Annotated in this window: 31 protein-coding genes, 1 pseudogene and 1 other annotated feature; of the genes and pseudogenes, 17 read left to right on the forward strand and 15 right to left on the reverse strand. The window is 61.6% G+C overall.

All coding sequences use genetic code 11. From position 1 onward, the window contains the following. Positions 1–66: 66 nt before the first annotated feature. A pseudogene (locus PG899_RS20090) lies at positions 67–363 on the forward strand (dolichyl-phosphate-mannose--protein mannosyltransferase); the annotation flags it as partial. 187 nt (positions 364–550) lie between these two features. On the opposite strand, the gene PG899_RS20095 reads toward PG899_RS20090, so the two are convergent. The 4 genes from PG899_RS20095 to PG899_RS20110 all read right to left on the reverse strand — a co-directional run bounded on the left by PG899_RS20095 (position 551) and on the right by PG899_RS20110 (position 4,778). Then, on the reverse strand, positions 551–880 hold the full coding sequence (locus tag PG899_RS20095; protein WP_011706069.1) for a YbaB/EbfC family nucleoid-associated protein: 330 nt from the start codon (positions 878–880) through the stop codon (positions 551–553). Positions 881–995: 115 nt separating this feature from the next. Then, the gene (dnaX, locus tag PG899_RS20100) at positions 996–3,542 is read right to left on the reverse strand and encodes a DNA polymerase III subunit gamma/tau (protein ID WP_077095451.1); all 2,547 of its coding nucleotides are present in this window, start codon (positions 3,540–3,542) and stop codon (positions 996–998) included. A gap of 181 nt (positions 3,543–3,723) precedes the next feature. Beyond that, positions 3,724–4,269: an adenine phosphoribosyltransferase gene (gene apt, locus PG899_RS20105; protein WP_016350746.1), complete on the reverse strand. Its 546-nt coding sequence runs from the start codon at positions 4,267–4,269 to the stop codon at positions 3,724–3,726. A 131-nt stretch (positions 4,270–4,400) separates the two neighbouring features. After that, positions 4,401–4,778 carry a YbaN family protein gene (locus PG899_RS20110; protein ID WP_077095452.1) on the reverse strand — a complete coding sequence of 126 codons (378 nt, stop codon included), beginning with the start codon at positions 4,776–4,778 and terminating at the stop codon, positions 4,401–4,403. Positions 4,779–4,996: 218 nt separating this feature from the next. Between PG899_RS20110 and dusC the strand changes: the two genes are divergently transcribed. From dusC to PG899_RS20125, 3 genes are all read left to right on the forward strand, one after another. After that, complete coding sequence (gene dusC, locus PG899_RS20115) at positions 4,997–5,941, forward strand: tRNA dihydrouridine(16) synthase DusC (protein ID WP_077095453.1); 945 nt, start codon at positions 4,997–4,999, stop codon at positions 5,939–5,941. Between the two features lie 97 nt (positions 5,942–6,038). Then, entirely contained in the window at positions 6,039–6,407 is a 369-nt protein-coding gene (locus tag PG899_RS20120) for a TraR/DksA family transcriptional regulator (protein WP_011706064.1), read from the forward strand. Positions 6,408–6,501: 94 nt separating this feature from the next. Next, on the forward strand, positions 6,502–7,260 hold the full coding sequence (locus PG899_RS20125; protein WP_077095454.1) for a substrate-binding periplasmic protein: 759 nt from the start codon (positions 6,502–6,504) through the stop codon (positions 7,258–7,260). Positions 7,261–7,307: 47 nt separating this feature from the next. Here the strand turns inward: PG899_RS20125 and rnd are convergent, their stop codons facing one another. The 7 genes from rnd to PG899_RS20160 form a co-directional block, all read right to left on the reverse strand. Next, positions 7,308–8,420 carry a ribonuclease D gene (gene rnd, locus PG899_RS20130; RefSeq protein WP_174892443.1) on the reverse strand — a complete coding sequence of 371 codons (1,113 nt, stop codon included), beginning with the start codon at positions 8,418–8,420 and terminating at the stop codon, positions 7,308–7,310. Positions 8,421–8,516: 96 nt separating this feature from the next. Next, positions 8,517–10,193: a long-chain-fatty-acid--CoA ligase FadD gene (fadD, locus tag PG899_RS20135; protein ID WP_011706061.1), complete on the reverse strand. Its 1,677-nt coding sequence runs from the start codon at positions 10,191–10,193 to the stop codon at positions 8,517–8,519. A gap of 198 nt (positions 10,194–10,391) precedes the next feature. Continuing rightward, positions 10,392–11,258, reverse strand: a complete 867-nt coding sequence (locus tag PG899_RS20140) for an alpha/beta fold hydrolase (protein WP_179101321.1) — start codon at positions 11,256–11,258, stop codon at positions 10,392–10,394. Between the two features lie 8 nt (positions 11,259–11,266). Next, a complete protein-coding gene (locus tag PG899_RS20145) occupies positions 11,267–11,782 on the reverse strand; it encodes a Slp family lipoprotein (protein WP_270697599.1) in 516 nt (171 codons plus the stop codon). A gap of 95 nt (positions 11,783–11,877) precedes the next feature. Then, complete coding sequence (gene tsaB / locus PG899_RS20150) at positions 11,878–12,579, reverse strand: tRNA (adenosine(37)-N6)-threonylcarbamoyltransferase complex dimerization subunit type 1 TsaB (protein WP_179101322.1); 702 nt, start codon at positions 12,577–12,579, stop codon at positions 11,878–11,880. A 109-nt stretch (positions 12,580–12,688) separates the two neighbouring features. Further along, positions 12,689–14,611, reverse strand: a complete 1,923-nt coding sequence (locus tag PG899_RS20155; protein ID WP_045789731.1) for an ATP-dependent DNA helicase — start codon at positions 14,609–14,611, stop codon at positions 12,689–12,691. 67 nt (positions 14,612–14,678) lie between these two features. Continuing rightward, on the reverse strand, positions 14,679–14,921 hold the full coding sequence (locus PG899_RS20160) for a hypothetical protein (protein ID WP_077095456.1): 243 nt from the start codon (positions 14,919–14,921) through the stop codon (positions 14,679–14,681). Between the two features lie 186 nt (positions 14,922–15,107). Continuing rightward, positions 15,108–15,236 (forward strand) — a sequence feature (His leader region). Positions 15,237–15,260: 24 nt separating this feature from the next. Here PG899_RS20160 and hisG point away from each other — a divergent pair. The 11 genes from hisG (at position 15,261) to hisIE (ending at position 30,090) form a co-directional block, all read left to right on the forward strand. Continuing rightward, positions 15,261–16,157, forward strand: coding sequence for an ATP phosphoribosyltransferase (gene hisG, locus PG899_RS20165; protein WP_017408376.1), 897 nt, complete (start codon positions 15,261–15,263; stop codon positions 16,155–16,157). Between the two features lie 12 nt (positions 16,158–16,169). Further along, positions 16,170–17,495, forward strand: a complete 1,326-nt coding sequence (gene hisD, locus PG899_RS20170; RefSeq protein ID WP_077095457.1) for a histidinol dehydrogenase — start codon at positions 16,170–16,172, stop codon at positions 17,493–17,495. Beyond that, positions 17,492–18,562, forward strand: coding sequence for a histidinol-phosphate transaminase (hisC, locus tag PG899_RS20175; RefSeq protein ID WP_190283595.1), 1,071 nt, complete (start codon positions 17,492–17,494; stop codon positions 18,560–18,562). The genes hisD and hisC overlap by 4 nt, the downstream gene beginning before the upstream one ends. 15 nt (positions 18,563–18,577) lie before the next feature. After that, entirely contained in the window at positions 18,578–19,729 is a 1,152-nt protein-coding gene (hisB, locus tag PG899_RS20180; protein WP_077095459.1) for a bifunctional histidinol-phosphatase/imidazoleglycerol-phosphate dehydratase HisB, read from the forward strand. Then, entirely contained in the window at positions 19,729–20,370 is a 642-nt protein-coding gene (gene hisH / locus PG899_RS20185) for an imidazole glycerol phosphate synthase subunit HisH (RefSeq protein WP_077095460.1), read from the forward strand. Before hisB ends, hisH begins: the two co-directional genes overlap by 1 nt. A gap of 5 nt (positions 20,371–20,375) precedes the next feature. Beyond that, positions 20,376–21,119, forward strand: coding sequence for a 1-(5-phosphoribosyl)-5-[(5-phosphoribosylamino)methylideneamino]imidazole-4-carboxamide isomerase (gene hisA, locus PG899_RS20190; protein ID WP_044800028.1), 744 nt, complete (start codon positions 20,376–20,378; stop codon positions 21,117–21,119). Between the two features lie 165 nt (positions 21,120–21,284). Continuing rightward, on the forward strand, positions 21,285–22,394 hold the full coding sequence (locus PG899_RS20195; protein WP_016350784.1) for a response regulator: 1,110 nt from the start codon (positions 21,285–21,287) through the stop codon (positions 22,392–22,394). Then, on the forward strand, positions 22,387–24,540 hold the full coding sequence (locus PG899_RS20200; protein ID WP_077095461.1) for a PAS domain-containing protein: 2,154 nt from the start codon (positions 22,387–22,389) through the stop codon (positions 24,538–24,540). Before PG899_RS20195 ends, PG899_RS20200 begins: the two co-directional genes overlap by 8 nt. Next, positions 24,537–28,508 carry a PAS domain S-box protein gene (locus tag PG899_RS20205; RefSeq protein WP_077095462.1) on the forward strand — a complete coding sequence of 1,324 codons (3,972 nt, stop codon included), beginning with the start codon at positions 24,537–24,539 and terminating at the stop codon, positions 28,506–28,508. The genes PG899_RS20200 and PG899_RS20205 overlap by 4 nt, the downstream gene beginning before the upstream one ends. A 180-nt stretch (positions 28,509–28,688) precedes the next feature. Then, a complete protein-coding gene (gene hisF, locus PG899_RS20210) occupies positions 28,689–29,462 on the forward strand; it encodes an imidazole glycerol phosphate synthase subunit HisF (RefSeq protein ID WP_010633929.1) in 774 nt (257 codons plus the stop codon). Continuing rightward, positions 29,455–30,090: a bifunctional phosphoribosyl-AMP cyclohydrolase/phosphoribosyl-ATP diphosphatase HisIE gene (gene hisIE, locus PG899_RS20215; protein WP_077095463.1), complete on the forward strand. Its 636-nt coding sequence runs from the start codon at positions 29,455–29,457 to the stop codon at positions 30,088–30,090. The genes hisF and hisIE overlap by 8 nt, the downstream gene beginning before the upstream one ends. A gap of 39 nt (positions 30,091–30,129) precedes the next feature. On the opposite strand, the gene PG899_RS20220 is transcribed toward hisIE, so the two are convergent. Both PG899_RS20220 and PG899_RS20225 read right to left on the reverse strand, forming a co-directional pair. Then, entirely contained in the window at positions 30,130–31,620 is a 1,491-nt protein-coding gene (locus PG899_RS20220; protein WP_077095464.1) for a KAP family P-loop NTPase fold protein, read from the reverse strand. A gap of 139 nt (positions 31,621–31,759) precedes the next feature. After that, a complete protein-coding gene (locus PG899_RS20225) occupies positions 31,760–33,382 on the reverse strand; it encodes an acyl-CoA synthetase (protein WP_077095465.1) in 1,623 nt (540 codons plus the stop codon). A gap of 635 nt (positions 33,383–34,017) precedes the next feature. Between PG899_RS20225 and PG899_RS20230 the strand changes: the two genes are divergently transcribed. Then, the gene (locus PG899_RS20230; protein WP_077095466.1) at positions 34,018–35,544 is read left to right on the forward strand and encodes a YfcC family protein; all 1,527 of its coding nucleotides are present in this window, start codon (positions 34,018–34,020) and stop codon (positions 35,542–35,544) included. 60 nt (positions 35,545–35,604) lie between these two features. Here PG899_RS20230 and PG899_RS20235 read toward each other — a convergent pair whose 3' ends face one another. Then, a complete protein-coding gene (locus PG899_RS20235; RefSeq protein ID WP_017764436.1) occupies positions 35,605–35,793 on the reverse strand; it encodes a hypothetical protein in 189 nt (62 codons plus the stop codon). A gap of 504 nt (positions 35,794–36,297) precedes the next feature. Here PG899_RS20235 and PG899_RS20240 point away from each other — a divergent pair. Beyond that, positions 36,298–36,843, forward strand: coding sequence for a glycine zipper 2TM domain-containing protein (locus PG899_RS20240; protein WP_016350791.1), 546 nt, complete (start codon positions 36,298–36,300; stop codon positions 36,841–36,843). A gap of 136 nt (positions 36,844–36,979) precedes the next feature. Here PG899_RS20240 and PG899_RS20245 read toward each other — a convergent pair whose 3' ends face one another. Beyond that, positions 36,980–40,198: an ExeM/NucH family extracellular endonuclease gene (locus PG899_RS20245; protein ID WP_077095467.1), complete on the reverse strand. Its 3,219-nt coding sequence runs from the start codon at positions 40,196–40,198 to the stop codon at positions 36,980–36,982. Positions 40,199–40,683: the final 485 nt, after the last annotated feature.

Here is a 40,683-nt window from a genome sequence, read left to right on the forward strand (position 1 = left end):
TCATGATGAACCCTTTTTCATGGCTCCAGATGACAAACATGATCTCATATCAGGGACTTGCTCGCACCTTCCCTAGAACAACGCGCCAATATTGCCGGCTGGCAATTTGGTGAAACCGAACGCGGATTATTTTCGGTATATGGCAACTGGCAAATAACCAATGTCGACAAGGCCCGCCTCAATGCTATTTTGACCTGCAAGGACCCCGTCTATACCAGCCTGCTCATCAACCAGGATGACCCGCATTTCCAGCTGGCCCAGTTGCTGGCAGAGCTGCCTTACCAGCTGCTGGCGACAGGCCACCCCAGGGTGGACAAGGATGCCCGAGCCATCTATTGGGTGAAGGGACGCTGCCTGCCTTGATGATCCCCCCCTGCATGGCTGGGGTAGCACTTCACAGTTGCGCGCCAGCAGACGACCAAACAAGACCGGCTATCGCCTTGCAAACCGGATAAAAAAACACAGCGGATACATTTCTGTATCCGCTGTGTAGTCTGGTCACGCCGTCATCTGCAAGAAACGCGGTACGGCGCGCTCTGCCAAGCCGAGCTTAGAACGGCATCTTGAAGCCGGGGGGCAGTTGCATGCCGCCGGTCAGTTCGCCCATCTTGCTCTTGTTCTGCTCTTCCACGCGACGCACGGCATCGTTGACAGCTGCGGCCACCAGATCTTCCAGCATCTCTTTGTCATCTTCCATCAGGCTCGGGTCGATCTCGATGCGGCGCACGCTGTGGCTGCCGGCCATGGTGACCTTGACCATGCCAGCGCCGGCTTCACCGACCACTTCCATCTGGGCAAGCTGCTCTTGCATCTTCTGCATGCGCTCTTGCATCTGTTGGGCCTGTTTCATCAGGTTCCCCATTCCACCTTTACCAAACATATGTCGTCTCTCGTCTTGAAATCCGGCATCCAGCGCCGGGCCGTGGGTTTACCCGTCCTAAGTGGGGACAGCCAAACCATTTTTCAACCGGGCACCAGGCCCGGCATGGTGTTTGTCAGCGACTCAGCGGCTCTATGCTGTCGTGGTGAAGCACGGCGCCGAATCGCTGCTGCAAAAATTGCACGTTGGGATCCTGCTCCAGATCTCGGGTGACCTGCTCACGCACCCCGAGATAGAGGCGATGTTCTATCTCCAGCGGCGTCTCCTGCTCGGGCACACTGCCCAGCGTGACCGCCACCTGCACCGGTTGCCCCAGCTCGGGGCCGATGATCTCGGCCAGATCGGCGCACGCCCTGTCGCTGATCAGATGGCGCTGCTCCGGTTTGAGGGTCAACAGTACCTTGTCCCCCTGCTGGCTCATGACCGAGTTGATGGCCAGCTGACGCAGCCGACCACCGACACCGGTGCGGGCAATCAGCTCGGCCCAGGGATCGCCACAGCTGTTCAGCAGGGAGGACGGGATCAATCTGGCCACCACTTCTCCCGCTTGCGGCTGGCTGTCACCCTCCAGCTCGTCCCAGTCGATGGTTTCCATCACCGAGACCGCAGGTGCCGGCTCGCTGGCAACGACCTCGCGAGAGGCCGTCACGGGAGCCGCAACAGGCGCAGCGCTAACCTGCCGAGGTGCACTGCCGTCCAGATCCCAGGGCGGCAGATCGTCTGACTGAGGACGTGTCACGGCCGCGGGGACAGGTACCGGTGAAGCCGCTTGGGCAGCCCGCTCCGGCAGAGGGGCGCTGGCAAACGCATCGCTGAAACCTTGGCTCAAATACTCTTCGTAGTCGCTGCCGCTCTCTTCATAGGCATCGAGCGGCGGCAAGTCGTCATACCCCGTCTGCGGGGCTGGCCGGGCAGACGTCTGCCCTTGCCCATCAACTCGCGCCGGTTGCGGCTCGAACGCCGGGGATGACGTGGCGGAAACTGACTGTATTGCAGTTGCCGGTCTGGCGGCTGCCACCGGTTTGGCGGGCGCTGCGCGCACAGCGCTGGTCGCCGCAGACGGTTCGCTGCGCAGGCGACTGCGCAACAGATTGCGCTTGCCAAGCAGGCTTTGCATGCTGGAGACCGTCGAGGGAACGGCTTCTGCGTCGGCCACCACCTCGGCCTGCGCAATTGGCTCGGGCTCGGCCATGACAGGCATTGAGGGGGGAGCCACAGACGGCTCTGCCGGCAGGTCGCCGGACGCGGCCGGCAACGTAACCGCCTCGTAGCCCATCTGCTCGGCCTCGCGCAGCAACTCATCCTGCTCGGCAAACAGCGGATCCAGCTCGGCGCCGTTATCCTGTCTATCCGGCGCTGGCTCGACAGCTGTAGGCTCGGCCATCACCACAGGGGCCATGGTCGCTGCAGGCGCGGTGGCGGCAACCGCAGACGAAGCCAGTGGCGCTGCGCTGGCAGCCGGGGCCGGCTCAGCCCCCTGGGGCTTTCCCGGCGCCGCTGCGCCACTTCTCGCCTCTGTCGCAAACCCTCCCATGGCGGGGGGCAGCGCCGTCAGGCTGGCAGGGTGCAGTACTTCGCGCCGGGGCGAGAAGGCCAGCATCCGCAGGCAGGTCATCTCCAGTGCGGTGCGGCCATCGGGGGCCCAGGGCAGATCCTTGCGACCGCCCAGCACGATCTGATAGCAGAGCTGCACCTCTTCCGGGCTCATGGCCTGGGCCAGCTGCAGCAGGGCATCGGCGTCCGCCCCCTGCTCCTGCACGGTGGCGGGCAGCAGCTGCGCCATGGCGATGCGATGGAGCAACCCTTCCAGCTCGGCGTGCAGCTGATCAAAATCGGGGCCCAGGGTGGCGATTTCGGTGATCTTGGCCATGGTGGCCGGCGCATCCTGGCGCAGCACCGCCTCCAGCAGCTGGTGCAGATGGCGATGATCGAGCGTGCCCAGCATGGCCAGCACGCTGTCGAGGCGCACGCTGCCATTGCCGTGGGCCAGCGCCTGATCGGTCAGGCTCAGGGCATCGCGCATGCTGCCGTCAGCCGCCTTGGCCAGCGCCAGCAGGGCGCGTGGTTCAAAGGGTTGCCCCTCCTGATCCAGCACCCATTCGAGCTGCTTGGCGATCTGGGTCTGATCCAGACTCTTCAGATGAAACTGCAGGCAGCGCGAGAGGATGGTGATCGGCAGCTTCTGCGGATCCGTGGTTGCCAGCAGGAACTTCACATAGGGGGGCGGCTCTTCCAGGGTTTTCAGCAGGGCGTTGAAGCTGTGGCGCGACAACATGTGCACTTCATCGATGAGATAGACCTTGAAGCGGCCACGGGCCGGCCGGTACTGCACGTTGTCGAGCAGTTCGCGGGTATCTTCCACCTTGGTACGCGACGCAGCATCGATCTCCAGCAGGTCGACGAAGTTGCCCTGATCGATCTCGCGGCAGGTGTCACACACCCCGCACGGGTGGCTGCTGATCCCCTGCTCGCAGTTGAGGCTCTTGGCCAGGATGCGGGCGATAGTAGTCTTGCCGACCCCGCGGGTGCCGCTCAGCAGATAGGCGTGATGCAGCCGTCCCTGATCCAGGGCGTTGGTCAAGGCGGTCAGCACATGGTGCTGGCCTACCACTTGTTCAAACGTATGGGGGCGCCATTTACGCGCCAGAACCTGATAGCTCATAGATCTCGATGCAGGGATGACAAGGCATTGAGGCTGGATGCTAACACAAATGCGGGGCGGGCTGTATCGGCTATCGGCCAGGGCGAGAGGGATCGCTTGAATTTCAAACCGATGCCCGTACGGGCACCGGTCTGGACGCAGGCAGGCTGACGAGACCTGCCTGCTTGGTGAAACTGGGGGCTTATTCGCCCGGCAGTTCGACCAGAGAAACCACCTTGACGCCGGCGGCAGTCAGGCGAGCATCACCACCGAGGGACGGCAGGGAGATAATGAAAGCGGCATCAACCACTTCACCGCCTGCGCGGCGAATGAGCTTGACGGTGGCATCGACGGTGCCGCCGGTGGCCAGCAGATCGTCCACGACCAGCACCTTGTCACCGGGCACGATGGCGTCGGTGTGCAGTTGCAGGGTGTCGGTGCCGTATTCGAGGGCGTAGGACTCTTCGATGACGGCGCGGGGCAGTTTGCCCGGCTTGCGAACCGGCACGAAGCCCAGACCCATGGCGTAGGCAACCGGCGCACCGAAGATGAAGCCGCGCGCTTCGGTACCGACAATCTTGGTGATCCCTTGATCACGATAGTGATTGGCCAGCAGATCGATGGTGGCCTTGAAGGCATCGGCATTCTCGATCAGGCTGGTGATGTCGCGAAACAGGATGCCCGGCTTCGGATAGTCGGGAATGGTCTTGATGCTCGCTTCGATAAATTTCAGGGTTTCCGGATTCATGGTTTGACCGTTTGTTTTTCGACGCAGATGGTCGTTTCTCTCAGCTTCCCGCCAGCGGGAAATAAAAAGGCCCGTCACGCAAAAATGACAGGCCGACTCCATAGCATTATTGCCGCAATAGCTTAGGGACTTCACTTCTCCATTGCAACTGGCTCCAGCACCGGCAGACGCATTAACCAGGTGAGCAGGATCACCATTATGGCAATGAGCAGCAGCCTGACCCACAGCAGGGGGACCACCGCCAGCGACACCGAGAAGGAGAACAGAATGAAGAGGATGGCACGCCGCCGCGCATGGCGGCGAATGCCGCGATACTGCTGCCAGTCGGCAATGGGCGGCCCAAACCAGGGATGGGCCAGCAGCCAGCGGTGAAAACGAGGGGACGAGCGGGCAAACAGGGCCGCCGCCAGCAACATGAAGGGCGTGGTCGGCAGCAGGGGCAGCACGATGCCGATGATGCCGGTCACGAATGCCAGCCAGCCCAACCCCATCAAACACCAACGTTTCATCACAACCCCTCTTGCATACCCTTGCGTCATCCTAACAGGATCCACCCCCATGTTGACAACGATTCCCATTACCACGGCAACTGATGTCCTGGATTGCGCTGCTTGCGCGCCAGTCATGGCCTTAACCTGCCCCCTTCCCGTGGCGTGACGGCTGACAACCTGCCCCGTTACTACTACAATCTGCGCTCTTTTTCTCTGTTTGCCCTTCGGAACCGGTTATGCGCGTTATTTTGGCCCCCATGCAGGGGGTGCTGGATCACTTGATGCGGGAGGTGCTCACCTCCGTCAACGATTACGACCTCTGCGTCAGCGAATTCATTCGGGTGGTCGATCAGCTGCTGCCGGCCAAGGTGTTTCATCGCCTCTGTCCCGAGCTCAAGCAGGACGGCAAGACCCGGGCCGGCACCCCGGTGCGGGTACAACTGCTGGGCCAGCACCCCGAATGGCTGGCCGAAAACGCGCTGCGGGCCATCGAGCTCGGTTCCCCCGGCGTCGATCTCAACTTCGGCTGCCCCGCCCCCACGGTCAACAAGAGCAAGGGGGGCGCCGTGCTGCTCAAAGAGCCCGACACCATCTATCGCATCGTCAAGGCGGTGCGCGAAGCGGTGCCTGCCCATCTGCCGGTGAGCGCCAAGATCCGCCTCGGCTACGATGACAAGGAGCTCTATCTGGAGAACGCCCAGGCCGTTCATCAAGGCGGCGCCAACGAGCTGGCGGTGCATGCCCGCACCAAGCGCGAAGGCTACAAGGCGCCGGCCCACTGGGAGTATGTGGACGCCATTCGCCGTGCCCTGCCCATTTCCGTCACCGCCAACGGCGAGATCTGGGATCATGCGGATGCCCTCGCCTGCGCCCAAGTCTCCGGCTGCGATACCCTGATGGTGGGTCGCGGCGCCATCTCCCTGCCCAATCTGGCCAACGTGATGAAGACCGGCTGCGCCCACATGAGCTGGGCCGAGGTACTGCAGCTGATGGTGAGCTACACCGAGCAGGACTTGGCGAGCGAGAAGGCAGACTACTACCCGAGCCGGATCAAGCAGTGGTTCAGCTATCTCAAGCGGGAGTATCCCGAGGCGGATCGGCTGTTTGGGGAAATCCGGGTACTCAAGGAGACCCATCCCATCCGGGATGCCTTGCTGCAGGCGTCGAAAACTGTGATCTAACCGTCCTTTACTTGACGCATATCATCTTGATAATCCTGTCGCTTCCCTATACTGCCCCAGATTCGTAATTCGTCTGTTGGGGGCTAGTGTGTGTGAAATGACGCAAGCTCAGTTGGCCGTGTGGCGTGATCGCCTGCTGACTGACTGGGCGCAAGTAAGAGAAGAGCTGATCGGTCAGCTCAAAGCCTGTCGGCGTGACGAGTGGGCAGAAAAGGTGGATCACTGCGAGCGGGATCAACTGGTGGATCTGACCAGCCGTCTCGACTTGCCCAAGGTGGAGCAGAGCGTGGCTCGCCTCAAGCGCATCGATGCCGCCCTCTGTCAGATGGATCTGGGCCTCTATGGCCTCTGTTCCGACTGCGAGGAGCCGCTGGCCATCGAACAGCTGGAACAGGACCCGACCCTGCAACGCTGCCCGCGCTGCGAAGCCCGCTATCGCAAGGGATTCCACGCCCACGAACTCTGAGGGATGCACGTCCGTGCATCCTCTTCTGCGGGCTGGTCAGCCCGACATTTCTATTCAATAATCAACAACAACCACGCTGAACAGGGACATCTCCGTGTACAGAGTCTTGTTGTTATGGTGTTTGTGCTGCTCCGCCTGGGCGCAAGAGTCGCTGCTGGTAGGCTGGTCAAGCTGGCACCCGTTCAGCTTTCGCGACGAACAGCAGCAACTGCAGGGGCTGGATATCGACCTGCTGGAAGCCATCTTCAACCGGGCTGGGTTTCACGCCAACTACAGCGAGATGCCCTGGGCCCGCGTGCTGCGCGAGCTGGAGTTCGGTACCATCCAACTGACCATGTCCGCCAACCAGACCGCCGAGCGCGACCTGTATGCCCGCTTTACCCTGCCCTATCGCAATGAAGAGACCGTGCTGCTCATCCGCCGTCAGGACAAGGGTCGCTGGCAGGAGATAACACAGCTCTCCGACTTGCTCTCCCGGCCGGACTTCACCATCGGCCTGCTGCGTGATTTTGATTACGGCACCGATTTTCGCACCTTCATGCAGTCACCCCAGATGCAGCAGCGACTGCTGGTCAGGCTGAAAACGGAGCCGCTGATCAAACTACTGCTGGCCGGCCGGATCCAGGGGGTTGTCATGGACCCCATGGGATTGCAGCAGCTCAATCTGGCCGGGATCCCCCTCGATCAACTGACCCCCCTGCTCGACATCCAGCAGACCCCAGTCCACCTGATGTTGAGTCGTCGCACCACCACGCCACAGCAACTGCAACGGCTTGATGAGGCGATCCGGGCGCTGCTGCAGAGCCCGGTGTACGGGCAGATCCTGGCTCGCTACCGCTATCCGCTGCAGTAACGCCGACAAAAAAAGGGGCCCCGAGGGCCCCTTTTTCTGTTTTGTGATCACTGTGCCAGCAAGTGGCCAACCAGTTCATGGCGCCAGCCCTGCAGCAGCATCGGCTTGTCGGCCCGGGCGCGCTCTTCGTCGCTCATGCGCCAGCTCCAGGTGAAGTACTGGTGAATGATCTTCTTGCTGGCCACCAGCTCGGGCGGAATGTTGCTGGCCTTGGCCTTCTCTTCCACCATCCCCTTGATCCGCTTGAGCTCGGCCTTGTACTGGGGGTAGTCCACCAGCCGGCGAATGGGCTCGGGCCAGCTGTCGGGATCGCTCTGCTGAGCTGCGGCCACGATGTCGAGCATCCGCTTGCCGTGGATCTTGATCTCGATGGGGGCCAGCCCCAGCTCGTTCAGATCGCGCAGCGACGTGGGTCTGCGCTCCGCCACCTTGAACAGGTGCAGCTCTTTGACCACGAAGTTGAGGGCCAGATCACGGCGCACTGCCTCCTGCTGACGCCAGGCGGCCAGCTCACGCAGGATCGCCAGCTCACGACGCCCCAGTTGCCAGGCATTGACGATGTCGAGATAGGCCTGGCGAGGATCGCTGGTCTGGGTCTTGCGGGCGGAGTGGTTCTGGCACTCCTGCTCGAACCAGGCGAACTTGCCGCTCTCATGCAGCTTGGCCATCACCTTCTCGTAGAGTGGTAGCAGATAAAACACGTCGGCCGCCGCGTACTCGAGCTGGCGAGGTGTGAGCGGGCGCGCCAGCCAGTCGGTGCGGGCCTGATCCTTTTCCAGCTCCACCGCGAGAAACTCGTTGACCAGGGCGCCAAAACCGACCGATACCCCGTAACCCAGAAAGGCGGCGGCCAGCTGGGTGTCGTGCATCTGGTTGGGCAGATGGCCCGCCTGATGCTGGATAAGCTCCAGATCTTCACCGGAGGCGTGCAAGATGGCGATCTGCCCTGCCCGGCCGAGCCGTTGCCAGAGGGAGGAGAGATCCAGCGTCAGCGGATCCAGCAGTGCCAGATGCTCACCGTCATAGATCTGGAACAGGCCCAGCTGGGGATAGTAGGTGCGGGTGCGAACGAATTCAGTATCGATGGCCAGGGGAACGTCGGCCAGGGAGGCGAGATACTGCTCCAGTTCGGCTTGCTGTGAAATGAGTTGATAGTGCATCTGTGCCTGCGCGTTGATCAGGGCCAAAAGAAAAAACCGTGGGCTGACCCACGGTTTTGCATAACGACGGCATGCTGCTTGGCAGCGCCACGCCGGTTACTGCTTGGCAATCTCCTCGTCGCGCAGCACGCGGCGCAGGATCTTGCCCACATTGGTCTTGGGAAGTTCGTCACGAAATTCTACCAGTTTCGGTACCTTATAGGCAGTCAGATGTTTGCGGCAGTGAGCAATAATCTCGTCTTCCTGCAGCTTTGCATCTTTCTTGACCACGAAGATCTTCACCAGCTCGCCGGAGACCTTGTGCGGCACGCCGACGGCGGCCACTTCCAGCACTTTCGGGTGCAGCGCCACCACGTCTTCAATTTCGTTCGGATACACGTTGAAGCCGGAGACCAGGATCATGTCCTTCTTGCGATCGACGATCTTGAAGAAGCCCTGCTCGTCGCACACCGCGATGTCGCCGGTACAGAGCCAGCCATCCTGCATCACCTCGGCGGTGGCTTCCGGCCGCTGCCAGTAACCGCTCATCACCTGCGGGCCGCGTACCTGCATCTCGCCGGGTTTGCCAAGCTCGTGGATCACCTGACCTGCATCATCCACCAGACGAATGTCGGTAGAGCAGACTGGCAGACCGATGGAGCCGTTGTAGTCGAGCAGATCATAGGGGCAGACGCTCACCAGTGGCGAACACTCGGTCAGGCCGTAGCCTTCCAGCAGCGGCGTATCGGTCAGCCCTTTCCACTGTTCGGCTACCGCCCGCTGCACCGCCATGCCACCACCTATGGTCAGCTTCAGGCGGGAGAAGTCCATCGACTGGAACTCCCCATTGTTGACCAGCGCATTGAACAGGGTGTTGACCCCGGTGATGCAGGTAAAGGGGTACTTTCTGATCTCTTTGACAAAGCCCGGGATGTCGCGCGGGTTGCTGATGAGCAGGTTGTAACCGCCGATGCGCATGAACAGCAGGCAGTTCACGGTCAATGCAAACACGTGATAGAGCGGCAGTGCGGTGACCACGAACTCCTTACCCCGCTCCAGCATGGGGCCGTATACCCCGAGGCACTGCTCGACGTTGGCGATGAGATTGCGGTGAGTCAGCATGGCCCCCTTGGAGAGGCCGGTGGTACCGCCGGTGTACTGCAGGAAGGCCAGATCGTCGTTATTGATCTCGGGCTTGATGTACTGCAGATAGCGGCCCTTGGCCAGCGCCTGGCGCATGGTGCTGGCGTGGGGCAGATTGTATTTGGGCACCAGCTTCTTGACGTATTTCACCACGAAGTTGACCAGGGTGCCCTTGGCCAGACCCAGGTTGTCCCCCATGCGGGTCAGGATCACGTGCTTGACCGGGGTATCGTAGACCACTTTTTCCAGGGTATGGGCAAAGTTGGAGACGATGACGATGGCCTTGGCACCGGAGTCCTTGAGCTGATGTTCCAGCTCGCGCGGGGTGTAGAGCGGGTTGACGTTGACCACTATCATGCCGGCACGCAGGATGCCGAACACCGCGATGGGGTACTGCAGCAGGTTGGGCATCATCACAGCGACCCTGTCACCCTGGCTGAGCTTGAGCTCGTTTTGCAGGTAGGCGGCAAAGGCGCGGGACTGCTCTTCGAGGCGACGGTAGGTAATGGTCTGCCCCATGTTGACGAAGGCAGGCTGGTCGGCGAATTCGTTCACCGACTCTTCAAACATTTCGACCAGGGAGCTGTATTGGTCTGGATTGATCTCGGCGGGCACCCCTTCTGGATAACGCTTCAGCCAGACTTTTTCCACGAACTTCTCCTGCATAACTAGCACCTGTGCGCTCACTGTGTTGCCTCCGTCCCTGTTCACATCCATTTCAAGCAGTTGTTTTAAGCTCATACTCTAATGCCGCCCATATTTACATAGGGCAACATCAATTAACAGCAAATTAACAACGGAAAAATGTGAGGGAGAAGACAAACCTGGAATTATTGAAAGCCGTCGATTCTACCGAATTTGACAAAATTTTTCGATACAAACCGCGGTCTCTGCCGAATTTTCCATATGAAAATGGTGGTTTCCCGCCAAAACGACCCGCTCTATCTGGGTAAACGCGGCATGACGCTGTTGCCACTGCGCCTGCAGGCTGGCAAAACCCTCTGCACCGGCGATAAACAGTACCGGGCAACGGATGGCCCGGATCAGCGCCTGGGCCTGCCCTTCGCTCATGCGCATGGGGGAGAGATCCCGCAAACAAGGATCGCTGCGCCAATGCCAGCGCCCTGCCCGTACTTCCAGCTGCCGCTCGCAGATGAGGCGTGCCGAACCTGGGTCAATGTCGGCCACCTTGCAACGCGCCGCCACCGCTTCATCGATGGACGCAAAGCCCAGGGAGGCTCGCTCGCGGGTGCGACTGCGATTCAGGATGGCGCGGCGCAGTTGCTCCGGCACCGCCTCGTCGGGTTGGCTGAGAGGCCCGAGCCCCTCCAGCAGGATGAGTCGCTCCACCTGCTCGGGGAAGACCCCGGCATAGGCGGAGGCGATCAAGGCCCCGAGGGAGTGGCCAAGCAGCGTGAAGGCCGTCCAGCCCGCCGCCTGAGCGATCTGGTAGAGATCGTCCAGCCAGTCGACAAAGACATAGGGCGTGCTCTTGTGATCCGAGCGACCGTGCCCCGGCAGATCGATGCAGACCAGCTGAAAGTGGGTCAGATAGGGGGCAAGGGGCACAAAGCTCGCACTGTTGTCGAGCCAGCCATGTAGCGCAACCAGCAAGGGTTTGCTGGTCTGCTCATCCGGCATTGGCTGACTCTCAAGCAAGGCCACCCGGCGGCCATCGGCCAGGGTCAGGAAACGCTCCTGCAGCACGGTCTTCACTCCTGGTCCTAGCGGCGCAGCGGCCGTCTCGGCCAGTAGGGATCATAGAAGGGGTCGTAGAAGTAGGGATCCACATAGCTAACCTCTACCTCCTTGACCGGCGGCCACAGCTTGCTGCCCGTCACCTTGAGCACCGAGAAGCGGTATTTGTGCTCGCCTATCTGGCTGTCGAGCGGCTTGTCGATGGTGCCAAGCACCGTCAGGCTGCGCCCCTTGGCATAGAGGGTCGGGTCGACAAAGCCCTGCATGATGGCCAGAAAACGGCCCGGGCTCTGCTCGGTCTGCTCTGGCACCCCGTTGGACTTGAGCGGCAGATAGACCACCTCGATGACGCTCTGATCCGCCTTGTTGTGTACTGCCGAGATGACCCCGCTCCAGCGGGCCGGTTTGCCCTCCAGGCCGGCAAGGGCCGGCTGGTAGGCCACCAGCTGGTTGGCGGGCTCATAGGCCAGCTCTTTCGGGACCGAGCTGCAGGCACCGAGCAAGAGCCCTGCGGCCCCCATCACCATTGCACGCTTCAACATGTCACGCTCCTCTGGCCGGATGAAACCGGCCTGTCAACCACCCGCAATGGGGCATGTTCCCAGCGGCGTGAGCGACATGCCTGCCACTCCCGCCCTTATTCGCGACCCGGCAGCTTCTTCCAGGTCACCTTGTCACGCAAATAGACCGGGGTCGCCTGCTCCACCGCCACCGCTTCGCCCGCCAGCCAGGCGCTGCGCGCCAGTGGCAGCATGTCTTCTGCCGCCGGGAAACGCACCTGACTCGCTACCAGCTCGTCGGCAAGACCACTCAAAATCTCGCCATAGGTCTCAAAACCGGTGCCGACGCAGGTCACCCGACCCGCCAGCTTGCCACGGACGTCAACCAGTGCCGCGGGATCGCTCACCACCTCGTCGCCCACCAGCTGCATGCGGCCGTCGATCAGCTCATAACGGCCGAAATAGACCTCGTTCATCCGCGCATCGATGGCGGTCAACACCTGTTCGGCGCCATCCAGTCGGTGGGCGCCTTGCGCCATGGCGGCCAGGGTGGAGATGCCGATCAGCGGCACGCCGGCCCCAAATGCCAGGCCCTGCGCCACACCGATGCCGATCCGCACCCCGGTAAAGGAGCCGGGACCACGGCCAAAGGCAATGGCATCGAGCTCATCCAAGGTTATCCCGGCGTCGTCCAACACAGCCTGAACCATGGGCAGGATCTTGCGGGTGTGATCCCGCGGCGCCTCCTCCCAGCGGGAGAACACCTGCGCCCCCACCAGCAAGGCGGCGGAGCAGGCTTCGGTGGCGGTATCAACGGCCAGGATCTTCAACTCGTTCATGCTTTCCAATCTCTATAAAATCAGTCAATTACATAATCTGCAAGCAGACAGTGCCAGCAGTTTTTCAAAATGTTGCAAGGCTTGGCCGGCCGCGGCCGCGCAAACGCGATCACCGACCGGCGAGCGCCTGCTGCTCAAAGAAATTCCCCAGCATCGCCAGCTCCCGGGTCCGTGGAATGGCGGGCAGACTCTTGATAAAGGTGGCACCGTAGGGCTTGTTGACCATGCGGGGATCACAGATGACCAGTACTCCGTGATCACTGCGATCACGGATGAGCCGCCCCACCCCCTGTTTCAAGGCGATCACCGCCTTGGGCAACTGGATATCGGCGAAAGGATCGCCGCCCCTGAGCTTGCAGTCGTCCACTCGCGCTTTAAGCTGCGGATCATCGGGGCTGGCAAACGGCAGCTTGTCGATGATAACACAGGAGAGCGCCGCCCCCCGCACGTCGATCCCCTCCCAGAAGCTGCTGGTCGCCACCAGCACGGCGCGGCCATTCTCGACGAACTCCTTGAGCAATCGCTGCTTGTTGTCCTCCCCCTGCAGCAGGACGGTACGGCCGATCTCCCGGCGCAGCACCTCGGCCACCTGCCGCATTACCTGATGGCTGGTACAGAGAAAAAAACAGCCCCCCGGCGTCTTGTTGATGAGCGGGATCATCAAATTGGCCAGCTGCTCGCCACGGCCAAAGGCATTGGGCTCGGGCAGAAAGCGCGGCACGCACAGCCGCGCCTGCTCGCTATAGTCGAACGGGCTGTCGAGAATAAGCTCGGCACTGCCAGCCAGTCCCAGCTCGGCTTTGAAGTGATCAAAGCGCATGTCCACCGTCAGGGTGGCCGAGGTAAACACCCAGGCGACCTCTGGGCGCAGCACCTCGGCGCCAAAGCGCTCGGCCACCGACAGCGGGGTCAGGTTGAGGGTGAAATGGAGCCGCGAGCAGTCGTACCAGTAGGAGAAACCGGTCTGGTTGATGGCCAATACCTCTCCCAACCGGGTGCGCAGCTCACTGATCCGCTCGAAACAGTGATCCAGCTGCTCGCCGCGCCCGAGCGCCAGTTTCAGCACCTCGTAGCAGAGTCCGAGGGCATCGTTGAGGCGGGCCAGCGCCTGGCCCCAGAGCGGCTGGCGCAGCATGTCGCGGGTGTTGCCGCGCCCACCGTCCACCCCGAAGGCGAGCCGCAGATCCTGGCTGGCAATGGCAAGCCGGTCGGCCGCCTTGCCGAGCTGGGCCATGTCGTGGGCCTCGGCCCGATAGGCGAGCTGGATATCCTGCGCCAGATCCAGGATGGTGCGGCTGCCCACCGATTTGCCGAAGTAGTTGGTGGCGATCTCGGGCAGCTGGTGCGCTTCGTCAAACACGTAAACCTGTGCTTCGGGCACCAGCTCGCCAAATCCGGTGTCTTTGACCGCCATGTCGGCGAAGAAGAGGTGGTGGTTGATCACCACAACCTGGGCATCCATGGCACGGCGGCGGGCCACCACCAGATGGCAGTCGTCGTAATAGGGGCAGTCGCGACCGAGGCAATTTTCATTGGTGCTGGTGACGTGCGCGAGGATTTCGGCGTTCTCCTGCAGCCCCGGAATATCCCCCACGTCGCCGTTGTCGGTGGCGGTGGACCAGGACTTCACCTTGACCAGATCATTGAGCACTTCCGGTTTTTGCAGGTGGGATTCGCTGAGCAGCCGGTTCATCCGCTCGATGCACAGATAGTTGCTGCGCCCCTTGAGCAGGGCCACCGGCGGGGTATAGGAGAGCGCCCCCGTGATGGTGGGGAGATCGCGGTAGAAAAGCTGCTCCTGCAGGTTCTTGGAGCCGGTGCTGATCACCACCCGTTTGCCGGATTCCAGCGCCGGCACCAGGTAGGCGTAGGTCTTGCCGGTACCGGTGCCCGCCTCCACCAGCAAGCGACCATGCTCCTTGATGGCACGCGCCACCGCCTCGGCCATCTCCAGTTGCGGGGCACGGGCTTTGAAGCCGTCGATATGGCTGGCCAGAGGGCCGTCTGGCTTGAACAGGGTCTGGATGGTCAAAAGGGCGTCCCGCAGCAAAAGGGGGCATTATGCCAAAAGTGTGGCAAAAGCGGGACTGATTCTGCGCCTAGACGAAGAGATCGATCTGGTGATCGGGATCCGGCTTGTGATCGTCCTCTTCAGATGCTGGCTGATCACGCTTGGCCGATGGATAAGGCTGCTGGCGCTGCTGGGAGTCACCGTTGTCGGTGCTGGTCTTGCGCAGCTGATGCTTCTGGCTGATCTGGGTCACTTCCCGCTTGATGTCGTCACTGCTCGGGGCAGCCGGTGCCCGGGGCAGAATGGGGAATAACAGGTCCTGACTGGGCATGATGTCGCCTCCTCTGGCTCACCTTGTCTAGTTATCGACCAGAGAACCGTTTTCTCAACTTTAATCGACCAAATCACATTTTCCGGTTGCTTTTTCCGTCAAGGCAGGTAGTTTAAATCGGGCGTCAACTACGACATCTTATTTGTAAAGGATTGATTACATGCAGTTCACCAGCCTGAAGACTCATCACCACCATCATCATCCCGAATAGTCTTTCAGGAGGTTGACTGCTGGAAGACACTTAACTGGTGACTTCCAAAAGGACCGCAAGATTCATAAGCCCTCGGAAGCACTGACTTCCGAGGGCTTTTTCGTTTTTGACTAGAAGGAAATCGAGCAATGGAAACACAACGTCTGCGCATCGCCATGCAAAAATCCGGTCGCCTGAGCCAGGACTCCCAGGCCCTGTTCAAGAGCTGCGGCCTCAAGATCAACCTGCGCGAACAGCGCCTCATCGCCCATGTCGAGAACATGCCCATCGACATCCTGCGGGTACGCGATGACGACATCCCGGGGCTGGTGATGGAAGGGGTGGTCGACCTTGGCATCATCGGCGAGAACGTGCTGGAAGAGGTGCAGCTCATCCGCGCCTCCCAGGGCCAGCCCTTTGCGGTCAAGACCCTCAAGCAGCTCGACTTCGGCGGCTGCCGCCTCTCCCTGGCGGTACCGGACGACGTCACCTACACCGGGCCACAGAGCCTCGCCGGCAAGCGCATCGCCACCTCTTACCCGGGGCTGCTCAAGCGCTTCTTCGACGAAAAAGGGCTCGGCTTCAAGAGCGTGATGCTGGGCGGTTCGGTGGAAGTGGCCCCCCGCGCAGGCCTGGCCGATGCCATCTGCGATCTGGTCTCCACCGGCGCCACCCTGGAGGCCAACGGCCTCAAAGAGGTGGAAGTGATCTACCGCTCCAAGGCGGTACTGGTGCAGGCCCCCAACCCCTTGTCCGATGCCAAGCAGAAGATCATCGACACCCTGCTGCCCCGTATTCAGGGAATGCAGCAGGCGCGCGAGAGCAAGTACATCATGCTGCACGCGCCCAAGGACAAGCTCGATGCCATCACCGATCTGCTGCCGGGCGCCGAGCGTCCCACCATCATGCAGCTGGCGGGCGAGACCAACCAGGTGGCGCTGCACGTCGTCTCCAGCGAGACCCTGTTCTGGGAAACCATGGAACAGCTCAAGGCCCTCGGCGCCAGCTCCATTCTGGTGCTGCCCATCGAAAAAATGATGGAATAAGGAAGGGACATCATGCAGACCCTGATCTGGAAGACCCTCTCCCCCGCCCAGCAGGCCGACGTGCTGACCCGGCCGGCCCTGAGTGACGAAGCCGACATCGGCGCTGTGGTGCGGGAGATCATCGCTGCGGTACGCAGCCGGGGCGATGAGGCCCTGCGCGAGCTGAGCCAGCGCTTCGAGCGCGCCCCGCGCCAGCAACTGCAGGTGAGCGACGCCGAAATCGAGGCCGCCTGCGCCCGCTTGGGTGACGACATCAAGGGCGCCATCGAGGTGGCCATCGCCAACATTCGTACCTTCCACGCCGCGCAAGTGCAACCCGTGGTGCGGGTCGAGACCCAGCCCGGGGTGGTGTGCGAGCTGCGCACCCAGCCCATCAGCCGGGTCGGTCTCTATGTGCCGGGGGGCAGCGCGCCGCTCCCCTCCACCGTGATGATGCTGGCCATTCCAGCAGCTATCGCCGGTTGCCGTGAAGTGGTGCTCTGCACCCCGTCCCCGGCCAGCGACGAGATCCTGTTCGCCGCCCGCGCCTGCGGGGTCGAGAAGGTGTTCGCCATTGGCGGCGCCCAGGCCATCGCCGCCATGGCCTACGGCACCGAAACCATTCCCAAGGTGGACAAGATCTTCGGCCCGGGCAACGCCTATGTGACCGAAGCCAAGGGGCAGGTATCGCGCGACTGGCGCGGTGCCGCCATCGACATGCCCGCCGGCCCCTCCGAGGTGCTGGTCATTGCCGACGAGAGCGCCAACCCCGCCTTCGTGGCGGCGGATCTGCTCTCCCAGGCCGAACACGGCCCCGACAGTCAGGTGGTGCTGGTGACCACCTCGCCGCTGCTGGCCGACGCCATCAACGGCGAGATCAAGCGCCAGCTGGCCAAGTTGACTCGGCGCGATATCGCCGCGCAGGCGCTGGGCAGCAGTCTGGTGATCCTCTGCGACGATCTGGCAGAAGCCTGCGCCATCTCCAACGCCTACGCCCCGGAGCACCTGATCGTACAGACCCGCGCTCCCCGTGATCTACTGGATCAGCTTGAAAATGCCGGCTCCATCTTCCTTGGGGCATGGACACCGGAATCAGTCGGCGATTACGCCAGCGGTACCAACCACACCCTGCCCACCTATGGCTATGCCCGTACCTGCTCGAGCCTGGGCCTCGCCGATTATCAGCGCCGCTACACGGTGCAGGAGCTGAGCGAGCGCGGCATTCAGGGCCTTGGGCCCATCGTCGAACGCATCGCCCAGGCCGAAGGGCTTGATGGTCACAAGAACGCCGTCACCCTCAGGTTGAACGCCCTGGCCGCCGCGTCCCAACAAACAGCACAGCAGAAGGATTTGTCATGAGCATTGCCAACCTGGCGCGCCGCGTGGTGCGGGCCCTCACCCCTTATCAATCCGCTCGCCGCATCGGCGGCAAAGGCCACGTCTGGCTCAACGCCAACGAGGCGCCGCTGGCCTATCCCTTCACCATCGAGGGCAGCCGTCTCAACCGCTACCCCGAGTGCCAGCCGGCCGAGGTGGTGAACGGCTATGCCGCCTACGCCGGGGTCAACCCCGATCAGGTGCTGGTGAGCCGCGGCGCCGACGAGGCCATTGAGCTCTTGATCCGCACCTTCTGCGAAGCGGGTGAAGATCAGATCCTGATCTGCCCGCCCACCTACGGCATGTACGCCATCAGCGCCGAGACCTGCGGTGTCGGTATCGTCGAGCAGCCGCTGACCGCCAGCCGCCAGCCTGACTGGCCCGCCATTGCCGATCGCCTTTCCGACGTGAAGCTGGTGTTCCTCTGCTCCCCCAACAATCCCACCGGAGATCTGGTGGGCCGCGACGGCCTCATCGCCCTGCTGGAGAAAGCGCGGGATCGCGCCATCGTGGTGGTAGACGAGGCCTATATCGAGTTCTGCCCCGAGGCGTCCGTGGTGGACCTGCTGGCTCGCTTCCCCAATCTGGTGGTGACCCGCACCCTCTCCAAGGCCTTTGCCCTGGCGGGGATCCGCTGCGGCTTTACCTTAGGCCATCCCGAGGTGATCGCCATGCTGGCCAAGGTGATCGCCCCCTATCCCATCCCCGAGCCCATCGCCCAGATCGCGGCGCAGGCCCTCTCCCCCATGGGACTGGAGCTGATGCAGGAGCGAGTGGTGGAGCTCAACAAGCAGAAAGCCGCCTTCAAGGCCGCACTGGCAACCCTGCCCTGCGTGAAGGAAGTGTTCGAGGACAAGGGCAACTTCGTGCTGGTGCGCTTTGTGGATGGTGCCGCCGTCTTTGCCGCCATGAAGGCCGCCGGCATCATACTGCGGGATTTCTCGACCAAGCCTGGCCTGGACAACAGCATTCGGGTCACCATCGGCTATCAGGGCGAGATGGATGCCGTACTGGCCGTATTGCGTGACCAGCCCTCTCCCTCTTTTTAAGACAAGGATGTAGCGATGAAGACCCCGTTTTTGTTTATCGACCGCGACGGCACCCTGATTGAAGAGCCGGTCACCGACAAGCAGGTGGACAGCCTCGCCAAGCTGCGCTTCGAGCCCATGGTGATCCCGGTGCTGCGCGAATTGCAGGCCGCCGGCTACGTGCTGGTGATGGTGACCAACCAGGACGGGCTGGGCACCGCCAGCCTGCCGCTGGAGAACTTCCAGCCCCCCCACGACCTAATGATGCACCTGTTCGAATCGCAAGGGGTGAGCTGGGAGCAGGTGCTGATCTGCCCGCACTTCCCCACCGATGGCTGCAGCTGCCGCAAACCTCACCTCGGGCTGGTGAAGGAGTATCTCGCCTCCGGTCGCATCGACTTTGCCAACTCCTTCGTGATTGGTGACAGACAGACCGATCTGCAGCTGGCCGACAACATGGGCATTCGCGGTATTCGCTACCACCCGCAAGATCACGACTGGCTCGCCATCCGTGATCAGCTGCTGTCCAAGGGACGTGTGGCCGAAGTAGAGCGTTACACCAAGGAGACCCGCATTCAGGTTGCGGTGGATTTGGACAAGAGCGGCGGCAACCAGATCGCCACCGGCATCGGCTTCTTTGATCACATGCTGGATCAGATAGCGACCCACGCAGGTTTTCGGCTCAAGCTCAAAGTGAGCGGCGATCTGCACATCGACGATCACCACACAGTGGAAGACGTCGGGCTGGCGCTGGGTCAGGCGCTGCGCCAGGCCCTTGGCAACAAGCGCGGCATCGGCCGCTTCGGCTTCGTGCTGGCGATGGACGAGGTGCAGGCGGTGATCGACGGTCGCCCCCGCCTGGTTGACGGCGCCAATGACAGCACCCAGGCCCCCTCGCTGACCGAGCTGGACGTGGCCACCGCGCTCGACTTGAGCGGCCGCCCCTACTTCGTGTTCGACTGCCCAAGCGGTTTTGGCCGCGACAGCGTGGGCGAGATGGCCACCGAGATGGTGCCCCACTTCTTCCGCTCCCTTTCGGACGCCATGGCCATTACCTTGCAGATGAAGGTGGGCAGCGGCAACACCCACCACCAGGTGGAGGCGCTGTTCAAGGGCTTTGGCCGCGCCCTGCGTCAGGCCATTCAGGTGGAAGGGAGCGAGCTTCCCTCCAGCAAGGGAGTGCTGTGATGGATATAAGCAAGCAGAAGCTGGTCATTATCGACACCGGCTGCGCCAATCTGGCCTCGGTCAGAATGGCATTCGAGCGTCTCGGCGTGCAGCCGCTGGTCTCCAGCCAGGCGGCCGATATCGAGCAGGCGGACAAGCTGATCCTGCCCGGCGTCGGCACTGCGGTGGCCGCCATGAATAATCTCAACGAACGGGGGCTGGTGCCGCTCATTCGCGCCGCCAAGCAGCCGCTGCTGGGTTTTTGCCTCGGCATGCAGATGCTGGCGGAGGCGTCCGAAGAGAGCATGGCGGCCGATGGCAAGACCCATGCCTTGATCGATTGCCTTGGCATAGTACCGGGCAGGATCAAGCTGATGGAGGTGGGCAACCTGCGCCTGCCCCACATGGGCTGGAACCAGATTGAGCACGACGAGACCCATCCTCTGCTCAAGGGGATCCCGAGCGGCAGCTACTTCTACTTCGTGCACTCCTATGCGCTGGAGGTGACCGAGGCGACGCTGGCGACCTGTGACTACGGCAAGCCTTTCACCGCCATCGTGGGCGGGGTTGCAGAGCACAGCAATTTCTTTGGCGCCCAATTCCACCCGGAGCGCTCCGGCGCGGCCGGTGCCCGCCTACTGCAAAACTTTTTGGAGCTGTAACAAGGATGATTATCCCAGCCATTGATCTGATTAACGGCCAAGTCGTGAGGCTCTATCAGGGCGACTACGGCCAGAAGACCGCCTACAGCGACAGCCCGCAGGCCCGCTTCGACGAATATGTTTCCCAGGGGGCGGTGCAACTGCACCTGGTGGACCTTGACGGTGCCAAGGATGCCAAGGCGCGCCAGCTCCCCCTCATCGCCCAGCTGCTGTCGGCCACCGAAGCACCGGTGCAGGTGGGGGGCGGTGTGCGCAGCGAGCAGGATGTGGCTGACCTCTTGGCCGCCGGCGCCAGCCGGGTGGTGATCGGCTCCACCGCCGTCAAATCGCCGGAACTGGTGGCCAGCTGGATGGAAAAATACGGCCCCGAGCGCATCGTGCTGGCACTGGACGTCAACATTGATGCCCAGGGCAATCGCCATATCGCGGTGGCCGGCTGGCAGGAGAACAGCGGGGTGACCATCGAGGCGCTGATCGAGCGCTTTCTGCCCGCCGGTCTCAAGCACGTGCTCTGTACCGACATCAGCCGTGATGGCACCCTCTCAGGCACCAACGTCGAGCTCTACCGGGATCTCTGCGCCCGTTATCCGAGCGTCGGCTTTCAGGCCTCCGGCGGCATTGGCGGCATCGAAGACATCGAGGCGCTCAAGGGTTCAGGGGTCAAGGGGATCATCCTCGGCCGCGCCCTGCTGGAGGGCAAGTTCTCGGTAGGGGATGCCATCGCCTGCTGGGGGAATGGCAGCCTGTAAACAAGCCGCAGCGTCGCCATCAGGACGTCGATTGAGAGAGAGGCTCCCTGCCGGGCCATCCGGCCGGAAGCCTCTTCATCAAGGGGTAAATCGAGGTAAGTCCTTATTACTTGGTAACAATTGACTCTATACTCGAATTCACTGAGACAACGTCACGGAGGACCTATGTTTACATCTCACTCCGCCACCATCCTGATTGTCGATGACTCACCCGAAAATCTGATGGTGCTGACCGACCTGCTCTCTCCCACCTATCGGGTGCTCGCCGCCCAGAGCGGGGAGAAGTGTCTGCGGATCGCCACTGGCAAGACAATCCCGGATCTCATCCTGCTGGATGTGATGATGCCTGGCATGGACGGCTATGAGGTGCTCAAACAGCTGCGTATTACCCCTGCAACCAGTCGTATTCCGGTGGTGCTGCTCACCGCCCTCGCCGACCCCCAGAGCGAGGAGTACGGTCTGTCGCTGGGAGCCGCCGACTACATTACCAAGCCCATCAAACCGGCCATCGTCCAGGCGCGGGTGCGCACCCAGCTGGAGGCCAAACAGGCCCGCGACGGCCTGCAGAATCAGAACGCGGCGCTGGAGGCCGAGGTGGCACGCCGGATGACCGAGAACGACCTCATTCAGCAAGTCTCCATCCGGGCACTCGCCCATCTGGCGGAGATCCGCGACCCCGAGACCGGCAATCACATCTTGCGCACCCAGGGCTACGTCAGGCAACTGGCCTGTGCGCTGGCCAGTCACCCCCGTTTTACCGACACCCTGACCCCCCGCTACATCGATCTGCTGAGCCGCTCGGCGCCGCTGCACGACATCGGCAAGGTGGGCATTCCGGATCAGATCCTGCTCAAACCGGACAAGCTGACCCCGGCGGAGTGGCAGATCATGCGCACCCACGCCAAGCTCGGCAGCGACGCCATCGAAGAGGCCGAGCGGGACATCGAGCAGCCGCTGGTGTTTCTCACCCTGGCCAAGGAGATCGCCCACTGGCATCACGAAAAGTGGGATGGCAGCGGCTATCCCGACGGCCTGCAAGGGGACGCCATCCCGCTCTCGGCCCGCCTGATGGCACTGGCGGACGTGTTCGATGCGCTCATCAATGTGCGAGTCTACAAGGCGGCCATGCCCTATGAAGAGGCGCGCGCCCTGATCCTCTCCGGCAGCGGCCAGCATTTCGACCCGGATGTGGTGACGGCATTTGACAACCACTTCGAGCAGTTCGTCGCCATCGCCGAGCGCTACCAGGATGACAATGAGGCCAGACATGGCTGAGCAGCCCTCGTTGACCCGGGCCCATGTGCTCAACGTCGTGCTCACCTATGCCGCAGTGGCGAGCCTGTGGATCCTGCTCTCCGACAAGGCGGTGGAGTGGTTGTTCAGCACCCCGGCCCAGTTCGCGCTGGCCAGCACCATCAAGGGGTGGCTGTTCATCCTCATCACCGCCACCATGCTCTATACCATGCTGCGCCGGCGCATCGACCAGCCGACGGTGACCACTTCCCCTTCCCGGCGCCAGCTGTTGCCGTTCGTGCTGCTCAACGGCCTGATCCTGGCCCTGACCGCCATGGCCATCGCCCAGAACATCAACCTGACCCAGGACAAAGAGGCCGCCCGGCTCGAAACCATTGCCGATCTCAAGAGCAAACGCATCACCGAATGGCTCAGCGCCCGGGAATTTGACGCCCACATTCTGTTTGAAAATCCGCAATATGCCGCCCTCTATCGCGAAGCCCAAGCCACCCGTGCCGGTCATGCCAACCTGATGACCAAACTGGACGAATTTATCTCCATTCGCCGCTTCAGTGCCGCCAGCGTGCTCTCGCCAGAAGGCAACCTGCTGTGGCACACCCCGGATGCCAGCGGCCTGAGCGCCCAGTTGCGCGCAGCGTTGAAGGACGCAAAAAGCGGCAGCATCACCCGGGTCGGCCCCTATCTGGACGAACAGGGTCAAGCCCGCCTCGACTTTATCGCCCCACTCCCCATGGCGGGCGACAAGTCACCTTTCATCGTGCTGCAGATAAGCCGCAGTGACTGGCTCAACAACATTCTCAAGTCATGGCCGGTGCCGGACAGCAGCGGTGAGGCCCTGCTGTTTCGCCGCAGCGGCGATCAGATCCAGTTTCTCAACGATGTGCGCTATCGCCCCGGTTCGGCTCTCACCCTGCATTTGCCCGTCAGCAGCAAGGAGTTGCTGGCAGTCCAGTTCCTGCAGCAGAGTCGCAATGAAGAGGGCAAGGCGCTCTTCTTTGGCAAGGATTACCGCAACACGCCGGTATTTGGCACCGTACAGCCGGTCATGGGCACCGACTGGTATCTGCTGGCCAAGATAGACAAGGCCGAACTCACCCGGGCGGAGCTCAAAGAGAGCGTCTGGATTGGGCTCATTGGCCTGCTGGTGCTGCTTATCGCCAACACCGGCATCGTGCTGCTGCGCCAGCACACCCGACTGCAGATGGCCGAGCAGGTTCGCCAGTCCCAAGCCGGCCGCCTGCAGGCGCTGCAACTGCTCTCCGCCATCGCCGACAGCTCGGAAGATGCCATCTTCGCCAAGGACAGAGAGGGCAAATATATCCTGTTCAACCGCGCCGCCAGCCAGTTCGTCGGCAAATCGGCCAGCGAGATGCTGGGTCAGGACGACATGGCCATCTTTCCCCCCGATCAGGCCCGCATGCTGATGGCACTGGGTGAACAGGTGATCGCCAACAACCGGGTACAGACTCAGGAGGAGTACCTGACCCTACCAGGCGGCGAGCGTGTGTTTCTCGCCACCAAGGGGCCGCTGCAGGACAGCGATGGCCAGGTGATAGGCATCTTCGGCATCTCTCGCGACATCACGGATTTCAAGCGGGCCGAAGCGGGCCTGCGCGAGCGGGAGGGGCTGTTTCGCGCCCTGGTGGAACAGTCACTGGCCGGCATCTACATCATCCAGCAGGGTCAGCTCTGTTACATCAACCCAGGTTTTGCCCGCCTGTTCGGCTACGCCTCGACCGCTACCCTGCTCAAAATTGGCACCCTGCACGCCCTCGCCAGTCCGAAAGACAGCGCCAGGGTGGCTGAGCAGCTGCAACGCTGCGAACAGGAAGACAGCGAGATCCACACCCGCTTCACCGCCCTGCACCACGACCACCAGAACATCGAGATGGAGCTCTATGGGCGCCGTGTCGACTATCGCGGCCAACCTGCCGTGCTTGGTCTGCTGCTGGATGTCACCGAGCGCGAACAGGTCGAGCAGGCCCTGACCCGTCAAGCCAGCGAGCTTCGCCAGCAAAACAATGAACTGGAGCGGTTCAACAAGGTGATGGTGGACCGGGAGCTGGCCATGCTGGCCCTCAAGCACAAGATCAACGAGCTGTCACTTCAGCTCGGGCAACAACCCCCCTATCCGCAGGCCCCCACCCCGCCGGAGGAGTCCCTATGACGCGCTGGTCTTCACTGTGGCATCCTCGCCAGCCCAGACAGCGCTGGGGGGTCTGCCTGCTGGCGGTGTTGCTGCCCGTGCTGATGCTGCAGATCCGGGTCCAGCTGCCCATCGCCTTTGGCGAGCGGCCGCTGCTGGTGCTGTTCATGCTGCCCATCACCGTCTGCGCCCTGCTCGGTGGCCTGCTGCCCGGCCTGCTCTGTACCCTGGTGAGCGGTCTGCTCACTACCTACTTTCTACTCGCCCCGCTTCACGAGCTGCGCATCGGCGCCGGGCAGGATCTGGTGCAGTGGGGCATTCTGATCGCCAATGGCGTTCTCATCAGCCTGCTCAGCGCAGCCATGCACCGCTCCCGCGCCCGGGAAACCCAGCGCTGGCAGGAGCTCAGCAGCATCCAGTCCCGCCTGCAACAAAGCGAGACCCGCTTCCAGGCCACCTTCGAGCAGGCTGCGGTCGGCATCGCCCTGGTCTCCCCGGATGGCAAGTGGCTGCGGGTCAACCGGCGGCTGTGCGACATGCTGGGCTACCAGGCCGACGAGCTGATGGGCATGACCTTCCAGCAGATCACCCACCCGGATGATCTCTTCATCGACCAGACCTACGTCGCCCAGATGCTGGCGGGCGAACGGCAGCACTACACCCTGGAGAAGCGTTACCTGCGCAAGGGCGGCGAGGTCCTCTGGATCACCCTGACGGTGGCGCTGGTCAAGGACCTCAAGGGAAAACCGGATTATTTCATCTCGGTCATCGAGGATCACCAGCAGCGCAAGGAGACCGAAGAGGCGCTGCGCCGCAACGAAGGGATCCTGCGCGAATCCCAGCACCTGGCCAAGATCGGCAACTGGCGCTGGAACATCGCCGACGACAGCCACTTCTGGTCGCCGGAGATCTACCGCATCTATGGCCGCGATCCCTCCCTGCCCCCCGCCATCTACCCCGAGGTGAGGAAGTACTTCACCCAGGATGGCTGGCGCGCCATCGCCCAGTCGGTCGAGCGCTGTCTGCAGGATGGCCTGCCCTACGAGTGCGATGCCGAGGTGATCCACGAACAGGGCGAACCCATCTGGATCATCGCCCGTGGCGCCGCCCTGCGTGCCAACGACGGCACCATCGTCGAGCTGTATGGCACGGTGCAAGACATCACCGAACGCAAGCTGGCCGAGCAGCAACTGTTGCACAACCAGCAGGTGGCCCTCGATACCCAGCGCCGCGCCAGGCTGGCGGCGCTCAACCTGATGGACGACGCCATCAGCGCCCGCATCCGCGCCGAAACCACCAGCAGCGCCCTGCGCGAGAGCGAGCAACGACTGCTGATGGCCCAGGAGGGAGCCCACGTCGGGATCTGGGAGTGGAACATGCAGGGTGGCCGGCTCTTCTTCTCCCCTGAATGCGCCCGCCTCTATGGCCGCAGCGCCGAGCAGCTCAGCGAGTTCAAGCAGTGGCACAGCTGCCTGCACCCGGACGACAAGCCCCGTCTCGACAAGTTGCTGGCGGAGCTGCCGGCAAGCGGTAAACCCATCGAGATCGAATTTCGGATCCTCTTGCCAAACGGCGATGTACGCTGGCTCAGCAGCAAGGGCAGCATCTACCGGGATGCCCAGCAGCGCCCGCTGCGCCTGCTCGGCATCCACCTCGACATCACCGAGCGCAAGCAGGCCGAGCAGCAGTTGCGCCAGCTTTCACTGGCGCTGGAGCAGAGTCCGGATGGCGTCTTCATCACCGATACCCAGGCCCGCATCGAATATGTCAACGTCGCCTTCCTGGCTGCCAGCGGCTACCAGCAGAGCGAGGTGATAGGGCAGACTCCCTCTCTGCTGCGCTCCGGCCTCACCCCCAAGGCCACCTACATCGCCCTGTGGGATGCCATCAAGCGCGGCCAGCGCTGGCACGGCGAGTTCATCAACCGGCGCAAGGACGGCTCTCATTATCAGGTGCTCGCCACCGTCTCTCCCATTCGCCAGGAGAATGGAGCCGTGACCCACTACGTGACGGTGCAGGCCGACATCACCGAGAAGAAGCAGCTCGGCGAGGAGCTGGACCAGTACCGCTACCACCTGGAGGAGATGGTCAACGAACGCACCCTGCAGCTGGCTCAGGCCCATCAACGGGCGGAGAGTGCCAACCGCGCCAAGAGTGCCTTCCTGGCCAACATGAGCCACGAGATCCGCACCCCGATGAACGCCATTTTGGGGCTCACCTACCTGCTCAAGCGCGACACGCCGGATCACACCCAGCAGGATCGACTGGAGAAGATCGACAACGCCGCCCAGCACCTGCTCACCATCATCAACGACATCCTGGATCTCTCCAAGATCGACGCGGGCAAGATGGCACTGGAGCAGAGCGACTTCTCCCTTACCGCCATGCTGGACAACGTCAGCGCCTTGATGAGCGAGCAGGCTCGTGCCAAGAGGCTCACCATCATAGTCGACATCGGCGATACCCCGGCCTGGGTGCACGGCGACATCACCCGCCTGCGTCAGGCGCTGCTCAACTACGCGGCCAACGCCATCAAATTCACCGAACAGGGCTCGGTCACCCTGCGGGTCAGGGTGGACCACCCGCTTGCCGGCGGCTATCTGCTGCGCTTCGAGGTGGAGGATACCGGCATCGGCATCAGCCCGGAGCAGAGCGAGAAGCTGTTTCAGGCTTTCGAGCAGGCGGATGTCTCCACCACCCGCAAATATGGCGGCACCGGCCTTGGGCTTGCCATCACCAGCCGGCTTGCCACCCTGATGGGCGGGGAAGTCGGGGTCACCAGCACCCTTGGCAAGGGCAGCTGCTTCTGGTTTACCGCCCGCCTCGCGGTGGGTCAGGGCGAACCGCAGCAACCGGCGCCGCTCGAACAGACGGTGCAGCAGGCCCTCTTCTTTGCCAACCACGCCAGGGTACTGCTGGTGGAGGACAACGCCATCAACCGCGAGGTGGTGCTGGAGCTGCTCAACAACAGCGGCCTCGTCATCGAGACGGCGGTCAATGGCCAGGAGGCGCTGGAGCGCGTCAGCCAGCACCCGTTCGATCTCATCCTGATGGACATACAGATGCCGCTGATGGATGGCTACAGCGCGACCCGGGCCATCAGGGCCCTGCCGGGCTGGGAGCAGGTTCCCATTCTGGCGCTGACCGCCAGTGCCTTCGAAGAAGACAGAAAGGCCTGCGAATCCGCCGGCATGAATGACTTCATCGCCAAACCGGTGACCCCCGCCAAGCTGTTCGAGGCGCTGCAGCAGTGGCTGCCCCACAGCACGGCCGCCGCCCCCAAATACCAGCGGCGGACAACCGACCTGCTGACTGGCCCCCTCACCCGCCTGCAAAACCTGCCCGGGATGGATCTGCAACAGGGGCTGGCGGCGCTGCAGGGCAACCAGAGCAAATACGTCGCCCTGCTGCGCCACTTCGCCAGCGAGCACAGTCAGGACATGCAGCAGCTGGAGAGCCATCTACATGCTGGCGACAGGCCGGCCGCCAGCCGGCTGATCCACACCCTGCGCGGGGTGGCCAGCACCCTCGGGCTGGTGGAACTGGCCGCCCAGAGCCAACAACTGGAGCAGGATCTGGCCAACAACAGCCAGCCCCTGGCCGAGCGGATGGCACCGATCGCTCGCCTCCTCAGCGAACTGCCCAGTCTGCTGGGGGAAGAAGATCCCAGCCCCGCCGCGAGCGCCGCGCCGCTTGGCAGCCACGGGCAGCAACAGCTGCTGCGCCAGATTGAAGAGTTGCTGGTGCAGAGCGACACCGCCGTGATCCCGCTGTTTGAGCAGTACGCGGCCCCCCTGCTGCTCGCCTTGGGGACGCCAGGCGAGATCCTGGCTCGCCAGCTGAAAGTGTTTGATTTTGATGGTGCCCTGCTCACCCTTCGTGAGCTGCTGGCAGCAGATGGCTCTCAGCCAGGTTTGAGCGGCCAGGCGCCTGCTGGCACCAGCCGGCATCAGGGCGCGAGCAAGCTTGATAAAGGGTTGAATCACTGAATAAAGTCGTGCATATAGTGGTACTCCCCCGAGTGAAGACACCGCCCGTTTCGGGTCTCTTTTTCCCGCTCAGGAACCCGCTGTTAAAGCATGCAAGCCACCTTTTTCACTCGCCGCCGGGCCCCTGGGCCCGTTGGCAACAACGTTAGTTTTAACAGTGCTTTACATGGAGCAACGAGCATGTTGTCAAAGCGTATTATCCCCTGCCTCGACGTCAAAGATGGCGTGGTGGTCAAGGGAGTGCAGTTTCGTAATCACGAGGTGATGGGCGGCATCGTCGAGCTGGCCCGCCGCTACGCCAGCGAAGGGGCCGACGAGCTGGTGTTCTACGACATCACCGCCTCGAGCGATGAGCGGGTGGTGGACAAGAGCTGGGTAAGCCGGGTGGCCGAAGTCATCGACATCCCCTTCTGCGTTGCCGGCGGCATCAAGAGCGTGGAGGATGCCCGCCAGATCCTGGAGTTCGGGGCCGACAAGGTCTCCATCAACTCGCCGGCGTTGGCCGATCCCACCCTCATCACCCGACTGGCCGAACGCTTCGGCGTGCAGTGTGTGGTGGTGGGCATCGACTCCTATTTTGATGCGCAGAGCGGTCACTATCAGGTCAAACAGTTTACCGGCGACGAGAGCCGCACCCGCACCACCGCCTGGCATACCCTGGATTGGGTGCAGGAGGCGCAAAAGCGTGGAGCCGGTGAAATCGTGCTGAACGTGATGAACCAGGATGGCATGCGCCAGGGCTATGATCTCGAGCAGCTCAAGCTGGTGCGGGCCGTCTGCAAGGTGCCGCTCATCGCCTCCGGCGGCGCCGGTGCCATGGAGCACTTTCGCGATGCCTTCACCCTCGCCGACGTGGACGGAGCGCTGGCCGCCTCCGTGTTCCACAAAGGCCTTATCCCCATTCCCGAACTGAAACGCTGGCTGAAAACCGAAGGAGTCGCCATCCGTGAATAATCAAGCAGTAAACAACGAGCAGTCGCTCGCCGAACGCCTGGACTGGGCAAAATGTGACGGCATGATCCCCGCCATCGTCCAGCATGCCGCCAGCGGCGAAGTGCTGATGCAAGGTTTTATGACCCGGGAAGCTTTGGATAAAACCCTGGCGACCAGTCAGGTCACCTTCTTCAGCCGCAGCAAGCAGCGCCTCTGGACCAAGGGGGAGAGCTCGGGCCATGTGCTCCAGCTGGTCGCCATCACCACCGACTGCGATCAGGACTCCCTGCTGATCGCCGCCAACCCCGTCGGCCCCACCTGCCATCTGGGCAACCCCTCCTGCTTCGACGGCCACCCCGTGCCGCCCCTTGGCTTCCTGGCCGAGCTCGAGCAGATCTTGGCAGCCCGCAAAGGCGCGGATCCGGCCACCAGCTACACCGCCAGCCTCTATGCCAAAGGCACCAAGCGCATCGCCCAGAAGGTGGGTGAAGAGGGTGTCGAAGTGGCGCTGGCCGCCATGGCCAAGGATCGGGAGGAACTTATCAACGAATCCGCCGATCTGCTCTATCACCTGACCGTGCTGCTGCAAAATGAGGGGCTGGGATTGCAGGATGTCGTTCAGCGGCTTTATGAACGGCATAATAAATAAATTTTCTTATTGCTTAACGGGCTATTCAGCCCGTTAAGCTCAGTCAAATGACATCGCTAACTCAACCCAGTTTCTATATACCGACATATCTAATCTGGATTTTTCATATAGCTCTGCATTTAAAATGTAATACTTCAGAGCCTCGCAGTGCTCATCTCTATTAAATCGAGAATGCTGATCAATTAAAATTTTATTTTGTTCTAATAGATGAACAGATGCATTATTGTGTTCACCAAGATAACTCCAAAGATAGTCTCTGATTAAATTTTCAATTTGAATACTGTATTCACCAGAAACAAATTCGACTCCCTGCACTGCTCTCATGGAGAGATATATTGAGCCTTGCAGTTCATTTAATGCCTTTGGTTTTATTTCCTGCATCTTTACATTTGCCAGTTTCTGTCTGCTTCTTGCCATTGTGATTATCATTTCATAATCGGATGGTTTTATCTCATGTAATGCAAGCATATAAGCCAAGAAGACTACATTAATATCGTCTTTCTCTAAATTTAAAAGTACCAATGTCATACGGTCAATTAACTTCTCTGTACTTCGCAAAGATAAGTGGCATGCATCAGATATGGATGACAATACTGTGATAATAGCTTCTATATTTAACCCTTTAGGCCAAACATTATCAAAAGAATGATCTACAAGTACACTATTAGATAAATTACTTTCTATAAAATGTCGTTTTGAACCAGCTAACAAGCTAAAGCGCCTACTAAAAAAACGACTTAAATATGTATGTGCATCAAAATCAGCGCCGTAAATCACCTTCACTGCATGTTGCAATTGCTCGGTATCCGTTGCCAATACAAAAACAACTTTGGGAATGTCGAATATATGCTTGATTGTTTCCAGCATTTCTACCGCATAGGAGGGGCGGCAGCGATCCAGTTCATCAATCAAAATAAAAGCGGGATAATCAAGATCTCCATTACCTAATCCAACAGCCCCTTCCACCCATTGCCGTATCTCTTGTTTAAGATACTGGATAGATTCATAACGCTCTTTCTGATTACTGCATAAGGCATCTACCAGCTGATTGGCATCAGCCCCTTCCAGAGAAAAATCATCTTCTTCCAATCCAGCCTTCTTAATGGCCGCTTTCAATGCCAGTTTGCCGCCGACCTTAAATAATCCCAACAAACGCTGACGCATTCTCTCGGGAATAGGGTTCTCTTTACCTGCAACATGCTTTAGCTGGTCAATAATCGAAGAGATCACCGTCAATAAGGGATCATCAGAAAAGTCCTGCTGCCAAGCATCGATATAGACGGTGGGATAGTGCTGTTTCAGCTCCATATACCAGCGCTTGATAAACCAGGTTTTGCCTGCCCCCCATTCGGCATTGAGGTTCAACACATAGTTGCGCTGTTTGCCCTCTGTCGCCAGATAATTGGTCAGAAATTCGGCATAGCGAGCGCGATCCAGTCGATCTCCTGCGAGAGTATCCCGCACTCCTTCAATGGTTCCCGGACCACTCCATGCAATGGAGTTTTCCCAATTAAACTCTGCACGCGTCATAATATTTTCCTGCCTCGATATTGAGCAGGATATTACCAGAGTGAGCTCCGAAAGAGTTTGATGGACATAGAAGTTTGGTGCCATTTTGCTCCAGGCAAAATGGCACCAACTCAAAACTTGGGATGAGAGTGGCTAGCTCCTACCCCAGCTGCTGGCGCAGCATAAATTTCTGCACCTTGCCGGTGGAGGTCTTCGGCAGCGGGGTGAAGATGATGCGTTTGGGGGCCTTGAAATGGGCCATCTGCTCACGGCAAAACGCAATCAGCTCGGCCTGGCTGAGTTCGCGCCCCTCCTTGAGCTTGACGAAGGCGCAGGGCACCTCCCCCCACTTCTCGTCCGGCATGGCGATCACCGCCACCTCGTCCACATCGGGATGGCGATAGAGCACGTCCTCCACCTCCAGACTGGAGATGTTCTCCCCGCCGGAGATGATGATGTCCTTGGATCTGTCCTTGATCTCCACGTAACCGTCCGGGTGCCATACCGCCAGATCGCCACTGCGAAACCACCCCTCCGCCATCGCCTCGGCGCTGGCAGAAGGATTCTTGAGATAGCCCTTCATCACCACATTGCCGCGCAGCACGATTTCGCCCATGGTCTTGCCATCCCGGGGGACCGGCTCGCCGCTGACCGGATTGATGACCCGCATCTCTCCCTGCAGGGGTGAGGCTACCCCCTGACGTGCTTTCAGACGCGACAGCGTGGTGGCATCCTGCCCCTGCCAGCTTCTTTGCGGTTCGCACAGCACGCAGGGGCCATAGGTTTCGGTGAGGCCGTAGACGTGGGTCACGGCAATCCCCATCGCCTCCATGCCGGCGATCACGGTGGCGGGTGGCGCCGCCCCTGCCGTCATCGCCTTGATGGGGTGGTCGAGCCCGCGTTTGAGGACCGGATCGGCGTTGTTGAGCATGTTGAGCACGATGGGGGCGGCGCAGAAGTGGGTCACCTTGTGCTCGTGCAGCGCCTCATAGATGGCTGCCGCCTGCACATGGCGCAGGCAGACGCTCACCCCGGCGGTAGCTGCCAGCGTCCAGGGGAAGCACCAACCGTTGCAGTGAAACATCGGCAGGGTCCAGAGATAGACGCTGTGCTTGGGCAGCTCCCAGGAGAGCACGTTGTTGACCGCATTGAGGTGGGCGCCGCGGTGGTGATAGACCACCCCCTTGGGGTTGCCGGTGGTGCCGGAGGTGTAGTTCAGGGAGATCGCCTGCCACTCATCTTGCGGCAGCCAGCCGGGCTCATCCCCATTCCCCTCTGCAAGAAACGCCTCATAGTCGAGGTCGCCGACCAGCTCCCCCTCTCGGTAGAGGGGATCGTCGATGGCGATGAGCAGCGGCGCGAGTTCAATCAATGTCAGCGCCTTGCGCACCACGGCGCCGAATTCCCTGTCTACCAGCACCACCTTGCTCTGGGCATGCTGGAAGATAAAGGCCATCGACTCGGCATCGAGCCGGGTGTTGATGGTGTTGAGCACGGCGCCGCTCATGGGCACCCCGAAGTGGGCCTCGAACATGGCCGGGGTATTGGGGGCGACGATGGAGACGGTATCCCCCTCGCCGATGCCATGCAGGCGAAGGGCCGAGGCCAGCTGGCGACAGCGCTGCTCGGTCTGGGCCCAGCTCTGGCGCAGGGGGCCGTGGATCAGCGCCGGATAGTCGGGGTAGACCCGGGCGGCCCGCCCCAGAAAGCTGATGGGGGTCAGCGCCTGGTAATTGGCGGGATTTTTTTCCAGATCGCGCTGATAGATGTTCTGCTCTGTCATCGGGTTCCTTCCTCGCAGGTAGCAAAAGCGGTGCGCTCCCGGGAGCGCCGGCAACCACCCTCTGGCGTCCTGCCAGAGGGTGCTCGTATCGGGGATCACAGCCTAGCGCGAGGTGATGGTCGCAGGTATTAGCAAAACGTCTTAGAGGCGCCGTGCTGGCGCCGCTAGTCTGACCAAGCTGCATGCTGATGCCTGTTTTTTCAGCGACAAATGTCGATGGCCAATATCCTCGGCATAAAACCCGGCAAATAATGAATATGCTGATGCTTGCATGCAAGCTGGCCATATCTGGTTGCAGGATTACCGATATCGATATATTTACAAACATCGCCAGCTGGATATTTATGGCATAAGCAAGCGCATCGGTTTATTGCCAATAAATTAATGACAAACCTCCCATTAAATATATTTTGTGACGGCTTCCATAAAGCAGGCCCGCAGCGCTGTTCATGCTTCCCCTCGGCGGGTTATGGTTTCTTGGTGAAACAATCTACCGGATGTTCAATATCAGGCCAGATTTCTCGCCATACGATGCGCCACAACCAGTGAGTTTGCGCACTCTCGCTGCATGACGAAGGAACCCTATCGACCCGATATTCCGCCGAGCCCGAACCTGCTTTATCGAGGAGCATTTTATGTGTGCCGAGCCGAATACCCAGACCCGCAGACAATTTCCCACCGCGTTTACCATTTTGTTTTTGATCATGTTGTTGGCCATCGCCCTCACCTGGATAATTCCGGCGGGCGCCTATGCCAAGCTCTCTTATAATCCCGCCAGCCATATGCTGACCATCAACACGCCGCAAGGGGAAACCCGGCGCGTGCCCGCCACTCAGGATGAGCTGACCAGGCTCGACATCAATATCGGGGTGGAGCAGTTCGTCAACGGCACCATCCGCAAGCCCATCGCCATCCCCGGCACCTATGAGCGGCTGGCCCAGGCGCCGAAGGGGCTCTCCGACGTGGCAGTGAGCATGGTCAAGGGCACCATAGAGGGAGCCGACATCATCGTCTTCATCCTGGTGCTGGGGGGGCTGATCGGCGTCATCAACAAGACGGGGGCCTTCAACGCCGGGCTGGTGGCGCTGTCGCGCAAGACCCGGGGCAACGAGTTCCTGTTTGTGGCGCTGGTCTGCTTTGTGATGGCGCTGGGGGGCACCACCTGCGGACTGGAGGAGGAGGCCGTCGCCTTCTATCCCATCCTGGTGCCCATCTTTCTGGCGCTCGGCTATGACGCCATCGTCTGCGTGGGGGCCATCTTCCTTGCCGCCTCCATGGGCACCACCTTCTCCACCATCAACCCCTTCTCGGTGGTGATCGCCTCCAACGCCGCCGGCATCCCCTTTACCGAGGGGCTGAGCGTTCGCGCCGTCGGCTGTCTGGTGGGCACCCTGGTGGTGATCGGTTATCTCTACTGGTACTGCAAGAAGATCAAAGCCAACCCCGCCTTCTCCTACACCTATGAGGACAGAGAGAGCTTCCGGGCCCGCTTCCTGAAAGAGGGCTCCCTCGATGAAGGGGTCCCCTTCACCCTGCGCCGCAAGATCATCCTGACCCTGTTCATCCTCGCCTTCCCCCTGATGGTGTGGGGCGTCTCCATGGCTGGCTGGTGGTTCCCGCAGATGGCGGCCTCCTTCCTTGCCGTCGCCATCGTCATCATCTTCATCTCCGGCCTCAAGGAGAAAGAAGCGGTCGAGGCCTTCACCCAGGGCGCGTCCGAGCTGGTGGCCGTCTCGCTCATCATCGGGCTGGCGCGGGGGGTCAACCTGGTGCTGGATCAGGGGATGATCTCGGACACCATCCTAGCCTATGCCTCCAGTCTGGTGGCCGGCATGCACGGCGCCGTGTTTGCGGTGGCCCAGATGCTGGTGTTCACCCTGCTGGGGCTGGTGGTGCCCTCCTCCTCGGGGCTGGCGGTGCTCTCCATGCCCATCATGGCGCCGCTGGCGGATACCGTGATGATCCCGCGCTACATAGTGGTGTCGGCCTACAACTGGGGACAGTACGCCATGCTGTTCCTGGCCCCCACCGGGCTGGTGCTGGTCACCCTGCAGATGCTCGGTATCCAGTTCAACCAGTGGGTCAGGTTCGTGCTGCCCATGGTGGGCTTTGTGCTGGGATTTGGCGCCCTGATGCTGGTGGCGCAGGTGATGATGATCTAGGGCACATGGCCCCCGCCCCGGCGGGGGTCATGCCTTATCCAGGGTGCAGATCTGGAGAGCCTAGTGACGCACCCTGTGTTGCTGGCGAAAACAGAAGAGCTTTAGGCTGATGTCGGCAAGGTCGGCGGGCAGCTCCTGCGCCGTCTCACAGAGGGGTTGATAGAGGGAGTCCAGCAGCCGCTGGGCTTGTTCCCGGGTGATGATGCCGGCCTGCACGGCCGGTTGTATCCATCTTGGCAGCATCGACATATGAACCCCCTTGCTGACCGGATGACCGCAGCCGATCTGGCCTGACTGCGGGTGGCGCCTGCCGGCTCACATTGGAGCGGGCCGCCAGAGACGCGCGATTTATTCTCTCTGCCAACAGAGCAAGCATAATGCTTGCCGTGATCTGTTATCGGCCGCCAGCCATCCCGGCAACAGTGATTTATCAAGCGGTTGGCGCGCCCTGACTGACGCTGGTGGATGACAAGTTCCTCTGGTTTGCCACTGCGCCAGCCAGCGGTGGCAGGAGCTTGGCGCAAAATGGGAAAACAGGTCCAGCTGAATCGCAAAATGCCATTCGCAGATCGCTTTTGTAGCCTTCCCCCCGCCCCTTGTCGCCAAAGCCCGACACCTTTTTGACGAGGCTCTTTTCGATGCAGTCAGGGGCTGTCGTGCCCGCACCGGCTTTGCCTTGTGCCTCCTTGCCCTTGTGCCAAGATGACCGCAAGCAAGAGACGCATCCCGTGATGCATTTGAGGAGAAGAAAAAATGAACAAATCCATGTTGGCAGGAGTCGGGATCGGTGTGGCCTCTGCGCTGGCCTTGTCAGCCGCCGCCAGCGGATCCCTGTTTTCATCACAGCCTCAGTTCGCCGAAGTGCTGGCCAGCAAAGCGGTGACCGAGACCATCAAGACCCCCCGTCAGGAATGTCGCAACGTCACCGTGACCCACCGCAAGCCGGTGCAGGACGAGCACAAGATCCTGGGTACCGTGGTCGGCGCGGCGCTAGGCGGGGTGCTCGGCAACCAGTTCGGCGGCGGCAACGGCAAGAAGGTGGCGACCGCCGCAGGTGCCGTGGCCGGTGGCTATGCCGGCAACCAGGTGCAGGGCAACATGCAGGCCGGTGATACCTACACCACCACCGAGCAGCGCTGCAAGACGGTGCAGGAGAGCAGCACCCGTACCCTGGGCTATGACGTCACCTACCGCCTCGCCGGTCAGGAAGGGGTGATCCGCATGAACAAGGCCCCCGGCGCCACCATCCCGGTCAAGGATGGCAAGCTGGTGATCGACGGCCCTCAGAGCGGCAGCTGATCCCGTCAGCTGGTCCAGCTCAGAGGCCCATCCTGGTGATGGGCCTCGCTGTTTTCGGTACTCCCGGCTGACAACAGCAAGGTGACCAACAACAGAAAGGGGCCCGCAGGCCCCTTTTTATATTGAGAAGTCATCCTCAGTGGCGACCGAAAGGCCACCAGGACTTGTCGTTGTCCAGAATGTCGACCCGGGTCTCCTGCAGGTTGCCCGGCTGGCCACCTTGCAACGCAGCCAGGCTCACCTTGAACTGCTCGGTGGGCTCGACAAACCAGTCATCGATGATCAGCACCTTGACCGACTTGCTGCCCCCCTCGCCCGCGGCCCAGCTCACCGACTGACCGAACCAGGGCAGGAAATCTAGCCCCCAGCGCGCCGTGACTCCGTCAAGGGCCACCCGGGCCCGGGCCGGCTTGCTCAGATCACCGCTGCGCACCAGCGGGATCTCGGCAAACCACTGCCCCTCGTTCACCGTCAGGCTGGCGCGCGCCAGCGAGATGGTGGACGGCGCCAGCTTGTCCTTGATGGTCACCAGGGTCTGGTGCTGCTCGCCCAGGGTCGCGCCACTCGGGTCAAACAGCTCCAGGGTAAAGGTCTCGTCCCCCTCGTTCAGGGTGTCGCTCTTCACCGGGATGCTGATGGTCTGGCTGTCGCTCTGTCCGGCGGCCCAGTGCAGGGTGCCGGTAAGCGGCGCCACGTCGTTGGCATCGGCGCTGCCGTAGGCAATGCGGTAGCTGACGCTGGCCTCCCCATAGGTGCCGTCACGGCGCGCCACGCTCAAGGCCAGGGTGTTGCCCTCCTCCACGTTCGCAGCGGCGCTCTCGAGGCTCAATACCCCGGCAGGCGGCAGCGGATACTGGATGGCCACCAGCACGGGATCATGATCCGAGGCGCTGAAGGGCCCTTCGGATTTCGCCAGCTGGCCGCTGTACTTGCTGCCGTACTCGAAGAAGTTGCTCTCGGCGGAGTTGATGTGCCAATCCTCGATGCCGATCACCTTGGCCGCGAGACTCGGGTTTGCCAGGGCGTGATCCAGGTTGCCGAGCTCACCTTCATAGCTGTAGGAGTAGGTGTCGGTGCCGTGGAAGCGGGTGTTGAGGTTGATAAGGCCATACCCCTTGCCAAGGGCGCTGCCGCTCTCCTCATAGGGCTGACCCGCCAGGGTGGTGAAGGAGGCGCTCATGATCTGACGGGGTTGAGCGGCCGGATCATAGTTGGTCAGCACCCGGATGGGATCCTCCATGCCGTAGGCGTTCATGTCGCCGATGAGCAGCAGATCCCCGGCCAAATCCTTGAGGTGCTCCCCCAGCACCTTGGCGGCGGAGACCCGCAGCGCATTGCAGTGGCCCTGGCCATCCAGCGGATCGGCGGTGGCGTAGTCGGGGTAATCCTCGAAGCAGGCGGAACCCTTGGACTTGAGATGGTTGACCACCAGAGTCAGCGGCGCATCCCCCTTGGGCGAGCTGAAGCGCTGCACCAGTGACTCGCGCATCCCCTGATTGATGGTCACCGGCTTGCCGCTGGCATCCACCGCCTCAGCCTGCTGCACCGGCAGCGCGATGAGGCTGGCAGCCCCCTCCGGGGTCACCTTGGCGGGTCGGTAGATGAGCCCCACCGTGATGGCGTCGGTGCCAATCGGCTTGCCATCCGGCGAGGCAATCCAGCGGTAGTGATCCGCCTCATCCGGCTGGGCGGCGTTGAGGGCCGCCACCAGGTTGGCGATGGCGGAGTTGTCGCCATAGCCGTTGTTCTCGATCTCCATCAGCCCCACCACGTCGGCATTGAGGCGGGTGATGGCGCTGACGATCTTGGTGCGCTGCAGCTCGAACTCCGCCACCGTCAAGGCGCCCCGGTTGCTGCCGGTGGGGTTGGCATCCCCGCCCACGACCGTGGTGAAGAAGTTGAGCACGTTGAAGCTGGCGACCCGCAGATCCCCCGCCTCGGCGAGTTCCGGCGTTTCCACCCGATCCCAGCCACTGTGATCTATCTGGCTGGCGTCGATGTGGTTGCTGGCCACCAGTCGGAACAGGTTGTAGGAGTAGCCAAGCGCCCCTTCCAGCCCGTTGAGCTTGTCGCCGATGCGCAGGTAACCGTCCTCGGCGTTGAAGCCGGGGAACCAGGGCAGCACGCCGTCCGGCGCCTTGGCGTCGGTCTCCACCACCAGCTGGTTCTGCTGGTTGCGCAGAGCCCAGTTGCTCGCCTCCTGGCTCATGGCGGCAAATTTCTGGGTCGACTTGATAAGCGGCGCACCATAGGCCAGCACCAGGTTGTTGCGCTTGCCGTCGTAATCGAAGCTGAAGTTGCGGGTCACCACCAGGCTGGAGCCCGGCACCAGCCGTACCTGCATCCCCTCGTGACGCTCCAGCAGCTGGCTCAGGCTCTCGCCCGCCACCGGCAGCAGATCCACCGCGGCCGGGATGGCCCCCTGCGGCCGGGTCACCACCAGCTCGTCGGCGTTGAGCTGGGTCTGGTTGAAATACTCCTTCACCTTGCCAGAGACGCACACTTCGGCCCCCGGCACGATGGCAGCGTTGGCCTTGGTGCTGTAGACGAAGAGGCCGTCGGAGGTGGCCGGATCGCCGTCCCCCTGCTCATCTTGAATGAAGAAGCCCTTGTAGAGGCCGCTGACCACCTGAGTCACCACGCCGCGGGTGGCGTAGGCCTGTTCCGATTCGAACTTGCCGGCCGGCACCAGCGGGCTGCTGGTGCCCGGGCCCTGAATGGCGGGCACCGGCACCAGGCTGTCCACCGGGCAGACGAAGGCGGGCGGCTGGGTGCCATCGCAGGGACCATCGCCACTGCAACCCAGGCCACTGGCGTCATCTTTCGGGGCGGCCACATATTCCAGCGCTGGATCGAAGGGTCCGGTTGCCTCAGTCCGGCCGGTGGTGACGGTGGCCTTGCGGCGCAGGGTCATGTCCAGGGTCGAGACGTTGCCCGACACCCAGGCCGTGCCCGGATCCACCCCGACCTGGCCGAAGCTGTCGATTATCTCGCTGCCGCGATAGAGCACCAGGGCGTCGTCACCGTTGAACACCAGGTTGCCGCTGGTGCGGTTGGCCTTGGCCAGGATCTCGCTGCTGGCGGAGGGGTTGGCCAGCACCAGGGTGGCGCCCGGGGCCAGCGTGCCTTGCAGCGTCAGGCTGTTGGTGGGGGATTCGCTGATGGGTTTGCCGTTGGCGTAGAGTGCCAACCGGTATTGGGAGAGATCGACGAGGTCGCTGCCGAGGTTGCTCAGCTCCACCGCCTTGTTGTTGCCCGAGCCTTCCAGGTATTCGCTGATGAGCAGCTGTGCCTGTGCCGGTCCCGCCAGCGCCAGCCCGACGGCCAGCGCTACCAGAGAGTGTCTTCCTGACATGCCAGTTTCCTTTTTCTTTTTGATGTTATGTTTTGCGCCCCGCCAAGCGGGCCGCAGCACCTGATTACAACCCTGATTGCGTATCATGGCGGCCTTGGCCGACCATGGCGCCTACTCTGCCCGTTTCCGCTAAGGGTCGCCGCGAGCTGGCTAACAATTACAGAAAAATGTTGCGACCAGGTGACAAAAAAGAGGGCTTTTTTCAGACTCCTTGCCATTATTTTCCGTTATTTCCCGCCCGCCGGTATTTGCTGCCGCCAATAGGCAAAGGCGGCGCACAAGATGGCGACACAAGCTGACATATCGCGTAAAAACAGTCGCTTGCCACCCCACCGGCTGCCGCGCGCAGCCGATTGTTTGTTATTCAGGCGAACAGATGGGTGACACGGGATAGGTGCCCCCCACTGCGGCGTTGTTTCCCAAATCGATACCGCCTGAGGCGTTGTTGCCCAAATAAGCCATTAGGCCACAACTTCCCCAGCCCC

The organism is Aeromonas sp. QDB39, from assembly GCF_027707585.1.
GTDB classification, from domain to species: Bacteria; Pseudomonadota; Gammaproteobacteria; order Enterobacterales; family Aeromonadaceae; genus Aeromonas; species Aeromonas hydrophila.

Excerpts from the sequence above, each read along its gene's own strand:
- PG899_RS20245 (WP_077095467.1), bottom strand. The coding sequence starts at position 40,198 with ATGTCAGGAAGACACTCTCTGGTAGCGCTGGCCGTCGGGCTGGCGCTG.
- hisD (WP_077095457.1), top strand. The coding sequence starts at position 16,170 with ATGCAGACCCTGATCTGGAAGACCCTCTCCCCCGCCCAGCAGGCCGAC.
- PG899_RS20120 (WP_011706064.1), top strand. The coding sequence starts at position 6,039 with ATGACGCAAGCTCAGTTGGCCGTGTGGCGTGATCGCCTGCTGACTGAC.
- tsaB (WP_179101322.1), bottom strand. The coding sequence starts at position 12,579 with ATGAACGAGTTGAAGATCCTGGCCGTTGATACCGCCACCGAAGCCTGC.
- apt (WP_016350746.1), bottom strand. The coding sequence starts at position 4,269 with ATGAATCCGGAAACCCTGAAATTTATCGAAGCGAGCATCAAGACCATT.
- PG899_RS20225 (WP_077095465.1), bottom strand. The coding sequence starts at position 33,382 with ATGACAGAGCAGAACATCTATCAGCGCGATCTGGAAAAAAATCCCGCC.
- hisH (WP_077095460.1), top strand. The coding sequence starts at position 19,729 with ATGGATATAAGCAAGCAGAAGCTGGTCATTATCGACACCGGCTGCGCC.
- PG899_RS20235 (WP_017764436.1), bottom strand. The coding sequence starts at position 35,793 with ATGTCGATGCTGCCAAGATGGATACAACCGGCCGTGCAGGCCGGCATC.
- PG899_RS20195 (WP_016350784.1), top strand. The coding sequence starts at position 21,285 with ATGTTTACATCTCACTCCGCCACCATCCTGATTGTCGATGACTCACCC.
- hisB (WP_077095459.1), top strand. The coding sequence starts at position 18,578 with ATGAAGACCCCGTTTTTGTTTATCGACCGCGACGGCACCCTGATTGAA.
- PG899_RS20160 (WP_077095456.1), bottom strand. The coding sequence starts at position 14,921 with ATGCCCAGTCAGGACCTGTTATTCCCCATTCTGCCCCGGGCACCGGCT.
- PG899_RS20220 (WP_077095464.1), bottom strand. The coding sequence starts at position 31,620 with ATGACGCGTGCAGAGTTTAATTGGGAAAACTCCATTGCATGGAGTGGT.
- hisC (WP_190283595.1), top strand. The coding sequence starts at position 17,492 with ATGAGCATTGCCAACCTGGCGCGCCGCGTGGTGCGGGCCCTCACCCCT.
- hisA (WP_044800028.1), top strand. The coding sequence starts at position 20,376 with ATGATTATCCCAGCCATTGATCTGATTAACGGCCAAGTCGTGAGGCTC.
- PG899_RS20230 (WP_077095466.1), top strand. The coding sequence starts at position 34,018 with ATGTGTGCCGAGCCGAATACCCAGACCCGCAGACAATTTCCCACCGCG.
- hisF (WP_010633929.1), top strand. The coding sequence starts at position 28,689 with ATGTTGTCAAAGCGTATTATCCCCTGCCTCGACGTCAAAGATGGCGTG.
- PG899_RS20145 (WP_270697599.1), bottom strand. The coding sequence starts at position 11,782 with ATGTTGAAGCGTGCAATGGTGATGGGGGCCGCAGGGCTCTTGCTCGGT.
- PG899_RS20110 (WP_077095452.1), bottom strand. The coding sequence starts at position 4,778 with ATGAAACGTTGGTGTTTGATGGGGTTGGGCTGGCTGGCATTCGTGACC.
- PG899_RS20240 (WP_016350791.1), top strand. The coding sequence starts at position 36,298 with ATGAACAAATCCATGTTGGCAGGAGTCGGGATCGGTGTGGCCTCTGCG.
- dnaX (WP_077095451.1), bottom strand. The coding sequence starts at position 3,542 with ATGAGCTATCAGGTTCTGGCGCGTAAATGGCGCCCCCATACGTTTGAA.
- PG899_RS20205 (WP_077095462.1), top strand. The coding sequence starts at position 24,537 with ATGACGCGCTGGTCTTCACTGTGGCATCCTCGCCAGCCCAGACAGCGC.
- rnd (WP_174892443.1), bottom strand. The coding sequence starts at position 8,420 with ATGCACTATCAACTCATTTCACAGCAAGCCGAACTGGAGCAGTATCTC.
- hisG (WP_017408376.1), top strand. The coding sequence starts at position 15,261 with ATGGAAACACAACGTCTGCGCATCGCCATGCAAAAATCCGGTCGCCTG.
- dusC (WP_077095453.1), top strand. The coding sequence starts at position 4,997 with ATGCGCGTTATTTTGGCCCCCATGCAGGGGGTGCTGGATCACTTGATG.
- PG899_RS20200 (WP_077095461.1), top strand. The coding sequence starts at position 22,387 with ATGGCTGAGCAGCCCTCGTTGACCCGGGCCCATGTGCTCAACGTCGTG.
- PG899_RS20095 (WP_011706069.1), bottom strand. The coding sequence starts at position 880 with ATGTTTGGTAAAGGTGGAATGGGGAACCTGATGAAACAGGCCCAACAG.